General features: G+C 70.1%; 49 protein-coding genes, 1 pseudogene and 1 riboswitch (2 of these 51 running past the window's edge). Of the genes and pseudogenes, 27 read left to right on the top strand and 23 right to left on the bottom strand.

All coding sequences use genetic code 11. The annotated features are described in order from the left end of the window. The 8 genes in view from M2283_RS25030 to nuoN are tightly spaced (at most 14 nt apart) and all read left to right on the top strand, a layout consistent with a single transcriptional unit that may run on beyond the window. Positions 1 to 547 carry the 3' portion of an NADH-quinone oxidoreductase subunit G gene (locus M2283_RS25030; RefSeq protein WP_280878580.1) on the top strand. The gene continues 1958 nt to the left of window position 1, outside the view, so only the last 547 of its 2505 coding nucleotides appear in the window; its start codon lies beyond the left edge, outside the window; its stop codon occupies positions 545 to 547. An 11-nt stretch (positions 548 to 558) separates the two neighbouring features. Continuing rightward, positions 559 to 1923 (top strand): NADH-quinone oxidoreductase subunit NuoH, encoded by a 1365-nt coding sequence (gene nuoH, locus M2283_RS25025; RefSeq protein ID WP_280878736.1) that lies wholly within the window; start codon positions 559 to 561, stop codon positions 1921 to 1923. After that, complete coding sequence (gene nuoI, locus M2283_RS25020) at positions 1916 to 2545, top strand: NADH-quinone oxidoreductase subunit NuoI (protein ID WP_280878579.1); 630 nt, start codon at positions 1916 to 1918, stop codon at positions 2543 to 2545. Before nuoH ends, nuoI begins: the two co-directional genes overlap by 8 nt. After that, positions 2542 to 3384, top strand: a complete 843-nt coding sequence (locus tag M2283_RS25015; RefSeq protein WP_280878578.1) for an NADH-quinone oxidoreductase subunit J — start codon at positions 2542 to 2544, stop codon at positions 3382 to 3384. The genes nuoI and M2283_RS25015 overlap by 4 nt, the downstream gene beginning before the upstream one ends. Beyond that, the gene (gene nuoK, locus M2283_RS25010) at positions 3381 to 3680 is read left to right on the top strand and encodes an NADH-quinone oxidoreductase subunit NuoK (protein WP_123998414.1); all 300 of its coding nucleotides are present in this window, start codon (positions 3381 to 3383) and stop codon (positions 3678 to 3680) included. The genes M2283_RS25015 and nuoK overlap by 4 nt, the downstream gene beginning before the upstream one ends. Positions 3681 to 3694: 14 nt before the next feature. Next, a complete protein-coding gene (gene nuoL, locus M2283_RS25005; protein ID WP_280878577.1) occupies positions 3695 to 5590 on the top strand; it encodes an NADH-quinone oxidoreductase subunit L in 1896 nt (631 codons plus the stop codon). Positions 5591 to 5595: 5 nt separating this feature from the next. Next, positions 5596 to 7167: an NADH-quinone oxidoreductase subunit M gene (locus tag M2283_RS25000; protein ID WP_280878576.1), complete on the top strand. Its 1572-nt coding sequence runs from the start codon at positions 5596 to 5598 to the stop codon at positions 7165 to 7167. Next, positions 7164 to 8813 (top strand): NADH-quinone oxidoreductase subunit NuoN, encoded by a 1650-nt coding sequence (gene nuoN / locus M2283_RS24995; RefSeq protein ID WP_280878575.1) that lies wholly within the window; start codon positions 7164 to 7166, stop codon positions 8811 to 8813. The genes M2283_RS25000 and nuoN overlap by 4 nt, the downstream gene beginning before the upstream one ends. 70 nt (positions 8814 to 8883) lie before the next feature. Here nuoN and M2283_RS24990 read toward each other — a convergent pair whose 3' ends face one another. Next, positions 8884 to 9423 carry a hypothetical protein gene (locus M2283_RS24990; protein ID WP_280878574.1) on the bottom strand — a complete coding sequence of 180 codons (540 nt, stop codon included), beginning with the start codon at positions 9421 to 9423 and terminating at the stop codon, positions 8884 to 8886. Positions 9424 to 9668: 245 nt separating this feature from the next. Between M2283_RS24990 and recQ the strand changes: the two genes are divergently transcribed. Further along, on the top strand, positions 9669 to 11720 hold the full coding sequence (recQ, locus tag M2283_RS24985) for a DNA helicase RecQ (protein WP_280878735.1): 2052 nt from the start codon (positions 9669 to 9671) through the stop codon (positions 11718 to 11720). A gap of 65 nt (positions 11721 to 11785) precedes the next feature. Here the strand turns inward: recQ and M2283_RS24980 are convergent, their stop codons facing one another. The 9 genes from M2283_RS24980 to fahA form a co-directional block, all read right to left on the bottom strand. Then, positions 11786 to 14641, bottom strand: a complete 2856-nt coding sequence (locus tag M2283_RS24980; protein WP_280878573.1) for a fumarate reductase/succinate dehydrogenase flavoprotein subunit — start codon at positions 14639 to 14641, stop codon at positions 11786 to 11788. Positions 14642 to 14652: 11 nt separating this feature from the next. Next, on the bottom strand, positions 14653 to 15543 hold the full coding sequence (locus M2283_RS24975) for an ABC transporter ATP-binding protein (RefSeq protein WP_280878572.1): 891 nt from the start codon (positions 15541 to 15543) through the stop codon (positions 14653 to 14655). Beyond that, positions 15527 to 16414, bottom strand: a complete 888-nt coding sequence (locus tag M2283_RS24970) for an ABC transporter permease (protein ID WP_280878571.1) — start codon at positions 16412 to 16414, stop codon at positions 15527 to 15529. Before M2283_RS24970 ends, M2283_RS24975 begins: the two co-directional genes overlap by 17 nt. Then, entirely contained in the window at positions 16411 to 17781 is a 1371-nt protein-coding gene (locus M2283_RS24965) for an ABC transporter substrate-binding protein (protein WP_280878570.1), read from the bottom strand. Before M2283_RS24965 ends, M2283_RS24970 begins: the two co-directional genes overlap by 4 nt. A gap of 16 nt (positions 17782 to 17797) precedes the next feature. Then, on the bottom strand, positions 17798 to 18025 hold the full coding sequence (locus M2283_RS24960; RefSeq protein ID WP_030790138.1) for a 4Fe-4S dicluster domain-containing protein: 228 nt from the start codon (positions 18023 to 18025) through the stop codon (positions 17798 to 17800). 65 nt (positions 18026 to 18090) lie between these two features. Then, complete coding sequence (locus tag M2283_RS24955; RefSeq protein WP_280878569.1) at positions 18091 to 18879, bottom strand: GntR family transcriptional regulator; 789 nt, start codon at positions 18877 to 18879, stop codon at positions 18091 to 18093. 180 nt (positions 18880 to 19059) lie between these two features. Continuing rightward, positions 19060 to 20001, bottom strand: a complete 942-nt coding sequence (locus M2283_RS24950; protein WP_280878568.1) for a M56 family metallopeptidase — start codon at positions 19999 to 20001, stop codon at positions 19060 to 19062. After that, complete coding sequence (locus tag M2283_RS24945) at positions 19998 to 20168, bottom strand: hypothetical protein (RefSeq protein ID WP_280878567.1); 171 nt, start codon at positions 20166 to 20168, stop codon at positions 19998 to 20000. The genes M2283_RS24950 and M2283_RS24945 overlap by 4 nt, the downstream gene beginning before the upstream one ends. 86 nt (positions 20169 to 20254) lie before the next feature. Beyond that, entirely contained in the window at positions 20255 to 21496 is a 1242-nt protein-coding gene (gene fahA / locus M2283_RS24940; RefSeq protein ID WP_280878566.1) for a fumarylacetoacetase, read from the bottom strand. Between the two features lie 238 nt (positions 21497 to 21734). Between fahA and M2283_RS24935 the strand changes: the two genes are divergently transcribed. Next, positions 21735 to 22982: an ATP-grasp domain-containing protein gene (locus tag M2283_RS24935; protein ID WP_280878565.1), complete on the top strand. Its 1248-nt coding sequence runs from the start codon at positions 21735 to 21737 to the stop codon at positions 22980 to 22982. Positions 22983 to 23058: 76 nt separating this feature from the next. Then, a complete protein-coding gene (locus tag M2283_RS24930) occupies positions 23059 to 24261 on the top strand; it encodes an FAD-dependent oxidoreductase (protein ID WP_280878564.1) in 1203 nt (400 codons plus the stop codon). 144 nt (positions 24262 to 24405) lie between these two features. Here M2283_RS24930 and M2283_RS24925 read toward each other — a convergent pair whose 3' ends face one another. From M2283_RS24925 to M2283_RS24915, 3 genes and pseudogenes are all read right to left on the bottom strand, one after another. Next, positions 24406 to 24843 carry a hypothetical protein gene (locus M2283_RS24925; RefSeq protein WP_280878563.1) on the bottom strand — a complete coding sequence of 146 codons (438 nt, stop codon included), beginning with the start codon at positions 24841 to 24843 and terminating at the stop codon, positions 24406 to 24408. Positions 24844 to 24868: 25 nt separating this feature from the next. Further along, positions 24869 to 24997 (bottom strand): annotated as a pseudogene (locus M2283_RS24920) (transcriptional regulator); the annotation flags it as partial. A gap of 24 nt (positions 24998 to 25021) precedes the next feature. Beyond that, positions 25022 to 25384, bottom strand: a complete 363-nt coding sequence (locus tag M2283_RS24915) for a hypothetical protein (RefSeq protein WP_280878562.1) — start codon at positions 25382 to 25384, stop codon at positions 25022 to 25024. A gap of 232 nt (positions 25385 to 25616) precedes the next feature. Here M2283_RS24915 and M2283_RS24910 point away from each other — a divergent pair, with 232 nt between their 5' ends. From M2283_RS24910 to M2283_RS24895, 4 genes are all read left to right on the top strand, one after another. Further along, positions 25617 to 26084 carry a GntR family transcriptional regulator gene (locus tag M2283_RS24910; protein ID WP_210577770.1) on the top strand — a complete coding sequence of 156 codons (468 nt, stop codon included), beginning with the start codon at positions 25617 to 25619 and terminating at the stop codon, positions 26082 to 26084. Positions 26085 to 26088: 4 nt separating this feature from the next. Beyond that, positions 26089 to 27027, top strand: a complete 939-nt coding sequence (locus M2283_RS24905) for an ABC transporter ATP-binding protein (RefSeq protein WP_280878734.1) — start codon at positions 26089 to 26091, stop codon at positions 27025 to 27027. Next, complete coding sequence (locus M2283_RS24900) at positions 27024 to 28103, top strand: ABC transporter permease (RefSeq protein WP_280878561.1); 1080 nt, start codon at positions 27024 to 27026, stop codon at positions 28101 to 28103. Before M2283_RS24905 ends, M2283_RS24900 begins: the two co-directional genes overlap by 4 nt. 112 nt (positions 28104 to 28215) lie before the next feature. After that, the gene (locus M2283_RS24895; RefSeq protein ID WP_280878560.1) at positions 28216 to 31572 is read left to right on the top strand and encodes a S8 family peptidase; all 3357 of its coding nucleotides are present in this window, start codon (positions 28216 to 28218) and stop codon (positions 31570 to 31572) included. A gap of 175 nt (positions 31573 to 31747) precedes the next feature. On the opposite strand, the gene M2283_RS24890 is transcribed toward M2283_RS24895, so the two are convergent. Together M2283_RS24890 and M2283_RS24885 are read right to left on the bottom strand one after the other, a co-directional pair. After that, on the bottom strand, positions 31748 to 31888 hold the full coding sequence (locus M2283_RS24890) for a hypothetical protein (protein ID WP_280878559.1): 141 nt from the start codon (positions 31886 to 31888) through the stop codon (positions 31748 to 31750). Between the two features lie 231 nt (positions 31889 to 32119). Beyond that, complete coding sequence (locus tag M2283_RS24885) at positions 32120 to 33808, bottom strand: serine/threonine protein kinase (RefSeq protein ID WP_280878558.1); 1689 nt, start codon at positions 33806 to 33808, stop codon at positions 32120 to 32122. 465 nt (positions 33809 to 34273) lie between these two features. Between M2283_RS24885 and M2283_RS24880 the strand changes: the two genes are divergently transcribed. Further along, positions 34274 to 34774 carry a hypothetical protein gene (locus M2283_RS24880; RefSeq protein WP_280878557.1) on the top strand — a complete coding sequence of 167 codons (501 nt, stop codon included), beginning with the start codon at positions 34274 to 34276 and terminating at the stop codon, positions 34772 to 34774. A 39-nt stretch (positions 34775 to 34813) separates the two neighbouring features. Here M2283_RS24880 and M2283_RS24875 read toward each other — a convergent pair whose 3' ends face one another. Next, on the bottom strand, positions 34814 to 35971 hold the full coding sequence (locus tag M2283_RS24875; RefSeq protein WP_280878556.1) for a glycoside hydrolase family 53 protein: 1158 nt from the start codon (positions 35969 to 35971) through the stop codon (positions 34814 to 34816). Positions 35972 to 36047: 76 nt separating this feature from the next. Then, positions 36048 to 38057 (bottom strand): beta-galactosidase, encoded by a 2010-nt coding sequence (locus M2283_RS24870; protein WP_280878555.1) that lies wholly within the window; start codon positions 38055 to 38057, stop codon positions 36048 to 36050. Positions 38058 to 38278: 221 nt separating this feature from the next. Between M2283_RS24870 and M2283_RS24865 the strand changes: the two genes are divergently transcribed. The 5 genes from M2283_RS24865 to M2283_RS24845 all read left to right on the top strand — a co-directional run bounded on the left by M2283_RS24865 (position 38279) and on the right by M2283_RS24845 (position 43606). Beyond that, positions 38279 to 39613, top strand: a complete 1335-nt coding sequence (locus M2283_RS24865; RefSeq protein ID WP_280878554.1) for an ABC transporter substrate-binding protein — start codon at positions 38279 to 38281, stop codon at positions 39611 to 39613. Beyond that, the gene (locus M2283_RS24860) at positions 39610 to 40596 is read left to right on the top strand and encodes a carbohydrate ABC transporter permease (RefSeq protein WP_280878553.1); all 987 of its coding nucleotides are present in this window, start codon (positions 39610 to 39612) and stop codon (positions 40594 to 40596) included. Before M2283_RS24865 ends, M2283_RS24860 begins: the two co-directional genes overlap by 4 nt. After that, on the top strand, positions 40593 to 41474 hold the full coding sequence (locus M2283_RS24855; RefSeq protein ID WP_280878552.1) for a carbohydrate ABC transporter permease: 882 nt from the start codon (positions 40593 to 40595) through the stop codon (positions 41472 to 41474). Before M2283_RS24860 ends, M2283_RS24855 begins: the two co-directional genes overlap by 4 nt. 205 nt (positions 41475 to 41679) lie before the next feature. Beyond that, entirely contained in the window at positions 41680 to 42708 is a 1029-nt protein-coding gene (locus M2283_RS24850) for a LacI family DNA-binding transcriptional regulator (protein WP_280878551.1), read from the top strand. Between the two features lie 85 nt (positions 42709 to 42793). After that, positions 42794 to 43606, top strand: coding sequence for an HAD family hydrolase (locus tag M2283_RS24845; RefSeq protein ID WP_280878550.1), 813 nt, complete (start codon positions 42794 to 42796; stop codon positions 43604 to 43606). A 123-nt stretch (positions 43607 to 43729) separates the two neighbouring features. On the opposite strand, the gene M2283_RS24840 is transcribed toward M2283_RS24845, so the two are convergent. From M2283_RS24840 to M2283_RS24830, 3 genes are all read right to left on the bottom strand, one after another. After that, entirely contained in the window at positions 43730 to 44212 is a 483-nt protein-coding gene (locus M2283_RS24840; protein ID WP_280878549.1) for a transglycosylase SLT domain-containing protein, read from the bottom strand. A gap of 3 nt (positions 44213 to 44215) precedes the next feature. Beyond that, a riboswitch (cyclic di-AMP (ydaO/yuaA leader) is annotated at positions 44216 to 44378 on the bottom strand. Positions 44379 to 44649: 271 nt separating this feature from the next. Further along, positions 44650 to 46653, bottom strand: coding sequence for a CocE/NonD family hydrolase (locus M2283_RS24835; protein ID WP_280878548.1), 2004 nt, complete (start codon positions 46651 to 46653; stop codon positions 44650 to 44652). A 28-nt stretch (positions 46654 to 46681) separates the two neighbouring features. Further along, entirely contained in the window at positions 46682 to 48184 is a 1503-nt protein-coding gene (locus M2283_RS24830) for a peptide MFS transporter (protein WP_280878547.1), read from the bottom strand. A gap of 241 nt (positions 48185 to 48425) precedes the next feature. On the opposite strand from M2283_RS24830, the gene M2283_RS24825 reads away from it, so the two are divergent. The 5 genes from M2283_RS24825 (at position 48426) to M2283_RS24805 (ending at position 54115) form a co-directional block, all read left to right on the top strand. Next, positions 48426 to 49436: a polyprenyl synthetase family protein gene (locus M2283_RS24825; protein ID WP_280878546.1), complete on the top strand. Its 1011-nt coding sequence runs from the start codon at positions 48426 to 48428 to the stop codon at positions 49434 to 49436. 145 nt (positions 49437 to 49581) lie between these two features. Further along, positions 49582 to 50637, top strand: a complete 1056-nt coding sequence (locus M2283_RS24820; RefSeq protein WP_280878545.1) for a CHRD domain-containing protein — start codon at positions 49582 to 49584, stop codon at positions 50635 to 50637. 277 nt (positions 50638 to 50914) lie between these two features. Continuing rightward, entirely contained in the window at positions 50915 to 52150 is a 1236-nt protein-coding gene (locus tag M2283_RS24815) for a LolA family protein (protein WP_280878544.1), read from the top strand. Between the two features lie 62 nt (positions 52151 to 52212). Then, entirely contained in the window at positions 52213 to 53187 is a 975-nt protein-coding gene (locus M2283_RS24810) for an ABC transporter ATP-binding protein (protein ID WP_280878543.1), read from the top strand. Then, on the top strand, positions 53174 to 54115 hold the full coding sequence (locus tag M2283_RS24805; protein WP_280878542.1) for an ABC transporter permease: 942 nt from the start codon (positions 53174 to 53176) through the stop codon (positions 54113 to 54115). Before M2283_RS24810 ends, M2283_RS24805 begins: the two co-directional genes overlap by 14 nt. Here the strand turns inward: M2283_RS24805 and M2283_RS24800 are convergent. After that, a complete protein-coding gene (locus tag M2283_RS24800) occupies positions 54105 to 54605 on the bottom strand; it encodes a hypothetical protein (protein ID WP_280878541.1) in 501 nt (166 codons plus the stop codon). The two genes, M2283_RS24805 and M2283_RS24800, sit on opposite strands and share 11 nt — an antisense overlap. Positions 54606 to 54872: 267 nt before the next feature. Between M2283_RS24800 and M2283_RS24795 the strand changes: the two genes are divergently transcribed. Continuing rightward, the gene (locus M2283_RS24795) at positions 54873 to 56342 is read left to right on the top strand and encodes a tetratricopeptide repeat protein (RefSeq protein ID WP_280878540.1); all 1470 of its coding nucleotides are present in this window, start codon (positions 54873 to 54875) and stop codon (positions 56340 to 56342) included. A gap of 107 nt (positions 56343 to 56449) precedes the next feature. Here the strand turns inward: M2283_RS24795 and M2283_RS24790 are convergent, their stop codons facing one another. Together M2283_RS24790 and M2283_RS24785 are read right to left on the bottom strand one after the other, a co-directional pair. Next, positions 56450 to 57352, bottom strand: coding sequence for a M28 family metallopeptidase (locus M2283_RS24790; RefSeq protein WP_432423117.1), 903 nt, complete (start codon positions 57350 to 57352; stop codon positions 56450 to 56452). 182 nt (positions 57353 to 57534) lie between these two features. Further along, positions 57535 to 57671, bottom strand: the 3' end of a protein-coding gene (locus M2283_RS24785) for a VOC family protein (RefSeq protein WP_280878538.1). The gene runs 358 nt beyond the window's last position; the window shows 137 of its 495 coding nt (coding positions 359-495); its start codon lies off the right edge, out of view — the gene reads right to left on this strand; its stop codon occupies positions 57535 to 57537.

Raw genomic sequence — 57671 nt, 5'->3', positions numbered from 1 at the left:
GCTCAAGCCCGAGCAGATGACCCGGCACCTCTCGCCCACCGACGCGCGCGTGCTGCAGATGGTCGCCGACGCCATGGACGTACATCTGGGTCTGCCCGATCTGCGTACCGTGCGCGCCGAGATCGACCGGCTCGGTGCCTGGGACGGGCCGCGTGCCACCGAACCCCTGGAGACCGCGGCCCAGTTGCCGCGGCCCGCCGCCGGCGAGGCCGTACTGGCCGGGCATCGGCTGCTGCTCGACCAGGGCCTCCTCCAGGAGGGCGACGAGGCGCTCGCCGGAACTCGGCACACAGCCCACGCGCGCGTGTCGCTCGCCACGGCCGCCGAGGCCGGCGTCAAGGACGGCGACACCCTCGCCGTGACCGGACCCGCCGGAGTCGTCGAACTCCCGCTGCGCGTCACGGAGATGCCCGACCGGGTGGTCTGGCTCCCGCTGAACTCCGTCGGCGGGGGCGTCGCCTCCGACACGGGTGCGCGTCCCGGCTCCCTCGTCCGCATCGGCCCGGCGACGTCCGTCGGCGAGGCCCCCAAGGAGGTGGAGGCATGAGCCCCTACGGCATGAGCCAGTACCTCGCCGCTGAAGACCTCTCGCTGTTCGGCCGCGACCCCTGGTGGCTGGTCGTCGTCAAGGCCGTCTTCTGCTTCGCGTTCCTGATGATCACCGTGCTGTTCTCGATCGTCTGGGAGCGCAAGGTCGTCGCCTGGATGCAGCTGCGCATCGGCCCCAACCGGCACGGCCCCTGGGGCATGCTCCAGTCGCTCGCCGACGGCGTGAAGCTGATGCTCAAGGAAGACCTCATCGTCAAGCGCGCGGACAAGGTGGTCTACGTCCTCGCGCCGATCATCGCGGCGATCCCGGCCTTCATGGCGATCGCGGTGATCCCCTTCGGCCCGTCCGGCAACGAGGTCTCGATCTTCGGCCACCGCACCACGATGCAGCTCACCGACCTGCCGATCGCGATGCTCTACATCCTCGCGGTCGCCTCGGTCGGCATCTACGGCATCGTCCTTGCCGGTTGGAGCTCCGGATCCACGTATCCGCTGCTGGGCGGCCTGCGTTCCTGCGCGCAGATGATCTCCTACGAGATCGCGATGGGTGCCGCGTTCGCCTCGGTGTTCCTCTACTCGGGGTCGATGTCGACGTCGACGATCGTCGAACAGCAGCACGACCGCTGGTACATCGTCCTGCTGCCGGTCTCCTTCATCCTCTACATCATCACGATGGTCGGCGAGACCAACCGCGCCCCCTTCGACATGCCGGAGTCCGAGGGCGACCTGGTCGGCGGCTTCAACACCGAGTACTCGTCCATCAAGTTCGCGCTGTTCATGCTCGCCGAGTACGTGAACATGGTGACGGTCTCGGCGGTGTCGACCACGCTCTTCCTCGGCGGCTGGCGGGCGCCCTGGCCGATCAGCTCCTTCTGGGAGGGCGCGAACCACGGCTGGTGGCCGATGCTCTGGTTCGTCATCAAGGTCCAACTGCTGCTGTTCTTCTTCATCTGGCTGCGCGGCACGCTCCCGCGCGTGCGCTACGACCAGCTGATGAAGCTCGGCTGGAAGGTCCTCATCCCGGTCTCCGTGGTCTGGCTGATGCTGGTCGCCACCGTGCGGGCGCTGCGCAACGAGAACTACGACTTCGCCGACATCGCCCTCTACATCGGCGGCGGCGTCCTCGTCCTGCTGCTCCTGTCCTTCGTCGTGGACATGTTCCGCGAGAAGGCGCAGACGGCCGAGGGGTCCGCCGGTGAGCCCGCCGGATTCGACCCGATGGCGGGCGGATTCCCCGTGCCGCCGCTGCCCGGACAGGAGTTGCCGCCGGTGCCGAGGCGCAGCCCGCGCCGAGAGCGGGAGCTCATTGTCAGTGGCGGGTCGGATACTGCCAGTGACGGACCTACGGATGGAAAGGAGGCGTCCGATGGCTGAGGAACCCAAGGAGACCAAGCCCGGTTTCCAGAACCCCGTGGCCGGCTTCGGCGTGACCTTCAAGGCCATGTTCAAGAAGCGGCTGACCGAGCAGTACCCGGAGCAGCAGAAGACCACCGCTCCCCGCTTCCACGGACGGCACCAGCTCAACCGCCATCCGGACGGCCTGGAGAAGTGCATCGGCTGCGAGCTGTGCGCCTGGGCCTGCCCCGCCGACGCGATCTACGTCGAGGGCGCGGACAACACGGACGAGGAGCGCTACTCGCCGGGCGAGCGGTACGGCCGCGTCTACCAGATCAACTACGCCCGCTGCATCCTGTGCGGCCTGTGCATCGAGGCGTGCCCCACGCGCGCGCTCACGATGACGAACGAGTTCGAGCTGGCCGACAGCAGCCGCGCCAACCTCATCTACACCAAGGAACAGCTGCTGTCCGGCCTCGAAGAGGGCATGGTCGACAGCCCGCACTCGATCTTCCCGGGGACGGACGAGCAGGACTACTACCGGGGTCTCGTCACGGAGGCCGCGCCCGGCACGGAGCGCCAAGTGGCCGTGTCCAAGGGCGAACCGCGTCCATCGGCAAGCCCTTCGGGCGCGGCGGACGAAGAGGGGGTGGACGCATGAGCGCGCAGCTCGCCGCCTACTCCACCTCCACCGGCGAGGCCTTCCAGTTCTGGGTCCTGGGCACGGTCGCGGTGATCGGCGCCCTGTCCACCGTCTTCATGAAGAAGTCGGTGCACAGCGCGCTCTCGCTCGCCGGGACCATGATCATTCTGGCGGTGTTCTACCTCGCCAACGGCGCCTACTTCCTGGGGATCGTACAGATCGTCGTCTACACGGGCGCGATCATGATGCTGTTCCTCTTCGTGGTGATGCTGGTCGGCGTCACGGCCGCCGACTCCCTGACGGAGACCATCAAGGGCCAGCGCTGGCTGGCCCTTCTGTGCGGGCTCGGCTTCGGCATCCTGCTGATCGCCGGGATCGGCAACGCGTCCCTCACGGAGTTCAACGGCCTCAGTCAGGCGAACGCGAACGGCAACGTGGAGGGCCTCGCCACCCTCATCTTCACCAAGTACGTCTTCGCCTTCGAGATCACCGGCGCCCTGCTGATCACGGCCGCCGTCGGCGCCATGGTCCTCACGCACCGGGAGCGCACCGAGCGCGCCAAGACCCAGCGGGAGCTGTCCGAGGAGCGCGTGCGCGACGGCAAGCACCTGCCGCCGCTGCCGGCACCCGGTGTGTACGCGCGGCACAACGCCGTGGACATCGCGGGCCTGCTGCCCGACGGCACCCCGTCCGAGCTCACCGTCAGCAAGACGCTGCGCGACCGCGGCCAGATCCGTGACGTGTCCACCGAGGCGCTCAACGACCTCAAGGCCCTGGAGCAGCGCTCCGAGGAGCGGCTGGAGCGGACCGAGGTCGAGCCGGCGCACTTCAAGCGGACCGAGGAGGCGTCGAAGTGAACCCGGTCAACTACCTGTACCTGTCCGCCCTGTTGTTCACGATCGGCGCCAGCGGCGTGCTGATCAGGCGCAACGCGATCGTCGTGTTCATGTGCATCGAGCTGATGCTGAACGCCTGCAACCTCGCGTTCGTCACCTTCTCCCGGATGCACGGCAATCTCGACGGCCAGATCATCGCCTTCTTCACGATGGTCGTCGCCGCCGCGGAGGTCGTGGTCGGGCTCGCGATCATCGTGTCCCTGTTCCGTTCCCGCCACTCGGCCTCGGTCGACGACGCCAGCCTGATGAAGCTCTGAGGGGTCGCTGAATCGTGGAGAACCTGATTGCGCTGCTGGTGGCGGCGCCACTGCTCGGAGCGGCCGTACTGCTGTGCGGTGGCCGGCGTCTCGACGCCGTCGGTCACTGGATCGGCACGGCACTGGCGGCCGCCTCCTTCGTGATCGGCGTCGTGCTCTTCGCCGACCTGCTCGGCAAGGACGCCGAACACCGGACCCTGATGCAGCACCTGTGGACCTGGGTCCCGGTCGAGGGCTTCCAGGCGGACGTCGCCTTCCGCCTCGACCAGCTGTCGATGACGTTCGTCCTGCTGATCACGGGCGTCGGCTCGCTGATCCACCTGTACTCGATCGGGTACATGGAGCACGACGAGCGCCGCCGCCGCTTCTTCGGCTATCTGAACCTGTTCCTCGCGGCGATGCTGATCCTGGTCCTCGCCGACAACTACCTGCTCCTGTACGTCGGTTGGGAAGGCGTCGGTCTGGCGTCCTACCTGCTGATCGGCTTCTGGCAGCACAAGCCCAGCGCGGCGACGGCGGCGAAGAAGGCCTTCCTGGTCAACCGCGTCGGCGACATGGGCCTGTCGATCGCCATCATGCTGATGTTCACGACGTTCGGGACCTTCGCCTTCGGGCCGGTGCTGGACAGCGTCGGCGACACCTCGGAGGGCAAGCTCACCGGCATCGCCCTGATGCTGCTGCTGGCCGCCTGCGGCAAGTCCGCCCAGGTGCCGCTGCAGTCCTGGCTCGGCGACGCGATGGAGGGCCCGACCCCGGTCTCCGCCCTCATCCACGCGGCGACGATGGTGACCGCGGGCGTGTACCTGATCGTCCGCTCCGGCGCGATCTTCAACGCCGCGCCCGACGCACAGCTGGTCGTCACCGTCGTAGGTGCCGTCACACTCCTGTTCGGTGCGATCGTCGGTTGCGCGAAGGACGACATCAAGAAGGCGCTGGCCGGCTCGACCATGTCGCAGATCGGCTACATGGTCCTCGCAGCGGGCCTCGGCCCCATCGGCTACGTCTTCGCGATCATGCACCTGGTGACGCACGGCTTCTTCAAGGCCGGGCTGTTCCTCGGCGCCGGTTCGGTCATGCACGGCATGAACGACGAGGTCGACATGAGGAAGTACGGCGGTCTCAGGAAGTACATGCCGGTCACCTTCGTCACCTTCGGCCTCGGCTACCTCGCCATCATCGGCTTCCCGGGCCTGTCCGGCTTCTTCTCCAAGGACAAGATCATCGAGGCGGCCTTCGCCAAGGGCGGCACCGAGGGCTGGATCCTCGGCGGCGCGGCCCTGCTGGGCGCGGCCATCACGGCGTTCTACATGACGCGCGTGATGCTGATGACCTTCTTCGGCGAGAAGCGCTGGCAGCCGGACGAGAACGGCAACGAGCCGCACCCGCACGAGTCCCCGAAGACGATGACGATCCCGATGATCGTGCTGGCCTTCGGATCGGTCTTCGCCGGCGGCATCTTCGGCATCGGCGACCGCTTCCTGCACTGGCTGGAGCCCATCACCGGGCACGAGCACGGCGACTCCCCGGTCAGCGCCCTGACGGTCACCCTGGCCACGATGGTGGTCCTGGTGATCGGCGTCGGCATCGCCTGGGCGCAGTACGGCCGACGTCCGGTCCCGGCCGTCGCCCCGCGCGGGTCGCTGCTCACCCGGGCCGCCCGCCGCGACCTGCTCCAGGACGACTTCAACCACGTGGTCCTGGTCCGCGGCGGCGAGCACCTCACGCGCTCCCTGGTCTACGTCGACCACACCCTGGTCGACGGGGTCGTCAACGGCACGGCGGCCTCGATGGGCGGCCTCTCCGGAAGGCTGCGCAAGCTGCAGAACGGCTATGCGCGGTCGTACGCGGTCTCGATGTTCGGCGGTGCGGCCATCCTCGTCGCCGCGACCCTGCTGATGAGGGCGGTCTGATACCGATGTCCTTTCCTCTGCTGACAGCGACGGCGGCGCTCCCGGCGATCGGTGCGATCGCCACGGCGGCCGTGCCGGCCGCGCGGCGCACCGCCGCCAAGTGGCTCGCGCTGCTGGTGTCGCTCGCCACGCTCGCGCTCGCGATCGTCGTCCTGGTCCGCTTCGACCCGGACGGCGACCGCTACCAGCTCACCGAATCCCACGCCTGGATCAAGGAGTTCGGGGTCCGCTACGAGTTGGGCGTGGACGGCATCGGGGTGGCGCTGCTCGCGCTGACCGCGCTGCTGATCCCGTTCATCATCCTCGCGGGCTGGCACGACGCCGACCCGCTGGAGACCGGCAACAAGCGCTGGCGGCCCACGCAGGGCTTCTTCGCGCTGATCCTGGCCGTCGAGGCGATGGTGATCATCTCCTTCGAGGCCACCGACGTCTTCCTCTTCTACATCTTCTTCGAAGCCATGCTGATCCCGATGTACTTCCTCATCGGCGGCTTCGGGGACCGTGCGCACGAGCACGGCGAGGAGGCGGCGTCGACGCAACGGTCGTACGCGGCGGTCAAGTTCCTGCTCTACAACCTGGTCGGCGGTCTGATCATGCTGGCCGCGGTGATCGGCCTCTACGTGGTCGCCGGGAACTTCAGCCTCCAGGCGATCGCGGAGGCCCGCGCGAACGGCTCGCTGCACATGGCGACGAGCACCGAACGCTGGCTGTTCCTCGGCTTCTTCTTCGCCTTCGCGGTGAAGGCGCCGCTGTGGCCGCTGCACACCTGGCTGCCCAACGCGATGGGGGAGGCCACCGCCCCGGTCGCCGTCCTCATCACGGCGGTCGTCGACAAGGTGGGCACCTTCGCGATGCTCCGCTACTGCCTCCAGCTGTTCCCGGAGGCCAGCAAGTGGGCGACGCCCGCGATCCTCGTCCTCGCCCTGATCAGCATCATCTACGGCGCGCTGCTCGCGGTGGGCCAGCGGGACATCAAGCGGCTGGTGGCGTACGCGTCGATCTCGCACTTCGGCTTCATCATCCTGGGCATCTTCGCGATGACCAGCCAGGGTCAGTCGGGCGCGACGCTCTACATGGTCAACCACGGCATCTCGACGGCCGCGTTGATGCTGGTGGCGGGCTTCCTGATCTCCCGGCGCGGCTCGCGGCTCATCGCCGACTACGGCGGAGTGCAGAAGGTCGCCCCGGTGCTCGCCGGCACCTTCCTGATCGGCGGTCTGGCGACCCTGTCGCTGCCGGGCCTGGCACCGTTCGTGAGCGAGTTCCTGGTCCTGGTCGGCACGTTCGCGCGCTACCCGGCGATCGGCATCATCGCCACCTTCGGCATCGTCCTCGCCGCGCTCTACGTCCTCGTGCTCTACCAGCGGACGATGACAGGACCGGTGAAGCCCGAGGTCTCCACGATGCCGGACCTACGCGCGCGTGAACTCGTGGTCGTGACGCCCCTGATCATCCTGTTGATCTTCCTGGGCGTCTATCCGAAGCCGGTCACCGACATCGTCAACCCGGCGGTGAAGTCGACCTTGTCCGACGTACACAAGAAGGACCCCCAGCCCGAGGTGGAGGCCGCCAAGTGAGCGCAGCAGCCGTCCACAGCCTGTGGACAACCGCGGCCGACCCGATCTCCAAGATCGACGCGCCGAAGATCGAATACGGGCAATTGTCGCCCACCCTGATCATCCTCGGCGCGGCGATCGTCGGGGTACTGGTCGAGGCCTTCGTGCCGCGCAAGTCCCGTTACTACGCCCAGGTGTTCGTCTCCGCCGTCGCGCTCTGCGCAGCCTTCGCGGCGGTCGTGGCGCTCGCGGCGGACGGATACGGCACGACCAAGGCGCGCATCGCGGCGATGGGCGCGATCGCGGTCGACGGACCTGCCCTCTTCCTGCAGGGCACGATCCTGCTGGTCGGCCTGGTAGGTCTGTTCACCTTCGCCGAGCGGCGCCTGGACCCGGAGGCGCACGGAAACCGCGTCGACTCCTTCGCCGCGCAGGCCGCGTCCGTGCCGGGCAGCGACAGCGAGAAGGCCGCGGTCAAGGCCGGATTCACCACCACCGAGGTCTTCCCGCTGCTGCTCTTCGCGGTCGCCGGAATGCTGGTCTTCCCCTCGGCGAACGACCTGCTGACCCTCTTCATCGCCCTGGAAGTGTTCTCGCTCCCGCTGTACCTGATGTGCGCGCTGGCCCGCCGCAACCGGCTCATGTCGCAGGAAGCCGCGGTCAAGTACTTCCTGCTCGGCGCGTTCGCCTCCGCGTTCACGCTGTTCGGCATCGCGCTGCTGTACGGCTACGCGGGCTCGGTGTCGTACGCGACGATCGCGCAGGTCGTCGACGGCACGGTCACCGACGTGGACCCGGCGCTCGCCGACACCATGGGCAACGACGCGCTGCTGCTGATCGGCGCGGCGATGATCGTCATGGGCCTGCTGTTCAAGGTGGGCGCGGTGCCGTTCCACATGTGGACGCCCGACGTCTACCAGGGCGCGCCGACCCCGGTGACCGGATTCATGGCGGCGGCCACGAAGGTGGCGGCGTTCGGCGCGCTGCTGCGCCTGCTGTACGTCGTCCTGCCCGGCCTGCGCTGGGACTGGCGGCCGGTCATGTGGGCCGTCGCGATCGTCACCATGCTGGGCGGCGCGATCGTGGCGATCACCCAGACCGACATCAAGCGGCTGCTGGCGTACTCGTCGATCGCGCACGCGGGCTTCATCCTCGCGGGTGTCATCGCGACCACGCCCGACGGCGTCTCGTCCGTCCTCTTCTACCTGGCCGCGTACTCCTTCGTGACCGTCGGCGCCTTCGCCGTGGTGACGCTGGTGCGCGACGCGGGCGGCGAGGCGACCCACCTGTCCAAGTGGGCGGGGCTGGGCCGACGTTCGCCGCTGGTGGCGGCCGTGTTCGCGGTGTTCCTGCTGGCCTTCGCCGGTATCCCGCTGACCTCGGGCTTCTCCGGGAAGTTCGCCGTGTTCAAGGCGGCGGCCGAAGGCGGCGCGGCACCGCTGGTCGTGGTCGGCGTCATCTCGTCCGCGATCGCCGCGTTCTTCTACATCCGCGTCATCGTGCTGATGTTCTTCAGCGAGCCGCGGCCCGACGGCCCGACGGTCGCCGTGCCGTCGCCGCTGACGATGACGACGATCGGGGTCGGCGTGGCGGTCACGCTGGTGCTCGGTGTGGCGCCGCAGTACTTCCTGGACCTGGCCAACCAGGCGGGAGTGTTCGTGCGCTGACCTGCGGTACGTGAGCGGCGGGCCCCGGTTCCCTTCGAGGGAACCGGGGCCCTTCGCACGTATGCGGTGGTCAGACCGTCGGGCAGACGACCAGAGGGTTCCACGAGGCGAACAGGCCCTTGGAGTTGGGCTTGTAGATCCAGGCGTGGAGGGTGAAGTGGCCGGGGAGCTGGTCCTTCTGGAAGGTCTGCCCGAACAGCGTCGGAGCGGCCTGCCCCTCGTCCTTCACGACCCACTCCACCGCGACCAGCTTGCGCCCGCTGCCGAAGTCGGCGATGTCCGCGTACGCGTTCTTGGACCCCTCCGCGTACAGCAGGGCCGCCGGCTTCTCCGGATCGAGTGAACCGATGTTCGCCGGGTTGACGTAGTGATAGCCCATGCCGCCCTCGGCCGGGTCGGCGACGCACTCGTCGGTGCGTACGTAGCCGCCGCCCGCGGCGGACGCCTCGTACCCGTACTTGGCGGTGGCCTGGTACGTCGTGCTCAGCTCGGTCCACGCGGACGGGTCGGGAGCGGGCGCGGCGTGGGCCGGGGCGGCGGTCAGCGCGAAGGCCGCGGCCGTCGCCACCGCGATGGCGGCCTTGACGGCCTGCAGGGACCGAGGGGACATGGTGGGGCTCCTTGACTTCGGGAGGCGTCCGCACGCACGGCGCGCCGTCCGTTCGGTGGCGTGGCGGACCTCCCCCGTCCCGCCCCAGCAGCATGTCCCGGCCGTATCGGTCGCGCCATGTGACGGAGCCATTCGACTGACCGCACCCCGTCACCGTCACCAGCCTGTGGATAACTCCATGGCTGTCAGTCCGGGCACCTATCGTGGACGCAGTGGTCGAGGGACGACGTACGGGGGACGGGACGATGCGTGGGATGGGCGGGATCAGCGAGATGCCAGGGGTCACGGAGAGCGAAGCGCTCTCCACGCTGCACCGGGTCTTCGGATACGAGACCTTCCGCGGCGAGCAGGAAGAGGTCATCGAGCATGTGGTGGCCGGCGGCGACGCCGTGGTCCTCATGCCGACCGGCGGCGGCAAGTCGCTGTGCTACCAGATCCCGGCCCTGGTCAGACCCGGTACGGGTGTCGTGGTCTCGCCGCTGATCGCGCTGATGCAGGACCAGGTGGACGCGCTGCGGGCACTCGGGGTGAACGCGGGGTTCATGAACTCCACGCAGGACTTCGACGAGCGGCGCGTGGTCGAGGCCGAGTTCCTGGCCGGCGAGCTGGACGTGCTGTACATGGCGCCCGAGCGACTGCGGCTGGACTCCAGCCTGGATCTGCTCACCCGCGGCAAGATCTCGGTCTTCGCGATCGACGAGGCGCACTGTGTGTCCTCGTGGGGCCACGACTTCCGCCCCGACTATCTGACCCTCTCCGTCCTGGGCGAGCGCTGGCCGGACGTCCCGCGGATCGCGCTCACGGCGACGGCCACGCACGCCACGCACCAGGAGATCACCGAGCGGCTCGGCATGCCGACGGCCCGGCACTTCGTGGCGAGCTTCGACCGGCCCAACATCCAGTACCGGATCGTCCCGAAGGCCGACCCCAAGAAGCAGCTGCTGAGCTTCCTGCGCGAGGAGCACCCGGGCGACGCGGGCATCGTGTACTGCCTCTCGCGCAACTCGGTCGAGAAGACGGCGGAGTTCCTCTCCCGCAACGGCGTCGAGGCGGTGCCGTACCACGCGGGCCTGGACGCGGGCACCCGTGCGGCGAACCAGTCCCGCTTCCTGCGCGAGGAAGGCCTCGTGGTCGTCGCGACGATCGCCTTCGGCATGGGCATCGACAAGCCGGACGTCCGCTTCGTCGCCCACCTCGACCTGCCCAAGTCGGTCGAGGGCTACTACCAGGAGACGGGCCGCGCGGGCCGTGACGGTCTGCCCTCCACGGCCTGGATGGCCTACGGCCTCAACGACGTCATACAACAGCGCAAGATGATCCAGTCCAGCGAGGGCGACGAGGCGTTCCGCCGCCGCTCCGCCTCCCACCTGGAGTCGATGCTGGCCCTGTGCGAGACGGCCCAGTGCCGCCGGGGCCAGCTCCTCGCCTACTTCGGCCAGGACCCCGACGCGAGCGCCTGCGGCAACTGCGACACCTGCCTCACCCCGCCGGAGACCTGGGACGGCACGGTCGCGGCCCAGAAGGTGCTGTCCACGGTGGTGCGGCTGCAGCGGGAGCGCGGGCAGAAGTTCGGCGCGGTGCAGATCGTCGACATCCTCATGGGGCGGCGCACGGCCAAGGTCATCCAGTTCGACCACGACCAGCTGTCCGTGTTCGGCATCGGCGAGGACCTCCCCGAGGGCGACTGGCGGGGCGTCGTACGGCAGTTGCTGGCACAGGGACTGCTCGCGGTCGAGGGCGACTACGGCACGCTGGTGCTGACCGAGGCCAGCGGGACGGTACTGCGGCGCGAGCGGGAGGTACCGCTGCGCAAGGAGCCGAAGAAGCCCGCGGGCTCGAAGTCGGGCTCCTCCTCCGGCAGCCGGGGCGACCGCAAGGCCAAGGCCGCCGCGGCGGAACTGCCGGAGGCCCTGCAGCCGGCCTTCGAGGCGCTACGCGCCTGGCGCGGCGAACAGGCCCGCGAACAGGGCGTCCCCGCCTACGTCATCTTCCACGACGCCACCCTCCGCGAGATCGCCACGGTCTGGCCTACGTCGGTGTCCCAGCTCGGCACGATCAGCGGGGTCGGCGAGAAGAAGCTGGCGACGTACGGGGAGGGCGTGATCGGGGTGCTGGCGGCGCTGGGGGATGCGCCGGAGGCGGCTCCCACGGCGGCGGCGGCAACGCCGACACCGGCGGCAACGGCAGCGCCGAAAGTGACGGCAGCGGCAAGGGCGACGCCGACGGCCGCCGCCGATCCGGGCGCGGATCACTGGCCCGAGATGGATATGGAGCCGGAGCCGGAGGACTGGATATAGGGGACTGGCCCTCGGCGTCGGCTCAGTGCGGTGGGCGCCTCATGGCGAAGAGGCGCCCCGCACTGTCACAGCGCCCGTGACGCATACGCCCTGACGTCTGCATCCGTATCCGTCGTGGCCGTGGCGAGGGCTGCTCGGGCGTCCTCGGTGGCGGTGTGCCGGGTGAGCGCCAGGACGGCGGCTTTGCGGACGTCGGCGTTCGGGTCGGCGAGGGTCTTGACGAGGGCGGGGACGGCCACGTCGGGGTCGGCGGCGGACAGGGCGGTCGCGGCGCCAGACCTGACCTGCCAGGCCGGGGCGGCCAGGGCGAGCACAGCGCGGACGGCGAGGGGTGCGGGGCAGCCGGTCGTGCCGAGTGCGCCATAGGCGGCGCCCTGGACCAAGGGGTCGGGGTCGTCGGTGAGTTCGGTGAGGGCGGTCAGGGCGGTCAGGACGACGTCGGTGCCTGGGTCACTGCCCACGTGAGTGCCGTGGGCCTCGTGTATGCCGTGGACCTGCGCCCGGCGGGTCGCCGTCACCGTCGCCAACGCCTTCGCGATGGTCACGCGGACCTCGCGGGACGCGTCCGTGGTGGCGGCGTGGGCCAGTTCGGGGGCGGCGTCGACCGAGACGAGGGCGCGTACGGCCTCGATGCGGACGGGGATGTCGGTGTCGGAGAGGGAGGCGGAGTAGAGGGCGGCGTTGCCCAGGCGCAGGGCGCGCAGGACGTCGAGGGAGGCGGCGCGGACGATCGGATCGGGTTCGGTCAGGGCGGCAACCAGGCCGTCGTAGAGGGCGGGGTCCGGCGGGAGTGTCTCGACGAGTTCGCGGAGGGAGGCGGCGGCCGCGGACCGTACCTCGGGGGCGGTGTCGCGGAGGGAGGCGGCGAGGGCGGGGCCCGTGCCCGGTGGGACCGTCTCGGTGAGGACGGCGACGGCCTCGCGGCGGACGGCGGCGGACGGGTCGGTCAAGTAGGGGCGTAGGGAGTCGAGTTCGGGCTGTTCGTCGGCGAGGGCGACGAGTTCGAGGAGGCGGCCTGAGGACTCCTCGGGCTCGGGTTCGGGGGAGTCCGAAATGACGGGGGCGAGGTTCGGGTCCGTGCCCTCGGTGAGGGTGGCGACCGGGGCCAGGTCCCGGGAGCCGGCGGTGGCGACGTCCTCGGCGTGGACCTCGCCGAGGTGACGGGAGGGGCCGCCGACGGGCGTGAACTCGTCGATGGGAACCAGATAGGGAGCCACGGGACGGGCCGTGAACTCCATCGCACCGGAGGGGGACTTGTGCAGATCGAGGTGGTGGAACCAGGAGGCGTCGTCGCGATGAGGGTGGTCGAGACGATCGTGGTAGAGGCCCCAGCGGGACTCCGTGCGGGCCAGGGAGGCACGCGCGGCCATCTCGGCGCAGTCGCGGATGAAGCTGACCTCGGCGCAGCGCATCAGTTCGTGCGGGGTGCGCGCACCCATCTCCGCGATGTCGGCGTGCATGCGCTCGAACGCCTCAAGGGCCAGGGAGAGTCGGGCGCCGGACTTGGGCGGGGCCACGTAGTCGTTCACGAAGCGGCGCAGTTTGTACTCGACCTGGGTCTGCGGCGGGCCGTCCGGGTTGCCCAGCGGGCGGTAGATCAGCTCATGCGCCTCGCGGAGCTGGGCGGTCGGCAACTCCCCTTCGTACGCCGTGTATTGGGAGGCGTCCGCGCCCGCCAGGTCGCCGAAGACGAACGCGCCGATCATGTAGTTGTGCGGCACGCAGGCCAGGTCGCCGGCGGCGTACAGGCGGGGGACGGTCGTGCGGGCGTGGTCGTCGACGCGGACGCCGGAGGCCGAGTGGCCGCCGCACAGGCCGATCTCGGAGATGTGCATCTCGACGTCGTGGGTGCGGTAGTCGTGGCCGCGGCCGGAGTGGAAGGTGCCGCGGGTCGGGCGCTCGGTGGAGTGCAGGATCGACTCCAGAGCGGAGATCGACTCCTCCGGGAGGTGGCTCAACTTCAGGTACACGGGCCCCCGGTCGCTCGCCACCTCCGCCGCGAACTCCGCCATCATCTGGCCGGACCAGTAGTCGGAGTCGACGAAGCGTTCGCCGTGCCGGTTGACCTGGTAGCCGCCGAAGGGGTTGGCGACGTAGGCGCAGGCGGGGCCGTTGTAGTCCTTGATCAGCGGGTTGATCTGGAAGCACTCGATGCCGGTGAGTTCGGCGCCCGCGTGGTAGGCCATCGCGTAGCCGTCGCCCGCGTTGGTCGGGTTCTCGTAGGTGCCGTACAGGTAGCCGGAGGCGGGCAGGCCGAGTCGGCCGCACGCGCCGGTGGCCAGGATCACCGCGCCGGCGCGGACGGTGACGAAGGCGCCGGTGCGCGTGTTGAAGCCGACCGCCCCCACGGCCCGCCCATCAACGGTCAGCACCCGCACCGGCATCACCCGGTTCTCGATGCGGATCCGCTCGCGCATCTCGCGCCGCCGCAACTGCCGGTACAGGACCTTCTTGACGTCCTTGCCCTCCGGCATCGGCAGCACGTACGAGCCCGAGCGATGGACCTGGCGGACCGCGTACTCGCCGTGCTCGTCCTTCTCGAACTTCACGCCGTACGACTCCAGGCGCTGCACCATGCCGAAGCCGCGAGTGGCGGTCTGGCGGACGGTGGACTGGTCGACGATGCCGTCGTTGGCGCGGGTGATCTCGGCGACGTAGTCGTCGGGCTCGGCGCGGCCGGGGATGACCGCGTTGTTGACGCCGTCCATGCCCATGGCGAGGGCGCCGGAGTGCCGGACGTGGGCCTTCTCCAGCAGGATCACGTCCGCGCCGTGCTCGGCGGCGGTCAGCGCGGCCATCGTGCCGGCGGTGCCGCCGCCGATGACGAGGACGTCGCAGGTGAGTTCCTCGGCGTCGGCGAGCGCGGGGATCTCCAAGGGCGTGTGCACGGGAGTCGCCGGGGGAGTGTTCACGGTGGTCACCGGGGGGCCTTTCAGGTACCGAGCGAGGTGAGGACTTCGCGCCGCAGGGCGGTGCGCGCCGGGTCGTCGTGCGTCGTACGGTCGCGCGGGCGCGGCACATCGCGTACGGCCGTCAGCCGGCCGGCGCCGAGGAGGGCCACGCGGTCGCCGAGGAACAGGGCCTCGTCCACGTCGTGGGTGACGAAGACGACGGTCGCGCCCGTGCCGCGCAACACCTCGACCAGCAGGTCCTGCATGCCGGCGCGGGTCTGGGCGTCGAGGGCGCCGAAGGGTTCGTCCATCAGGACGGCACGCGGCGCTCCCGCGAGGGCGCGGGCGAGTTGGGCGCGCTGGCGCTGCCCGCCGGAGACGCGGTGCGGCAACTGCCGGGCGAGCGGGGCGAGTCCGACGCGGTCGAGCCAGGAGTCGGCCTGGGCCCGGCGTTCGGCGCGCGGCAACCCCTTGATGGCGAGGGGGAGTTCGACGTTGGCGCGCAGAGTGCGCCATGGCAGGAGAGCGTCCTCCTGGAAGATCAGGGCGCGGTCGGCGCCGGGACCCGTCAACAGGCGCCCGTCCTGGGTGACTTCTCCGGCGAGCGGCGACAACAGCCCGGCCAGCGTGCGCAACAGGGTCGACTTGCCGCAGCCGGACGCTCCGACGACGGTGAGGATCCCGCCGGGGGAGACGGCGAGGTCCACGGCGTCGAGCACGGGTGCGCCAGGTCGACCGAGGGTGGCTTCGCGCAGGGCCAGCGCCGCGCCGGTGCGGGAGGAGGCCGGGCGGGCGCCGGAGGTATCGGTCGGGTGGACACCGGGGGAGTCGGTTGGGCGGGCGCCGGGGGAGTCCGTCGGGCGGACGCCGGAAGGGTCGGATGGCCGGGTGCCGGAAGAGCCCGCCGTGCGGACCTCAGACGAGCTGGTCATGGGGCACGTCCTCCTTGCTCCTGGGGGCGACCGGCGCGCGGGCGGTGGTGGTACCGCGCACTCGACGCGCAGGGCGCCCGCCGGACATGTACGACGTCCGTGGCAGCCAGCGCGTCAGCCTCCGACCGAGCAACTCCACCGCCGTGGAAGTGAGCCAGCCGAGGATGCCGATGGTGACCATGCCGACGAAGACGCCCGGGTAGTTGACGATGGTGTAGTCCTGCCAGGTGCGGTAACCGACGCCGTACTGGCCGGAGATCATCTCGGCGGAGATCACGCAGATCCACGAGACGCCGATGCCGACCGACAGGCCGCCGAAGATGCCGGGCAGTGCGCCCGGCAGGACGACCGAGCCGAGGACGCGCCACCGGCCGCCGCCCATGGTGCGCACCGCCTCCTCCCACACCGGGGTGAGCGCGCGGACCGAGTGCCGGGTGGAGACCAGGACCGGGAAGAAGGCGGCGGTGCAGGTGATGAAGACGATGCCCTGTTCGTTGGAGGGGAAGAGGAGGATCGCGACGGGGACCAGGGCGATGGCCGGGATCGGACGCAGGACTTCGAGGACCGGGCCGAGCAGGTCCTCGGCGAGCCGCGAGCGGGCCACGAGCACGCCGGTGGCCACGCCCAGGACGGCGGCGAGCAGGAAGCCGGTGAGGATACGGGTGAGGCTGTCGGTGAGGTCCGTCCAGTAGTCCGGTCCGGACACCCGGTCGGCGAAGGCGCGGGCCACGTCGGCGACCGTGGGGAACTGCGAGAAGCGCAGCCACAGGTCGACGTCCAGGCTGGTCAGGAGCTGCCAGATGCCGAGGGCGGCGGCGAGCGAGCCGAGCCGCAGCACATACCGGCCCGCCTGTTTCGGGCGCCCGCTCACGATGCCTGCTCCAGCGCGTCGGCGTACGTGATGACGCGGGCGCCACCGTGGGCGGCGATGTACGCCTTCGCGGTCGCCGGTGCCACGAACGGCAGCAACTCCTCGCCATCGGTCACCCACACCGCCTTGTCGGCGAACCACAGGGTGCCGGTGGTGGCGTCGGGGACGTAGGCGGCGCGGATGCCGTTCCGGTGCCGGGCGACGTAACTCAGCGCCTCGGCAGGGGACTTGAAGGCGAGCGTCTTCTCGGAACCCGCCGAACCTGCCGCACCTGTCGATCCCTTCGGCCACACCTCGCTCGCGGCGGCAGCCGGCTTCGCGGCGAGTCGGGTGGCGTAGTCCGCGCCGAGGGCCTTCTTGGCGTACTGGTCGTCGACGAAGGAGTCCACGTCCACGTCGCCGGTCAGCTTCGCGGCCTTCAGGACGGAGACGTCCTCCTTGAGCGCGGCGACGAGTTGGGGCTTGATCGCCGGGTCGAAGGTGGCGATGCCGTGGGCGCCGTTGTAGAGGTAGACGACCTCGGCGGGCAGCTCGGTGGCCTTGGCGACCTTCTCGGCGGCGGCGACGGGGTGGGCGTTGAGGTAGTCCGTCGCCTCGGACTGGGCCTTGAGGAAGGCCTCCAGGACGGCGGGCCGCTGCTCGGCGAAGTCCTGACGGGCGGTGACGCCGTGGAAGGTCGGGTGGTTCAACTGGGCGCCGTCGTACAGGGCCTTAGCCTTGCCCTGGTAGGTGAGCAGGCCGGGCCAGGCGACGAACTGGGAGAGCGCGTCCACGCTGCCGGCGACCAGGGCCGAAGCGCCCACCGCGGGCTGCTGGTTGAGCTTCTCGATGCCCTTGTCGGGGTCGATGCCGGCCTCTTGGAGGGCGCGTACGAGGGTGCCGTCGGCGGCCGAGCCGATGCTCGTGGAGACCTTCTTGCCCTTGAGGTCCGTGAGGGAGGTGAGTGTGGAGTCGGGTGCGGTGACGACGGTGTTGAGGCCGCCGCGGAGGTTGTAGCCGGTGATGGAGACCAGGCGGGTCGGCTTGCCGAGCTGCTTGCCGCGGGCCGCGTTGATGAGCAGCGGGAAGTCGCCCATCGAGCCGATGTCGATCTTTCCGGCGGTCATCTGGGCCGTGATGGGTGCGCCGGTGGCGTAGTCCTGCCAGTCGACCTTGTAGGTGTGGCCGTCGTGGAGGGCGTTGAGGTCCTTCTCGAAGTAGCCGAGGGAGCGCAGGAGGGTGCCCGCGGTGACCGTGTTGATGGTCTTGGACTGGTAGCCGACGGTGACGGTGACGACGGAGCCGTCGCCTGCCGAGGCGCTGCCGCCGCAGGCCGACAGAGGGAACAGGAGCAGGGCCGCCGCGGCGGCGACCGGTTTGTGTTTCATGGGAGTTCGGGGCCTCTCACCGCAGCAGATAGGGCATGTTGACCGTCACGGCTCCGGTGGGACAGCGGGCCGCGCACGGGCCGCAGTACCAGCACTCGTCGACGTGCATATAGGCCTTGCCGTTGCTCTCGTCGATGGCGAGGGAGTCCAAGGGGCACATGTCGACGCAGAGCGTGCAGCCGTCGATGCACTTCGACTCGTCGATGGTCACGGGCACGTCGGCCCGCTGGGGCACCAAAGGCATGGCTGTCTCCAGGAAGGTCCAGCAAGTCAGAGCGGGGGGGCGGAAAAAAGGGCCGGAGAGGTGGGTCAGAGGGAGCGGTGCAGGAGGCCGCTCATCGTGATGCGGTCGCCGCGGAAGCGGATGAACTCCAGGTCGACCGGGCGGCCGTCGTCGAGATGCGTGAGGCGTTCCAGCATCAGGACGGCCGCGCCGCGCGGGGCTTCGAGTACGGCGGCGGAGTGGGTGTCCGCGTTCACCGCCTCCAGGGTGATCTCGGCGTGCCCGAGGGGCCGGCCGGTGATGGCTTCCAGGAGGCGGAAGACGTCGGTGTTCTCCAGGTCGGCGCCGAGCAGGGCGGTGCCGATGTCGAGCGGGATGTAGGTGAGGTCGAGCGAGAGGGGGAGGCCGTCCAGGCGGCGCAGACGTTCGATGTAGAGGACGTCCGAGCCGGGCGGGACGTGCAGGCGTTCGGCGACCGGAGCGGGTGCGGAGGCGGGGCCCATCGTGCGGACCTCGTTGGTGACCCGGCCGTGCTCGCGAAGGGTCTCCGCGAGGCCCATCAGCCGGTCCAGGCCGTGCGGGTACTTCTCGGCGACCACCACGGTGCCGACACCGGGCAGCCGTTCCACCAGCCCCTCGGCCCTGAGCAGGTCCAGGGCCTCGCGGACGGTGTTGCGGGTGGCGCGGTAGTCGGCGGCGAGGGTCGTCTCGTGTGGGAGCGTGCCGTCCGGGAAACCGCTGGCCAGCAGCTGGTGGCGGAGCAGATCGGCGAGCTGCCGTGCCTGGTCGGCGCGCAGCCGACGCCGCGCACGGTGGGCGGCGACGGTGGTCGCACCCTGCCCTGCGTGGTCCCGGACGCGGTCGCTGGATGGCATGTTTCGAACCATAGCGAGCCGGTAGGGAATGGAGTGTTGCGGGAGTGTTGCGCCACCCAGGGCTCCGCCGGGGGGACGGTTGAGCTGGGGAAACGGTGGCTGTGGGCCTACATCTGCCACTGGCGGCGGGACCCACGGCATCGTTCGATGCCGGTCCGCGTCACCCGGCTCGACAGCCGGTCACCCCAACGCCGTCAGCCCAGGAGCGAACGTGATCAGCAACGGCAGCAGCGGCACCAGCGTCGCGACCGTCGTGGTCAGGGCCCGATGACGCCGGCCGAGGCGAGGGGGCGGTTGCAAGAGACGGTCGACGCGCTCCCCGAGCAGCCGGTGGCTGGACGCGCAGGACAGCACACCCCGGTGCTGGTTCAGCTCGATCAGGGCCAGCGCGGTGGTGAGGTGACCGCAGCGACGCGACGCCGTGTCATCGGCCGCGAGCTCCACCAACCGGTGGGTCTGGTCGCAGAAGTGGGCGAAGAGAGGCACCCGGGGAAAGCCCGTCGCGAGCGCCGTCGACAGGTGCAGCAGCCAGTCGTGGTGGGCGCGGGCGTGATCGCGCTCGTGGGTGAGGACCGATTCCAACTGGGGGTCGGTGAGGCGGTGCAGGGCGCCGGTGGTGACGACCAGCTGGGGCGGGTGACCCGGCATCCACCAGGCGTCCGGGTACTCGTCCTCCAGCACCAGGAGCGGTCCGCGTGCCGCCTCTTCCAGGCCGCCGGGCAGTTCGGGCGCGCGCTCGCGCAACTGGGCCCGGGCCTGTCCGCGGTGCCGGCGGGCCTCGACGAGCTCGCGGGCGAGCATCGCCGTCGTCCAGGCTGCGCCGCAGGCCAGCAGGAGGGTGAGGGTGGCGGCCCAGACCGGCGCGGCGGACAGGTCGTACGCGGCGGTCACGGCGGGCGGCGCCGGTGCGAAGACGTGGTCGCGGACGGTGTGGAAGACGGCGGCTGCGCCCAGCACGAGCGCCGTCAGACAGCACAGCAGGACGGTGGCCACCAGGCACTGCCACACCCACAGCGCGACCACGGGTTCCCGGTCGGGCCAACCCGCCCGCACCAGGGCGCGCGGCACCGGCACGGCGGCCGTCAGGGCGACGACGCTCAGCAGGAGCAGGCAGACGGTCATGCCACGGGCTCCGGATCCTGGTCGGAGGAAGGAGAGGGGCGGTACGGGGCGACGGGCTCGGCGCGCGTTCCGCCCGCGGCCAGTCCGCCCGCCGCCAGTATGCCGGTGCCCGGGCCGAACGTCAGGACATGGGAAAGACCCACTACACCCCGTACGTCCCCCGTCACACCCGACTCCCCGTCACCCCGTACGTCCCCGTCCCCCAACTCCCCGTCACCCCGTCACCCCGTCACCCCGTCACCCCGTCACCCCGTCACCCCGAGACGATCCGCCCCGTCACCTCGCCCAAGCCCACCCGGACCCCGCCCGGCCCTGGTGCCCACGCCGACAGCGTGACGACATCCCCGTCCTCCAGGAACGTCCGTTTGCCGTCGGGGAGTTCCAGGGGTTCGGTCCCGTTCCAGGTCAGCTCCAGCAACGACCCGCGTTCCGACCGCTCGGGCCCGCTCACCGTGCCCGAGCCGTACAGGTCCCCGGTGCGCAGGGAGGCGCCGTTGACCGTCATGTGGGTCAACTGCTGGGCGGCCGTCCAGTACATGGTGGAGAAGGGCGGCTCGGAGACGACATGGCCGTTGATCGCGACGGAGATCCGCAGGTCGTAGCCGCCCGGGTCGATCCCGGTCGCGCCGTCGTCCAGATACGGCAGCAACGCGTGCGTGCGCTCCGGCGGAGCCACCGCCGCGTCCTCCAGCGCGTCCAGCGGCGTGATCCACGCCGACACCGAGGTGGCGAAGGACTTGCCGAGGAACGGGCCGAGGGGGACGTACTCCCAGGCCTGGAGGTCGCGCGCCGACCAGTCGTTGAGGAGGCAGAGCCCGAAGACGTGGTCCCGGAAGTCGCCGAGCGCCACCGACTCGCCCATCGGCGAGGGAGCGCCGACCACGAAGCCGACCTCGGCCTCGATGTCCAGGCGGACGGAGGGGCCGAAGACGGGTGCCGGGTCGGTGGGGGCCTTGCGCTGCCCGGACGGTCGTACGACATCCGTGCCCGAGACCACCACCGTGCCCGAGCGCCCGTGGTAACCGATGGGCAGGTGCTTCCAGTTGGGGGTCAGCGGGTCGGGGGCGTCCGGGCGGAAGATCCGGCCGACGTTCCGCGCGTGGTTCTCGGAGGCGTAGAAGTCGACGTAGTCCGCGACCTCGAAGGGGAGGTGGAGGGTCACCGACGACAGCGGGTACAGGAAGGGCGCGACGGTCTCCTGGTGCGCCGGCACCGTCATCCACGCCGTCAGCGCGCGCCGTACGTCCGACCAGGCCGTGGAGCCGGCCGCGAGCAGCGGGTTCAGCGAGGGGCGGGCGAGCAGGGCGGCGTACGGCGAACCGAGCGCCCGCGCCGCCGCGCCCGCGTCCAGGACGTGGTCGCCGAGCCGGACGCCCACCGTCCGCCCGTCGGACCCGTCAGCGGGCCCGCCGTCGGATCCCGCGCGCGAGAAGACGCCGTACGGAAGGTTGTGGACACCGAAAGGGTCGCCCTCGGGGACGTCGAAAGGGGGCACGAAGGGGGGCATGGGGTGCTGCCTCACTCTCACCATGTGTCGCGTTCTGACATGCGGCCGTGCCACACGTTACGGCTGAGTTGCCTGTCCTGACAGTGTCTAAAGAGTTTGCAATGTCCGAATTGGCCTTGTCGGACGGCCCAATTCCGGCTTAGCGTCCTTTGGGGGACACGGACGGGGTGGGTCCGGTCCGTAGGGGGGACGCGTGGGGGGACCCGTGGCCAAAAGTGCTGCCAGTGTGCCTTTTGAAGCTGATCGTGATGTGCCAGGCCTGATCGTGAAGTTCGGCGACTATCCGTTGCACCACGGCGGAGTGGGCGCGATACGCAGCCTCGGCCGCCTCGGCGTGCCGATGTACGCGATCACGGAGGACGCCTACACGCCCGCCGCCGCCAGCCGCTATCTCAAGAAGGCCTTCGTCTGGCCGACCACCGGCACGGAGGACCCCGATCACCTGGTGGAGGGCCTGCTGCGCGTCGGGCGCCGCATCGGCCGCCCCACCGTGCTCATTCCGACGGACGAAGAGGCCGCCGTGCTGATCGCCGAGCACCAGGACGAACTCGCCGGCCGCTTCCTCTTCCCGCACGTGGAGCGCGACCTGCCCCGGCATCTGGCCAGCAAGCAGGGCCTGCACGAACTGTGCGTGGAGCACGGCATCCCGAGCCCGACGGCCGCCTTCCCGCGGTCGTACGACGAGATCGTGGACTTCGCCGAGAAGGCGGTCTTCCCGGTGGTGGCCAAGAACCGCGAGGCGTTCCTGCGCCGCGCACGGCCCGCGGTGAACGGCACCACGAAGATCGCCACCCGCGAGGGCCTGCTCGCGCTCGCCCGCGGCTGGGGCGAGCACCCCGGCGTGATCCTCCAGGAGTACCTGCCGCGGGAGGAGGCCGAGGACTGGATCGTGCACGCCTATTTCGACCAGGACGCGACCCCGCGCGCGATGTTCACAGGAGTGAAGGTCCGCTCCTGGCCGCCGCACGCCGGGATGACCGCGAACGCGTATGTCGTCGACAATCCGGAACTCGCGGACCTCGCCGCGCGTTTCATCAAGCAGATCGGCTTCACCGGGATCATCGACCTCGACCTGCGCTTCGACCGACGCGACGGACAGTACAAACTGCTCGACTTCAACCCACGCATGGGCGCCCAGTTCCGGCTCTTCGAGAGCGAGTCGGGAGTGGACGTCGTCCGCGCCATGCATCTGGATCTGACCGGCCGCTCCGTCCCGGAGGGGGAACAGCGCGCCGGCCACCGGTACATCGTGGAGAACATCGACCTGCCCGCTCTGCTCGCGTACCGCCGCAGCGGCTATACGACGCCGCACGCACCGGCGCGCGCGAGCGGGACGGAGCTGGCCTGGCTCGCGGGTGACGACCCGCTGCCGTTCCTCACGATGCTCACCCGCTTCGTGCGACCTGGCACGAAGCACCTGTATCAGCTGTGGCGCACCAACCGCCGCGGCAGCACGACCGGTTCGGGCAGCTAGCCAGCAACCAGCCAGCAGTATCGGCCGCCCGAGCCGGACACGAAGTGGCGAAGTGAACGTCCTGGGGAGGGACTTCGTGATGCAACCGGTAGCTGTCATCGGCGCCGGGCCGTTCGGCCTGTCGACCGCCGCCCATCTGCGAGCACGCGGCATTCCGGTGCGCGTCTTCGGCGACCCCATGGTCAGCTGGCGCGACCACATGCCCGCCGGCATGCTGCTGAAGTCGACCCCGGTCGCCTCCAACCTGGATGCCCCGCAGCCCGGGCACAACCTCGTCGACTACTGCGACGCGGCGGGCATACCCCGCCTGGTCACCGACGAGGACATCATCCCGGTCGAGACCTTCATCGCCTACGGCGAATGGTTCCGGCACAAGCTGGTGCCCGAGCTGGAGCAGGTGCGGGTGGTCTCCGTCGACCGGCGCGACAGCGGCGGCTTCGACCTGAAGCTGGACTCGGGCGAGTCCTTCACCGCCCGCGCGGTCGTCGTGGCGACCGGCCTGTCCGGCCTCGCCCAACTGCCCCCGGAGCTGGCCACCGCCGCGCCCGACGGACCGACGCCCATGGGCCCGGTCTCGCACAGCTCCCAGCAGCACGACCTCACGCGCTACGCCGGAAAAGAGCTGATCGTCGTCGGTGCGGGCCAGTCCGCGCTGGAGACGGCGGCGCTCGCGGCCGAGGCGGGCGCGCGGGTGCGGGTCGTCTCCCGCGGCCGGGGCCGGGTCGCCTTCGGGGCGCCGCCCTGGAAGCAGCCGAGGCTGCGCCCCGAGTCGCCGTTCGGCCGCGCCTGGTCGCTGTGGGCGCTCAGCTACTACCCGCAGCCCTACCGCTACCTCCCGGCCCAGACCCGCCACTACCTCGTTCGCCGCGTCCTCGGCCCGCTCGGCGCCTGGTGGCTGCGCGACCGCTTCGAGGGCAAGGTGCAGGTCAGCGAGGTCGACCGGATCACCGGCGCCGACGCGACCGACGGCAGCCCCACGCTGACGGTCCGCACCCACGCCGGCGGCAGTGAGCGGCTCACCGCGGACCATGTCATCGCCGCCACCGGATACCGGGTGGACACAGCGGCCATGGACTTCCTCGGCAACGAACTGCGCACCCGCCTCTCGGTGAGCCGCGGCGCGCCCAAGCTGGGCGCGGGGTACGTGTCGTCGGTCCCGGGCCTGTACTTCACGGGCCTGCCGGCCGCGTCGTCGTACGGTCCGGTGATGCGGTTCGTGTGCGGGACGGAGTTCGCGTCTCCGCGGTTGGCGAACCATCTGTCGGCGGCGCACGGGTAGTTCACCGGGCGGGTGGTCCGACCGGTCGTCCGCCGGATGGCGCGGCGGGTGGTCGGTCGGGCGGGCGGCCGGGGTGCGGATCCTCGCGGACCGGGGGCGCGGAAGCCTACGTCGTCGACGCGAAGGTCGGATGGCCTCGGCGCCTCAGTCGCGGCCGGAGATCTCCGAGTCGGGGCGGGTCGGTCCGTCGCGCGGCGGAGGACAGGGCGCCCGCAGAGCAGCCGGCTTCTCCGCGTCGCTGGTCTCGGGCACAGCCGCGTACGTGACGATCCTGAGGTCGGTGCCCGCGGGCATCAGGACGTCTACGTCGAGGGCGATGGCACCCACCAGCGGATGCTCGATGGTCTTGCGGTCGCCGACATGGGGACCGGCGGTGCCGTTGAACCACAGACGGGCGAAGCGCGGGCTGCTTCGCAGCGCGTCTTCTACGAGCGAGGCGAGACGTACGTCATGGGGATGGGCGGCCGCCGTCACCCACAGGTCGGCGACGAGGTCCACCTCCTGCGCCTCGTTGCCTTTCCAGGACGACACGGGCCAGGCCGCGATCGGGTCCCGGCCTCGTCCGCCGTCCGCCGTCCGCATGGAACATCCCGGAGACGAGGTTGCGCTCGTCCCGGCCGTACACGCCGGGATCGCCGATCGCGACCGTCCACATCTTGTTCCAGCCGATGATGGTCCAGTCGGCGGCGAAGACCGCGGCGGGTAGGTCTCCAAACTGCTGTACAAGTCGCCGCACGTTCAGTCTGTGGAATCAGGTTTGTCAAGCGACCTCGACGACCGCCGCGACGGCGTCGCAGGCCTGCGCGTAGCTGGGATCGGCCCGCCATGAGCTCGGATCACCCGCCCCCGTGATCAGTTGATCAGTTCCGCGCGGGCCCCGCGGTACCCCGAGCGCGGGCAGACGCAGGTACTCGGCGCGGGTGATCCGGGCGCGCTCGGCGGTAGCGTCCGGATCCCGCCCGGCCAGGGCGATCATGAGCCGGACGTCCCCACGTGCTGTTGCCCACATGGCAGCGAGGTCGGTGCCCAGCGCCAATGCGGTGTCCGGCGCGGTGCCCTGGTCGTCGTCGTGGCCCTCGTCGCGCTGGCCACTGCTGCCCCCGCTGGCGGTGGAGTCCTCCATGGGTTGTCGTTCTGCCCGCTTCCGCTTCCGCATGCGCCGAGCCCGGCCATGAGGGCCATCGTCGGACCGGCCACCATCAGGCGTCTCTTGCTGGACGTGCCTTGTTCCCTGTCCGCTGATGTCCCAAAAAAAGACGGTCAGCGTACCTCCCATCCGCTTCTCCTCGTCCCCGGTCGGCATTGACAACCGCCCTCGCACCCCTCCATCATCATTCCACTAATCAAGTAGTGGAATGGTGGTGGTGATCGTGGAGTACCGCATCGACAGGCGGAGCGGGGTCCCCGCTTTCCAGCAGATCGTGCAGCAGACCAAGCAGGCCCTCCGGCTGGGCGTACTCGTGCCGGGTGACCGGCTGCCCACCGCCAAGGAGGTCGCCGCGACCAGCACGGTCAACCCGAACACCACCCTCAAGGCGTACCGCGAGCTGGAGCGTGAGGGCCTGGTCGAACCGCGACCGGGCCAGGGCACCTTCGTACGCCGCACGCTGGGCCGCCCCGAGACGGGCACCGACTCGCCGCTGTACGTGGAGCTGGTGGCGTGGATGTCGAAGGCGGCCGGGGCCGGTCTGGAGCAGGAGGACGTGGCCGCGCTGGTCGCGTCGGCGATGGAGAAGCAGTACGCCGCCGGGAACGTGGCGGCGACGGGGTCCACGACAACGGGGTCCACGGGGGCCACGACAACTAGGAGCACAGGTGAGTGAAGGTATGTACGCGGGGGAACCGGCGATCGAGGCGTACGGGCTGGGGATGCGCTACCGGCGGGGCTGGGCGTTGCGGGACTGTTCCTTCCGGCTCCCGGCGGGACGGATCTGCGGCCTGGTGGGACCCAACGGGGCGGGCAAGACCACGCTGCTGAGCGTCGCGGCCCATGTCCTGCAGCCGACGAACGGCTCGATCAGCCTGTTCGGTGAGGCTCCGGGCTCGGCGGAGTCCGGCCGGCGCACCGCGTTCCTCGCCCAGGAGAAGCCCCTGTTCCGCCGCTTCACCGTGGCGGAGACCCTGCGTCTGGGCCGTGAGCTGAACCCCGGCTGGGACCAGCGCGCCGCCGAGGACATCATCCGCGCGGGCAACGTGCCCTTCGACGCGAAGATCAGCACCCTTTCCGGCGGTCAGCGCACCCGCGTCGCCATCGCCCTCGCCTTCGGTAAGCGCCCCGACCTGCTGATGCTCGACGAGCCGATGTCGGACCTCGACCCGGTCGTGCGCCACGAGATCATGGGCACCCTCCTCGCCGAGGCCGCCGAGCGCGGAACCACCGTGCTGATGTCCACCCACGTCCTGGCCGAACTGGAGAACGTGTGCGACTACCTCGTCGTCGTCTCCGGCGGCGGAGTGCGCCTCGCCGGTGACGTGGACGAGCTGATGTCCGTGCACACCCTGGTCACGGGCGCCAAGGAGGGTGACGGCATGCCTCCCGCCCTCGCCCTCGGGCACCACACCCTCGTCGAGTCCCGGACCAGCGGACGGCAGTTCACCGCGCTCATCCGCCCCGAGGGCCCGGTCACCGGACCCTGGGACATATGCGCCCCGAACATGGAGGAACTCCTGCTCGCCTATCTCCGCTCACCCGACGCACCACCGCTGATCACCCCCACCGCCCAGGTCCACGGCCAGGGGTTCGGCACCGGGGCGGTGGCGGCATGAGCACCTTCACCCGCGGCTCGACCAGCACCTCGACCGGCTCCATGAGCGACGGCAAGAACGGGACCATGAACGGGACCACCGACGGGACCTTGAACGCGACCACCACGGAGGCCAACCGGCGCCCCCGACTCAGCGGTATGACCTGGCTGGTCTGGCGCCAGCACCGGGCGGCGTTCTGGACGATCCTCGCCGCCATCGCGCTCTCCGTGGCCTGGATCGTCTACCAGCGCGGCCAGCTGGTCGACTTCCTCGACGGCTACGGCTATCCCGGCAAGAGCCTCGACGAGGCGGGCGGCAAGTTCCAGCAGTACAAAGACGCGTTCTCCTTCGTCTCCACGGGTCTCCAGGCGATACCCATCCTGCTCGGTGTCTTCCTCGGCGCCCCGCTCATCGCGGGCGACCTGGAGAACGGCACCGCCAAGCTGGTCGCCGCCCAGTCCATGAGCCGGACCCGCTGGCTCGCCACGAAGCTGGCGCTGGCCGGACTGGTGGTCGTGGTGAGCACGGGCGTGTTGTCGGCGGTGTTCGGCTGGTGGTGGAACCCCGTCAAGTCCGAGATCACGGTCATGGACTGGACCTCGGGCGCCGCGTTCAACACGACGGGCCCGGTGCCTGTCGCCCTCACCCTCTTCTCCGTCTTCGGCGGGGTGGCGATCGGTGCGGTGCTGCGGCGCACGCTGCCGGCCATGGTGGTCACCTTCGGTTTCACCGTCGTCCTCCAGCTCGTCTGGGGCTACTTGCTGATGTCGCTCGGCAACGTGATCACGGTCACGACGAACAAGGGTGTTATGGGCGAGAGCGCGTTTCCGCCGATACCCAAAAGCGCCTACCAGATCGACGAGTCGTATCTCACCAGCGGCGGGGATCTCCTGGGGTGGAGCACCTGTTCGGGGTCGAAGACCGACGCGGCACGGCAGGTGTGCCTGGACAAGGCCGATGTCGTGGGCTGGTCGGTGGACTACCTCCCGATGTCGCAGATGAACGGTATGCAGTGGTTCGGGGCGTCGATTCTGTTCGCCCTGACCGCCGGTGTCGTGGCGTTCCTTTTCTTCTGGGGTCGTAAGCGGCTCGTCTGAGTCCCGTCCCCCGCGCCCCTTTCGGAGGGGCGCCTCTTCCCACCCTCTGATTCCTTGTCCCGTCGGACGGGCTGCTTTGCCGTGCCCGGAAGTCCGGAGAGAAAGGCATGTCTTGAACCACCGAAAGAGGCGAGCGGGTGAGGCTTCCGCTCTCGCCGTGCTCGCCGCCGCCGCCCTTACCGCAGCCCTGCTCGCTGCCCCGGAATCCGGGGCCGCACAGTCAGACAGCGGTACGGCGGGTATGGCCGGCGTCACCGGCAAGGCCAGGACAGTCACCCTCGTCACCGGTGACCGGGTCACCCTGGACGCCACCGGACAGGTCACCGGTGTGCGGCCCGGCAAGGGCAGGGAAGGTACGGCCTTCCGAATAGCGCGGGACGCCGACCGCACCTACGTCGTGCCGCGTGACGCCGAGGGGCTCCTCGCGAACGGCACCGCCGACCGGCGGCTGTTCGACGTGACGCAGCTGGTCGAGTGGGGGTACGACGACGCGGCCCGCCCCGACCTCCCGCTGATCGTGACGTACGCCAAGGGCCGCACCCTCGCGCCGAGCGCGCTGTCCGCCGCCGGTGCCCGGGTCAGCCGGGACCTGCCCAGCGTCAACGGGGACGCGCTGAAGGCCCGTAAGTCCGAGGGCGCCGAGCTGTGGGAGACGCTCACCGGCAGCGGGGGGACGGCGCGGGCGAGGTCGGCCGCCGCCGACCGGGTCGAGAAGATCTGGCTCGACGGCAAGGTCGAGGCGGCCCTCGACAAGAGCACCGCCCAGATCGGCGCCCCCGAGGCATGGGCGGCCGGATATGACGGCAAGGGCGTCAAGGTCGCCGTGCTGGACACCGGGGTCGACGACACGCACCCGGACCTGAAGGACCGTGTCGACGCGGCGAAGAACTTCTCCGAGGCGGCGGACACCGTCGACCGGGTGGGCCACGGCACGCATGTGGCGTCGACGGTCGCGGGCTCGGGCGCGCACTCCGGGGGCAAGTACAAGGGGGTCGCGCCGGGCGCCCGGCTGATCAGCGGCAAGGTGCTCGACGACAGCGGCTCCGGTGAGGAGTCCGGCCTCATCGCGGGCGCGCAGTGGGCCGTCGCGCAGGGCGCCAAGGTGATCAACCTCAGCCTGGGCGGCCCCGACAGCCCCGGTGACGACCCCCTCGAACAGGCCGTGGACGAACTGTCCGCCTCCTCCGGCGCCCTCTTCGTGATCGCCGCCGGCAACGAAGGCCCCGACGCCGGCACCGTCGGATCGCCGGGCAGCGCCGCCGCCGCGCTCACCGTGGGCGCGGTGGACCGCACCGACGCGATGGCCGATTTCTCCAGCCGCGGCCCGACGGCGGACGGTTCCCTCAAGCCCGACCTCACCGCCCCCGGCGTCGACATCGTCGCCGCGAAGGCCGCCGAGGGCACGGAGGGCGACCCGGCCGCCGACGGCTATGTCTCGATGAGCGGTACGTCGATGGCGACCCCGCATGTCGCGGGCGCCGCCGCGATCCTCGCCCAGCGCCACCCCGACTGGACCGGCGAGCGCATCAAGGCCGCGCTCACCGCATCCGCCAAGCCGACCGCCGGTGTCTCGGCGTTCGCGCAGGGCACGGGCCGTACGGACATCCCCCGAGCCCTCGACCAGGAGCTCACCACCAGCCCCGCCACCCTCGGCTTCCCCGCCCAGCAGTGGCCGCACACCGACGACCAGCCGGTCGCCAAGACGGTCACCTACCGCAACGACGGCGACCGCCCTCTCACCCTCGACCTGGCCACCGAGGCGTACGGCGAGGACGGAAAGCCCGCCGCCGAGGGCATGTTCGAGGTCTCGCCGAAGCAGCTCACCGTCCCGGCGGGCGCCACCGCGACCGCCCAGGTCACCGCCGACAGCGGCGCCGGCACGGCCGACGGTTCCTTCGGCGGCGCGGTCACCGCGACCGACGGCGCGGGTACGACCGTACGGACCGGCATCGGCGTACACCGCGAGGTCGAGTCGTACGACCTGACCGTCCGGCACCTCGACCTGAAGGGCAAGCCCGCCGCCCGCTCCCAGACGGGTGTGCAGGGCCTGGACAACCAGATCTGGCAGGACTACTCCGACGACAGGGACGGCGAGTTCACGATCCGGCTCCCCAAGGGCCGGTACAGCCTCGAAGGCCGGATCGACACGGGTGCGACCCCGGACGCCGGCTCCGGGGAGCTGGCCCTTCTCCTCAACCCGAAGTTCTCGCTCACCCGTGACACCACCCTCGTCATGGACGCCCGCAAGGCCAAGCCGATCCGGATCACCGTGCCGGACAGCAGGGCGAAGCACACCGACGGCACCTTCAACTACGGGTTCGACATCGACGGGAACCAGAGCATCTCGACGTACATGGGCAGCTTCGGCAGCCTGCGCGTCGGGCAGTTCGGCGCCCGGCTGCCGGCGGGCGAGGCGTTCGCGCAGTACAACGGCACCTGGACGCACGGCAGTACGAGCTACCGGCCGGTCTGGAACCGTACCGGCGATCTGTCGGGCTTCACCGCGGACCCGAAGCGCGCGCAGTTCGCCAAGGTCACGATCCCTGTCGGGACACCCGCCAAGGGCAAGTCGGCGGCGCTGACCGCCGCGCCGCTGACGCCGGGCGGCTCGTGGTTCGACTTCTACCAGGAGAGTCGCTCCCTGCCGGGCGGCTACACCGACTACGTCCTGCCGGGCGTGAAGTGGCGTTACTCCGTCTCGCAGGAGGGCGGCAAGGACGCGGAGGGCGAACCGGTGTGGGACGCCGGCCAGTGGACGGCGAAGCCCCGCTCCTACAGCGCGGGCAAGCAGTACACCGAGCGCTTCAACACCGGCGTCTTCGGCCCGCACCTCACGGGCCCGCTGACGGACGGCGAGGACCGTCCCGGCGCGGTCCGCGTCGGCGACACCCTCCTGGCCTACCTCCCCCTGTTCTCCGACGGCGCCGGCCACGTGGGCGAATCCCGCTACAGCCGGGCCAGGAGCACCCTGTACGCGGGCGGCACGCGGGTCTTCGCCGTGGACACGCCGCTGACCGGCTCGTACGAACTCCCCGCTGCCAAGCGCTCGTTCCGTCTCACCACGGACGTCTCCCGCCCCACCACGCTGTCCTCGGTCAGCACCCGGGTCACCGCCGAGTGGACCTTCACCTCCGGGCACGTCGCCGGTGTCGGGCAGCGGCTGCCGCTGTCGGTGGTCCGCTTCACGCCCCGGCTGTCCACGGAGAGCACGGCCAAGGCGGGTACGCGTTTCTCCGTCCCGTTCACGGTCGAGGGTGCGGCCACCGCGCGCACCGCCCGCAAGTTGGCCTTCTCCGTCTCGTACGACGACGGCCGGACCTGGCACCCGGCGAAGGCGGTCGACGGCAAGCGCCTCGACCTGCGCCACCCGGCGAAGGCGGGCACGGTCTCTCTGCGCGTGACGCTCACGGACGCGGCCGGCAACACCCTGAAACAGACGGTCCACCGGGCCTACCGGACCGTCAAGTAGGCGTCTGTACACGTGTGTTGGTTGGACGCCCGGGTCGGCTTCGGCCGACTCGGGCGCTCTTGCCGTGAACGGGACCCGCTGACCGTCGGAGAGACGTCAGTTCGCGGACGAACACCCTAAGGTGTGTCCGGCTCGCGGACAGCGGATCGACTCCTTCTCGCTCGCACAGGCCCAGTTACTCCGCCAGTCCCCGGGCGTACACGTCCAGGGTCCGCGGCGCACGGCCGCGGTCCTCCCACACCTGCAGCCAGGCCGCGGCGTGCTCGTGTCGCCCCAGCACCGGCCACTTGGCCATGAGCATCGGTGTGCTGCTCAAGCCACCCTCCCAAGTCCGTGGATGAAGGCGGGCTACAGGATCACCCAGGCTGATTCCACGTAACTTCTAGGGGTATGCGCCGGGAGACGTTCCCGACGGAGGCCAGACCGGCCAGTTCTTCGTGGCGCAGTCAGGAGATGCGCCGCTCCCCGCCGGCCGTCAGACCGCTGTCCCGTGGTGACATGCGCTCACGCCAGCCGCGCACGGTCATGCCGAAGTGGTTCATCGTGGTCATTGGAGTGTCCAGGCCTGGTTGTCCCAGCCGTTGCATTCCCACAGGACCACCACCGTTCCGCTGGTGCCCCCGAAAACGGTGACGCATTTCTGTGACTGATCGGCCACCAGTTCCGTACCGGAGAAGTGGAATCGCTGGCTGGCGTCGCCGCTGCACCCGGTCAGCTGGATCTCGGTCCGGTCGTCGCTCGCGCCTCCGGCCACGGTCATGCATTTCCCCAACGAGTGGAAGGTGCCACCCGATCCGGTCTGCCAGCGCTGCCCCGCGGAGTTGTCGCAGGTGGCTTGGACCAGCTGGATTCCCTCGGTCCCGGCACCGCCGCTCAGGCACTTCTGCGTGGCGGGGACCACCAGGGCATGGCCGGTCGGGGCGACGGATGTGCCGGATCCGTTCCCCTCGGAACCGGCATTGCTTCCCGACCCCGGCTCGGAGTCCTCCTGCACGGACTTGGACGTCGACTGCGAAGAGCCGCGCGCCGACGGTGACTTGGCGTCAGAACTCACGGAGTGCGACGCCTTGGGGGAGGAGGTGGCGGGTGCGAGTGTGCCCGTGGACCGTTGGGCGGGGTCGTCGGCCGGGAGCGCGCCGTCCGACGCGGTGGTGCTGACGTTGCTCTTCCCCGTGGGCAGGTTGATCAGCACGGCGACCGTGATCAACAGTGCCGTGGCGATGGCTGCGACCAGCACGACCAGCTTCTTCGAACGGCGCGGGAACCGCCGCGATTTCGGGTCGGTCGTACCGGGCTGCGGAGGTTCCGGGTCGGTCGTACCGGACTGCGGAGGTTCCGGGGGCGGCTCGGCAGGGGATGCCTCGTCTGTTCCCGTGCCTGAGTCGAGCCCTGGCCCTGACTTCGACTCCGGCTCCGACTTGGGCACTGCCGGTCTTCGCAGCATGCGCTCGGCGTCCTCGGCCGACAGCCGCTCGTCCGGTTTGGCCACGAGCAGCCCCTGGATCAGCGGGGTGAGAGACCCGGCGCCGCGCGCTTCGGGAGCCGGCTCCATGGCGATGGCGTACATCGTCTGCGCAGCCGTTTTCCGGAGGAACGGTGAGCGGCCCTCGACTGCCTCGAAGAGGGTTGCGCCGAGTGCCCACAGGTCGGCCTCCGGACCCGGTTTGGCGTCGACGAGGCGCTCGGGGGCCATGAAGTCGACCGACCCGACCAACTGCCCGGTGCGGGTGAGATTCGAGGTCTCGGCGGCCTGGGCGATGCCGAAGTCGGTGAGGACCACGCGGCCGTCCTGGGCGAGCAGCACATTGGCAGGTTTCACGTCCCGGTGCAGGACTCCGGCCCGGTGGGCGGCCCGCAGCGCGGCGATCACGCCGCGGCCGATCCGGGCGACCTCGTCGAGCGGGACCGGGCCGTGCGCCTTGATCCGGTCGGCGAGGGTGGTGGAGGGCACGTACTCCATGACGATGGTGGGCCGGCCCTCGTCGTCCACGACGTCATGGACGACAACGACGTTGGGGTGGCTGATCCGGGCGGCGCTGTGCGCCTCGCGCCGTGCACGCTCGAAGAGGGTGGCGAGTTCGTCGTCGTCGAGTTGGGGCTGGGGGTGGAGCTTCTTGACGGCGACCTGGCGGCCGAGGAGTTCGTCGTGGGCGCGCCACACGGTGGCCATGCCGCCTCGGCCGATGCGGTCGAGGATGAGGTACCGGCCGGCGATCAGCCGCCCTTCGTCGGACACCGTGGGTTCCTTTTCTCTGCTTCAGGACCGATCCGGCCGACGGCGCCACCGGGTTCCTCCGGCCGACCGCACGTCCAATGGCCGTTCACCTACGGCTTGTTGAGGAGCATCGTGTCAGCGAAGGGCCCGGAAACAGCCGCTTTCCACGGCGTGCCGGGCCATTTGGTCGCGCGCGGGGCGACTCCGGAGCTGTTGGGCGGTTCCATGAGGAGCAGGGCCCGGCCCCGACGAGGGCGGCGCCGCCGACTCACGATTCTTCGCGTACCTGATCGTCCTCTGAGGAACGCGGCAGCCGCTAGGCGCGAGGGTAGTGACAGCAGTACTACCCACGGTCCTGCCGATGCTCGGAGGGAACGGCTCCGTTTAAGGCAGAGCTGAAAGGTGTGGTGTGCTCGGAAGGGCGACGACAGCCTTGGGGGACCGGGGACGACGAACGTCCCGGTCCGACAGGGGGGTTCACACACCATGCTCGACAGACGACGTCCGCTGCTCGGAGGTCTCGGCGCCCTGGCTCTCGCACTGGCCGCCGTGTTCACGGCCGGTCCGGCACAGGCGGCTGCGCCGGACCGCGATCTGAACCAGGTGCGCCAGGGTGACCAGGTCCTGACGATGCCGGCCGCGCCACCGTCGCTCAGGTCCGCCGCGGCGGAGCCTCCGACGGCCTGGCCGAAGCCCGACCGGATCGTGCACGTCCCGGCCGCCGGCTCTCTCAACTGCACGAGCGGCAACCTGTGCGTGTCGGTCTGGGACGCCACGAAGGGGGATTACGTGGTCTTCTTCCTCTACTACTGCGACACGTACGCGCTCTCCAACTTCGTGGGCACGGGCTCCTACCACAACGCCCAGACGGGAGGCGCCGTCGCGCAGTTCTACGGCAAGACCGGCAACCTCATCACGTCCGTCGGCCCTGGGGGCTCCGGCAACAACTACAACTGGAGCCCCGTCTGGTCCATCAGGAACTGCTGACGCCCGCCTGCCGGGACGGGACTTCCCGACACCGGAGTACTACGCATTTCCCCGGTATCGGCCCAGAGTCCTCAGTCCCGGCAGTGCTCTGTCGTGGAAGTCGAACAGCGCCAGGTTCTCCCACGCGTTGCCGGACGTCGGGTCGGCCGGGTCCCAGCCGTCACCGGCCCGGTACGTCCAGACGCCCTCCCAATAGCAGTAGCCCAGGCCCTTCCCGCCAGGGACGCCCGCCATCAGGTCGGCCACCGTGCGCAGCCAAGCCGCCTGCCCCGCCGGCGTCGCCGGATACCCCTCCGTGAGCTGCGAAGGGTCGTACAGGATGTCGTTCGTCGCGTCCTCGCTCTCCAGCGTGAACGGGTACGCCGTCTCCGCGATCACCACCGGTTTGCCGTAACGGGCCGCGAGATCGGCCAAGTTGGCCGCCGCGGCCTCCGGGGTGCCGTGCCAGAACGGGTAGTACGACTGGGCGATGATGTCGAAGTCGAGGCCGTAGGAGACGGCGTTGTCGTACCACCAGCGGGACGTGCCGTTGTCGCCGCCCGAGGCGATGTGGAGCATCGTGCGGATGCGGGGCGTGGTGTCGCGGGCCGCGCTGAGGCCGGCCTTGAGGAACGCGGTCAGGTTGCCCCAACCCCCGCCGTCGTCACCCCAGTTCTTGCCGGCGGGCCAGAGCAGGCCGCCGTTGATCTCGTTGCCGATCTGCACGAGGTCGGCCGGGGTGCCCTGGCGGCGCAGGGCGCCCAGTACGTCGGCGGTGTGGTCGTAGACGGCCCTGGTCAGGCCCGCCACGTCGAGGTCCGCCCAGGCGGCGGGCTTGGTCTGGTGAGCCGGGTCGGCCCAGGTGTCGGAGTAGTGGAAGTCGACCCAGATGCCGATACCGGCCCGCCGCAACCGCCTGGCCAGCGGCAGGATGCGCTTCTTGTCGTTGTAGCCGTCGGCGGGGTTCACCCAGACCTTGAGGCGGGCGTGGGTGACACCGGCGTCCGCGAGGATGCGGATGGGATCGTCCCGGCGGCCGTCCGCACGGCGGTAGACGGCGCCAAACGCCTCGTCCTTGGGGAGGGACGAGATGTCCATCCCCCGGATCTCCAGCCGGCGCCGCTCGGCGGCGACCGCGGGAGCCGAGGCCAACACCGGCACCGCGAGCGCGGCGGCACCGGCCGCACCCGCCGCCGTAAGAACACTGCGTCTGCGCATGACGAATTCCCCTTCAGACTGAATCGGCTCTGGGAATGACAGAAATGAGCTGCGGTACAAGGCGGTTGGTCAGTAGTCAGCGCGGGTCCCGGAAGACCTCCACTCCACCCGCCGGCACCGTCGCCCAACTCCCGTCCGGCAGCGCCACCTTCGCCTCGCTCTCCGTGTGGTTCACGTAGAACCGGAACGTGCCCGACTCGCCCTCCCGGACGACGAGTTCGACATCGCTGGGCAGATCGACCGGCGTGATTCCGGCGTCCGCGAGGGTGAGGTCGACCACGGCGGCCAGGTCGGCGCCGGTCAACCGAGTCGCCAGGTACCAGGCCGCCCCTGACCCCACCGCGTGCCGCGTCAGCGCCGCCCCTCCGGCCGTACGACCGTCGGCGAACACAGCGACCGTCTCGCAGCCGGCACCCGGGATCACGACCTCCGACCAGAGGTCCGCCGCGTACGACTCGGACTCACCGCCCCCGACCCGCCGCACACCCACCGTCTCGCCCGGCAGCAACGGGTCGAACTCCTCGACGGTCAGGCCGAGTACGTCCCGCAGCGCCCCCGGATACGCCCCGGGATGCAGCGTGTCGTTCTCGTCGACGATCCCGGAGAAGAAGGAGACCAGCAGGGTCCCGCCCCGCGACACGTACCGGTCGAGGTCGGCCGCGATCGACAAAGGCGCGGCATACAACTGCGGCACCACCAACAGCGGGTACCGCGAAGGATCCAACTCGGCCAGCCCCGTCGGCGGCAGAAAGTCCACCGTCAAGTGCCGGTCGTACAGCGCCTCGTAGAACGAATCCAACCGTTCCCGCGCGTCCAGGTCCTGGCTCGGCCGCCACTCCAGGCTCTGCGCCCACCAGGAGTCCCATGACCACACCACCGCCACGTCACCCCGCGTCCGCGTCCCCCGTAGATCCGCGAGGTCGGCCACGCGCCGGCCGAGGTCGGTCACCTCGCGCCACCCCCGGTTGTCCGTCCCGGAGTGCGCCAGCATCGCCGTGTGGAACTTCTCCGCGCCCGACCGCGACTGCCGCCACTGGAAGAACATCGCGCCCTCGGAACCCCGGGCCATGTGCCCGAGTGAGTTGCGGGCCATCTCGCCGGGGCGCTTCGCGGGGTTGTACGGCTGCCAGTTGACCCCGGACGTGGCGTGTTCCAGGAGCAGCCAGGGGGCGCCGCCCGCCACCGAGCGGGTCAGGTCGGCGGCCAGCGCCAGGTTCACGTGGGTGCGGCGGCCGTCGGTCATCAGGTAGTGGTCGTTGGTGACGAGGTCGACCTCCTTGGCCCAGGCCCAGTAGTCGACGGTCTGGCCCTGGCTCGGCGCGACCATGAAGTTGGTGGTGACGGGGACGCCGGGGGAGAGGCGGTGCAGGATGTCCCGCTCGGCGACGAAGTTGGCGCGGGCCTGGGCGTCGGCGAAGCGCCGATAGTCCAGTTGCTGGGTCGGATTGCAGACGGACGGCGTCGCCCGGGGCGGGGTGATCTCCTCCCACTCGCCGTACTGCTGGCCCCAAAAGGCCGTGCCCCAGGCCTCGTTGAGGGCGTCGAGCGTGCCGTGCCGGCCGCGCAGCCAGCCCTGGAACGCGGTCGCGCAGGTGTCGCAGTAGCAGGCGAGGACGGGTGCGCCGTACTCGTTGTGGACGTGCCACAGCACGACGGCGGGGTGGCTGCCGTAGCGCTCGCCCAGTGCCTCCGTGATCGTGGCCGCCGCCGCCCGGTAGTCCGGGTTCGAGTGGCAGATCGCGCCGCGCGAACCGAAGGCCAGGCGGACGCCCTCGCGGGTGACCGGCAGCGCGGAAGGGTGCGCGCGGTAGAACCACGCCGGCGGTACGACGGTCGGCGTGCCGAGGTTCACCGAGATCCCGGCCTCGTGCAGCAGGCCGATGACCGTGTCGAGCCACTCCCAGTCGTACTCGCCGGGGCGGGGCTCCATGCGGGCCCAGGAGAAGACGCCGAGGGAGACCGTCGTGACACCGGCCTCACGCATCAGTCGTACGTCCTCCTCCCAGACCTCCGGCGGCCACTGCTCGGGGTTGTAGTCACCCCCGAAGGCGAGCGGCAGACGGGCGTGCGGGGCGGGGGACGGCATGGGGTTCGCTCCCGGGGGTCGGCGACTGAGGCGGTTGGAACGCGACCGGATCGCGACTGAATCGCGGCTGTTTCTGTGATCGTGCACATAGTTGATTGCAGGCGTCATCCGTCGACAACAGGTAGATAACCCCAGGCTTCATCCATTGACAAGGGTCAGAAACGATTCTCTACTGTGCACGATCACAGAGCCGTTCAGTCAGAGCCGTTCAGTCAGGGGAGATGAAGATGTCGATCCACCGCCATCAACTCAGCAGGCGCAGCATCCTTGCCGGGGCAGCAGCTGTCGGCCTCACCGGCACCCTCGCCGCCTGCGGCGGTTCCGACGACGACTCCGGCGAGAGCGGCGGGCCCGTCAAGCTGACCTACTGGGCCTGGGCGCCGAACATGGAAAAGGTCGCCGCGATCTGGAACAAGAAGAACCCGGACATCACGGTCACCGTCTCCAAGCAGGCCGCGGGCAAGGACATCGTCTCCAAGCTGATCACCGCGAAGAAGGCGGGCAACGCACCCGACCTCATCCAGGTCGAGTACCAGTCGCTGCCGACGCTGGTGTCGAACGACGTCCTCGCGGACATCTCCAAGTACGCGAAGTCCGCCAAGTCCCAGTTCGCCGAGGGCCTTTGGGGCATGGTCACGCTCGGCACCGACGCGGTCTACGCGATACCGCAGGACTCCGGGCCGCTGATGTTCTTCTACCGCGAGGACCTGTTCAAGCAGCACAACCTGACCGTCCCGACCACCTGGGACGAGTTCGCCAAGACCGCCCGCGCCGCCAAGAAGGCGGTCCCGAACGCCTACTTGACGACGTTCTCGTCCAACGACCCCGGTCTGTTCGCCGGGTTGGCGCAGCAGGCCGGTGCCAAGTGGTGGACCGTGGAGGGCGGCGGCAAGTGGACCGTCGGCATCGACGACGCGGCCACCAAGAAGGTCACCGACTTCTGGGGCGGGCTGGTCCAGGAAGGCGCGATCGACAACCAGCCGATGTACACGCCGGCTTGGAACAACGCCCTGAACAAGGGCACCCACCTCGCCTGGGTCTCCGCCGTGTGGGCGCCCGGTGTGCTCGTCAGCTCGGCCCCCGACACCAAGGGCAAGTGGCGGATGGCGCCGCTGCCGCAGTGGAGCGCGGGCGAGGACGTCACCGGCAGCTGGGGCGGCTCCTCCACCGGTGTCTCCACCGACTCCAAGCACGCCGAGGCCGCGACCAAGTTCGCGAACTGGCTGAACACCGACCCGGAGGCGCTGGCCGCCCTGGTCAAGGAGGCCGGCATCTACCCGGCGGCCACCAAGGGCCAGTCCGGCTCGGTCCTCACCCCGCCCGCGTTCTTCCCGAACCAGACCGACTTCTACGACACGGCCGCGAAGATCGCCGCCACCACGGCCGCCTCCGCCTGGGGCCCGAACGTCCAGGTCGCCTACGACACCTTCAGCGACGCGTTCGGCACGGCCACCAAGGCGAAGAAGGCGGCGCAGTTCGACTCCGCGCTGGCCACCATGCAGTCGAAGACCTTCACCGACATGAAGAAGCAGGGCTTCAAGGTGACCGAGGCATGACCAGCACTCCGCTCAAGGGCTCCGACCGGCTGACGGCCGGGCCCTTGGCGGACGGCACCGCCACCTCCGTCCGCCCCCGCCTCCGTCGCCGTGGCCGCAGCGCGCCGTACTGGTTCCTCGTCCCGGCCGTGCTCCTGTTCGCCGCCTTCACCGTCGTACCGATCGGGTACGCGGTGTGGCTCAGCCTCCACAAGGTCCAGGTCAAGGGAATCGGCCTCGGCAAGGGCGCCCGTCAGCAGGTCTGGAACGGCATCGGCAACTACACCGCCGTGTTCGAGGACTCCGAGTTCGGCCACAGCGTCCTGCGCGCCTTCGGCTACGGCCTGATCGTCATCCCCACGATGCTCGGTCTGGCGCTGGTCTTCGCGCTGATGCTGGACACCCCGCAGGCGCGCAGCGCCAAGTTCGCGCGGCTCGCGATCTTCCTGCCGTACGCCGTCCCCGGCATCATCGCCGCACTGATGTGGGGCTTCCTGTACCTGCCGACGGTCAGCCCCTTCTACTACATCCTGCGCGAGTTCAACCTGCCGCAGCCGGACCTGTTCGACGGCGGCAACCTGTACCTGTCCTTCGCGAACATCGCGGTGTGGGGCGGCACGGGCTTCAACATGATCGTGATCTACACCGCGCTGCGGGCCATCCCGCAGGAGATCTACGAGGCCGCGAGGATCGACGGCGCGTCCGACCTGAAGATCGCCCTGCGGATCAAGATCCCGATCGTGCTGCCCTCGCTGGTGCTCACGTTCTTCTTCTCGGTCATCGCCACGCTCCAGGTCTTCACCGAGCCCATGGCGCTCAAGCCGCTGACCAACGGCCTCTCCAGTTCCTGGAGTCCGCTGATGGCCATCTACGACGCCGCCTTCCTCAGGTCGGACATCTACGGCGCCTCCGCCACCGCCGTGGTACTGGCCCTCGCGACCTTCGCGCTCTCCTTCACGCTGCTGCGCGTCTCCGACCGCTACACCCGGGAGGACCGGGCATGACCCCCCTCACCCTCACCGCCACCGACGCCCGCCCGGGCCCCGCGAAGCCGAAGCGCACCGCCTGGGTGCCCACGCTGGTGCTGGTCCTCGGCTCGCTGTACTGCCTGATCCCCGTGGTCTGGGTGGTCATCGCGGCGAGCAAGGGCCGCGGCGAACTGTTCTCCACGTTCACCTTCGCCCCCGGCTCCGGCTTCGTCGACAACTTCAAGGACCTGAGCTCCTACCGGGACGGCATCTTCTGGCAGTGGATGCTCAACTCCCTCTTCTACGCGGGCGGCGGCGCCCTGCTCTCCGCCGCGGTCTCGGCCGCCGGCGGCTACGCACTGGGCCGATTCGCCTTCAAGGGACGGGAGTTCGTCTTCAAGCTGATGCTGGCCGGCGTCCTCGTGCCGAGCATCGTGCTGACCGTCCCGCAGTACCTGCTGCTGTCGAAGATGGGCCTGGCCGACTCGTACTGGTCGATGCTGCTGCCGTCGATCCTCTCTCCCTACGGCGTCTACCTCGTCCGCATCTACGCGGCGGCCTCGGTGCCGAACGAACTCCTCGAAGCCGCCCGCATGGACGGAGCGAGCGAGTGGCGGATCTTCTCGCGGATCGCGGTGCCGATGATGATGCCGGGCCTCATCACGGTGTTCCTGTTCCAGTTCGTCGGCATCTGGAACAACTTCCTGCTGCCGTTCGTGATGCTCGCGGACGACACCAAGTTCCCGATCACGCTGGGCCTTTACACCCTGCTCAACCAGGGCGCCTCGCAACCGGCGCTCTACACCCTGGTCATCATGGGCTGTTTCCTCGCGATCCTGCCGCTGATCGCGCTCTTCCTGGTGATCCAGCGCTTCTGGTCCCTCGACCTGCTCAGCGGCTCCGTCAAAGCCTGAGCGCTCCGCTGGAAGCGCCGTGAATGGGCCGTCGCTCGTCCGCGGCGCCGTCGTGGCTGGTCGCGCCCACGCGGCGGTAGCCGCAAGTCAAACGCAGCCCCGCGCCCCTTCAGGGCGCGGCCGAACCGCTGCCGGCTTCGCGCGACCTGCCCAGGAACCGGGCGCCCCCCCCACAGCCGACCGCCCCCCATCACGAACGAGGAACATGACCACCAGCTCGAACGGCCGCCGCAAGCCGCCGACCATCCACGACGTGGCCCGCGAGGCGGGCGTGTCGCGGGGCACAGTCTCCCGCTTCCTGAACGGCGGGCACTACGTCTCGCCTGCGGCCGGGCGCGCGGTGGAGTCGGCGATCAGGAAGACGGGGTACGTCGTCAACCGGCATGCCCGCAGCCTGAGTACGGGACGGTCGGACTCGGTGGCGTTCCTCCTCACCGAGCCGCAGGAGAAGTTCTTCGAGGACCCCAACTTCAATGTGCTGCTGCGGGGTTGCACCGAGCATCTGGCCCGGCACGACATCCCGCTGCTGCTGATGCTGGCCTCGTCCGAGGACGACCGGCGCCGCCTGACCCGGTACATCACCTCCGGCCACGTCGACGGCGTACTCCTCGTCTCCAACCACAGCGGAGACCCGGTCGCGGCCGAACTCCGCGACGCCGGCATCCCGTTGGTGGCCTGCGGCAAGCCGGTCGGCCTCGGCTCCAAGGTGAGCTACGTGGCGGCGGCCGACCGCGAGGGCGCCCAGGAGATGGTGCGCCATCTCATCGCCCGCGGCCGACGCCGTATCGCCATGGTCACCGGACCGCTCGATACGGCGGGCGGCCCCGACCGCCTGGCCGGCTACCGCGACGTACTCACCGAGGCGGGCCTGCCCCTCGACCCCGCGCTCGTCGTCGAGGGCGACTACCGCCGCACCGGCGGCGAGGAAGCCGCCCGCCGACTCCTGGCACAGGCCCCCGACCTCGACGCGGTGTTCGTCGCCTCCGACCTGATGGCCCTCGGAGTCGTCAACACCCTTCAGCAGTCCGGCCGTTCGGTCCCCGATGACATCGCTGTCGGAGGCTTCGACGACTCGGCCGCGGCCACCGCCGGCACCCCGGCCCTCACCACCATGCGCCAGCCCTACGACCGCATCAGCGCCGAGATGGTCCGCATGCTGCTCGCGCAGATCGCGGGCGAGGACACGGCGGGGGTGCTGCTGCCGACCGAGCTGGTGATTCGCGAGTCGGCGTGACCCGAACTCCGGTCAACGCATATGTAGGCAGCAACCGTCCGGTTCGCGTCGAGTTAGCCGGGCTTTCCATCCGTATTCTCTGATCATGGCCGCACCCCTCGCATATTCACTCATCGCCACGGACCTGGACGGCACACTGCTCCGGGGCGACGACACCCTCTCCGACCGGTCCCTCGCCGCGCTCGCGCGGGTGACCGGCGCCGGGGCCCGCCACCTCGTCGTGACGGGACGGCCGGCCCCGAGAGTGCGACCGCTCCTCGACGACCTGGGCAGCAAGGGGCTCGCGGTGTGCGGGCAGGGCGCGCAGGTGTACGACGCCGGCGCGGACCGTCTGCTCTGGTCGGTCACGCTGGACCGGGAGTTGGCGGAGACCGCGCTCGGCAAGATCGAGGCGGAGGTCGGGCAGGTGTACGCGGCCGTGGACCAGGACGGCGTCGACGGACTCACGCTCATCGAGCCCGGCTACCTGATGCCGCACCCCACGCTGCCCGCCGTCCGGGTCGGCCGACGCGACGACCTGTGGCACGAACCGATCAGCAAGGTGCTGCTGCGCCATCCCGACCTGTCCGACGACGAGTTGGCCACCACGGCCCGCACAGTGGTCGGTTCACTGGCCACCGTCACCATGTCGGGCCCCGGCACCGTCGAACTCCAGCCATGCGGAGTCACCAAGGCAACGGGCCTCGCCCTGGCCGCCCGTCACCTGGGCCTGGGCCCCCACCAGACGATCGCCTTCGGCGACATGCCCAACGACATCCCCCTGTTCGACTGGGCCGCCCACGGCGTAGCCATGGCCAACGCCCACCCCGAACTCAAGGCGGTGGCAGACGAGGTGACGTTGTCGAACGAGGAAGACGGCATCGCCGTAGTCCTGGAAAGACTGTTCCCCCAGCCCTGAGCGCCCCTGATGGGTCCGAAGGGCCTTCTCAGGGGCGCGGGGAACTGCGCGACCAGCCACGACGGACTCGCAGCCGCGAAACAACACATCGCGGCACTACCCATCGCGGCCAATCCGACGGAGTCAGTACGCGCCGTAGACGTTGTCGATGGAGCCGTAAACCGCGGCAGCGTACTTGCACGCGGCCGTGATGTTCGCGACCGGGTCGTACGGGTCGAACGACGTGCCGGCCACGTGGTACGCCGCGAACGTCGGGTCGATCACCTGGAGCAGGCCCTTGGACGGGGTGCCCGCGGCGGCGTTGGAGTCCCAGTTGTTGATGGCGTACTGGTTGCCGGACGACTCACGGATCACGTTGCGGTAGATGCCGTCGTAGGTGCCCGGGATCCCGTTCTGCGCCATGACCTGGAGCGAGGCGCGGATCCAGCCGTCGAGGGTGTTGGAGTACCCCAGCGACGCGGCGGTCACGGTCGACGAGGGCGCCGCGGACGCGGTGGTCGCGCCGATGACCGGGAGGGCGAGCACCGCGGCCCCCGTGCCGAGCACGGCGAGCTTGCGGGCGAGGCGGGAGTTGCGGGTGCGGCGGTGCTGAGCGGATGCAGGCATGACGAGGTTCCTCTCCGTCGCCTGCGAGGTGAGCTGTCGGGTTCGGGCTGGGAGGTGCCCGGCCACGTCCTCGCGGACGTGACTTAACCCCTAGCCGTCCCGGCGCGATGACCGGTCCGGCGACTTACCTGGGTCCCCCGCTCCTGCCGTGCGGTGAGTTCGTGACTGGGGTGACGGGCGGCGGCAGGATTCGGCGTTCCACCCGACAGGGCGGGAACGTATGCGAGAGCACATGTCCGGAACAAGTACCGGATTCACACATCGACCCTATTGACCTTGGTCTGAGGCCTATGAGGCGCTTGATCCTTTGCGCCTGCCAAGGGTCAACTGTCAAGCGGTGAAAGGGGAAACGTAGACATCTCGGAGCACAGGCCACGCACAGAAACGCGTGACCCAAGTCACGGCAGGATTAAGAGCGGCAAAACGGGCATTCATCCTCAACTGGCAGTTCTCGGAACCCTCTTCTCCCACGTCCGGTGGAAGATCACCTCGCCGCCCTCTCCACCCTCCGTACAGATCACCTCGTTCGACGTGACGAAGTCCTCTCCGTCGCAGCTGATCTCCGAGCGGGTGCGCACGGTCGTGTCCCAGGCCAGCTCGGGGCGGTGCAGCCGGATCGACCAGTCCGAGCGGGTGCGGGCAGACAGCGGATCCGTCTCGTCGATCGTGTACGTCTCCAGCGCGTCCTCGGTGAACTCAAGACCGTCGGGGTACACCCGGGTGCCGCCGTACCGCGGGTCGACCTCCAGCCGCCACTCGCCCTTCGCCACATCCCGCACGACCAGCCGTTCGGGCCGCGGTTCGTCGAGGGTCGCCGGGTAGTTCACGCCGAGCGGTTCGGCCTGCTCGGGTTCGCCGAAGCGAATTTCGTCCGTCGACTCCCGCTCCCGCACCGGGAGTTCGAGCGCGCTGCCCTCCGGGTCCAGTGTGAAGCCGGCCGCCGACTCCGGCTGGGGCCAGATCCACGGCCAGTACGCCGAGGACACCGCGAGCCGGATGCGATGCCCGGCCGGGAAGGCGTACCCGATGCCGTTCAGCTCGAAGGTCACGTCCTCCACGGCACCCGGCGTCCAGGGCACCGCCCGCTCCCGCCCGTACCGGGCCGACAGGTTCAGCACACCCCGGGTGACCAGCGTCGAGGACCCGTCGGGGGCCACGTCGCACAGCCGGGCGATCACCTGCCCCCGAGCCACCTCCGAGGCCAGCCGCAGCCGCACCTTCGGCCGCCCCAGCACCCAGGTCTCGTCCGGCACCTCGAACTCGAAGCACGCCGAGCGCGCGTCCTCGTCCCGCTGGTCCGGCGGCAGATCGGCGTCGTTCCCGAAGGGGAAGAACCGGCCCGCGTCCACCCCGGTCTGCATGGGGGAGCGCACGATCGCGGGGGCGCCCCGCAGGCCGTACGTCGTCGTCTTGACGTGCGGCGAGGGCCACGCGGGCTCGCCGACCCAACGGCCCGGCAGGGTGTCGTAGACCGTGGCCGGAGGGTGCGAGTCGCTGACGTAGGCGCGCAGGAGGGGGTCGGCCATGACCCCGGTGTCCTTGCCCTTGAGCCAGTGGTCCCACCAGCGCAGGGTCTCCTGGAGGAAGCCGATCGCGGGTCCTGGCGGCAGGCCGCGGTCCGGGTACTGGTGGGACCACGGGCCGATCAGTCCCCGTACCCGGTCCGCCGGGAGGTGTTCGACGAGCCGCAGCACGGTGTCGCGGTACGGGTCGTGCCAGCCGCCCACCGCCAGGACGGCCGCGCCGATCGCGTCGTAGTCCTCGCAGACGCTGCCGCGGCGCCAGTAGTCGTCCCGGGTCTGGTGGGCCAGCCAGGTGTGGATGAAGGGGTCGACGGTCTCCAGGCGCTTGAGCCACATGTCCCGCCACTCCTCGCCCACGAAGAGCGGGTCCGGCGGGCGGGAGACGAAGGCGAGCATGGTCGCCGCCCACGCGTGCATGTCGACCGCGAGGACGGAACCGCCCATGTAGTGCACGTCGTTGTCATAGCGGTCGTCCGTGGAGCAGACGGTGACGACCGCCTTGAGCGGCTCGGGCGCGAGGGCCGCGAGCTGGAGGGAGTTGAAGCCGCCCCAGGAGATGCCGAACATGCCCACCTTGCCGTCGCACCAGGGCTGCGCGGCAAGCCAGTTGACCACCTCGACCCCGTCGGCGAGTTCCTGTGCGTCGTACTCGTCGCCCGGTGCGCCCTCGCTGTTGCCGTGCCCGCGCACGTCGACCCGGAGGGAGGCGTAACCGTGCCCGGCGTACCAGGGATGACGCTGGGCGTCGCGGGGCGCGGTCCAGTCGGTCAGGCGGTACGGGAGGTATTCGAGAAGCGCCGGTACGGGCTCCTCGGTGAGAGGTCGCCACACGCGTGCGTAGAGACGCGTTCCGTCGGGAAGCCGGACACGGAGGTCCTCGTGAGTCGTCTCGTAAGGGAAGGACGTTCGGATGCGCATGAGCGTGACCCCTGGGGCTCCGTGGACTTCAGTGGACCGGGTGCATCGTGCGGCGCAGCCAGGGCGCCGCGGCCATCACGGCGAGGCCCGCGGCCACCGCGATCGCGCCGTTGACGCCGAAGTAGGCCGGCTTGGAGACGTCGTCGTAGAGCTTCACCGTCTGGGCCTGGATGCCGTTGGCGAGCGCGAGGGACAGGAACCAGAGGGACATGGTCTGGCTGGAGAAGGCGGCCGGGGCGAGCTTGGTGGTGGCCGACATGCCGGAGGTCTCCAGGAGGATGTCGCCGAGGCCGAGCAGGAGGTACGAGCCGACGATCCACCAGACCGACATCAGGTAGTCGTCGCCGCTGTGTCCGCTGGTCGGCAGGACCATCAGCAGGAAGGACAGGCCGCCCAGCACGACCCCGATCGCGATCTTGGTGGAGGCGTGCGGCTGACGCGGGCCCATCCGGACCCACAGCGCGGCGACCACGGGCGCGAGTCCGACCTCGAAGGCGCCCAGCGCGGAGGCGTACCAGCTGGCCGGGAAGTCGAAGCCGAGAATGGACGTCTCGGCGTTGGTCGAGGCCAGCAGCATCATCGTCGAGTACGCCTGGAAGAGGATGAAGTTGAAGACCGTCGAGGCGAGGAACAGCACGATGTACGGGCGCAGTCGGCCGCGTTCGTCGGGTGTCACGCGCGGGCTCATGAACATCACCGCGAAGTAGACGACCGGCGCGATCACGGAGACCACCGTGAGCAGGTCGACGAAGCGGTCCATGGTCAGCCAGCCGACGCCGGCGAGCAGGGTGGCGAGGATGGCCACGGCCACCACGCCCACGACGATCAGCCGGACCGCCCGGCGCATCGCGTCCGGCGCGAGCGCGAACTCCGCGGTGTTCCTGCGCCCGGCCAGGTGACGGCGGCCCGCGACGTACTGGATCAGCCCGAAGGTCATGCCGACCGCCGCCGCCGAGAAGCCCCAGTGCCAGCCCTTGTGGTCGCCGAGCCAGCCGGTGATCAGCGGTCCCGCGAAGGCGCCGACGTTGATCGCCATGTAGTAGAGCGCGAAACCGGCGTCCCGGCGCTCGTCGTCGGTGCGGTACAGCTTGCCGACCATGGTGGCCACGTTGGGCTTGAGCAGCCCGGTGCCCCCGCTGATCAGCCCGAGGCCGACCCAGGTCATCGTCCCCGTCGGCACGGCCATCGCGTAGTGGCCGCAGGCGATCAGGACGCCGCCCCACAGGACCGAGCGGTACGAGCCGAGGATGCGGTCGGCGAGCCAGCCGCCGGCGACCGAGACCAGGTAGACGAGGGTGCCGTAGGCGGCGGAGACGGAGGCGGCGGTGCCGGCCGACATGCCCATGCCGCCGTGGGCGACGGTGTCCGCGAAGTAGAGGACGAGGATGGCCTGCATGCCGAGGAACGAGAAGCGCTCCCAGACCTCCAGGCCGGAGAGCGTGAGCAGGCCTTTCGGCTGGCCGAAGAAGGCGTGGTCGTCCTCGGGCGGCGGTTGGTCCTCGGGTTCGACGTCTACCTCGGTTCGGGACACGCTCCACTACTTCCATGTAAGTCGATAAATGTCCGTCCTTATCAAGTGATCAAAAACATACCCGTCGTGATCGGATATCGCCCGGGCTGCACGGGCGGGTGGCATCCGTGCCCGCCAGGGCAGCACGCGTGGGCGGCATCGGTGATCGAAACTTGACCGGATACGCTGACTTGAGTGATGGCAGCGACCTATCGACAAACCGTGTAACCACCCGTGGACACCAGCAGACAGGAGATCCCTCGTGACCGTCGTCGGGCCGTTCGGGCTGAGCGTGCGGGACCAGGCTCTGGAAGCCGATGTCCAGGCCGGGATGGCGGCTGTCGAGGAGGGACTGCTCGAAGCCACCAAGAGTGAGGTCCCCTTCATCACGGAGGCCGCGCAGCACCTCGTACGGGCCGGCGGCAAGCGGTTCCGTCCGCTGCTGGTGATGCTCGCCGCGCAGTTCGGGGACCGTTACGCGCCGGGGATCGTGCCGTCCGCGGTGGTGGTGGAGCTGACCCACCTCGCGACGCTGTACCACGACGACGTCATGGACGAGGCGACGGTGCGGCGCGGGGTCGACAGCGCCAACACCCGCTGGGGCAACTCGGTGGCCGTCCTCACGGGTGACTTCCTGTTCGCGCGCGCCTCGCACATCCTGGCCGACCTCGGCCCCGAGGCGGTCCGGGTGCAGGCCGAGGCGTTCGAACGCCTGGTGACCGGCCAGATCCTGGAGACCGCGGGTCCGCAGGACGGACGGGACCCGATCGACCACTACCTGGACGTGCTCGCCGGCAAGACGGGCTCCCTGGTCGCGGTCTCGTGCCGCTTCGGCGCGCTGATGTCGGGCGCCGAGGAGACGGTCGTCGACGTGCTCACGCAGTACGGCGAGCGGCTCGGTGTCGCCTTCCAACTCGCGGACGACGTCCTGGACATCGCGTCCGACACCCGCGAGTCCGGCAAGACGCCGGGCACCGACCTGCGCGAGGGCATCCCGACCATGCCCGTGCTGCGGCTGCGCGAGCGGGTGGCGCGGCTGGGGCTCGCCGAGGACATCGCCCTGTGCGAGCTGCTGGACTCCGACCTGACCGACGACGCACGGCACGCCGAGGCGCTGGCCGGGCTGCGCGAACACCCCGCGCTGGAGCAGGCACGCCGGGACACGGTCCGGTACGCCGAGGACGCGCGGGCCGCGCTGGCGCCGCTGCGGGAGTGCGACGCGAAGTCGGCGCTGGTGGAGCTGTGCGACGCGGTGGTGCACCGCGCGGGCTGAGGCACGCTCGGCACGGTGACCACGGCTAGGTGATACACGTCACACCTCTGGACTAAATCCAATCTGAGATCTGCTCCGAATTCATGCCCAGAAGCTGACGCAGGGGGCGTCGGCTTGAATACGGGGAGAAAACAGCATCATGGGCATGAACACGACGTTCTCGAAGCGCCGCAAGAGCCTCATCGTCACCGCGGTCGCGGTGGCGGCCGCCGGCGGAATCTCCGCCGCGGTGATTCCCGCCTTCGCCTCCGGAGGAACCCGCGCCGACCACGCGAGCCACTCCGCCGGCATGGGCGACATGAAAGACATGAAAGGCATGGACGACTCGGCCGTCATGGGCCAGGACATCGTCACGCAGAGCGGCACCGTCTCCGGCGGCACCGGAGGAACCCTGCTCGCCACCAGCCTGCGCGGCGGCAACGAGGTGCCCGTGGCCGGCGGCCCCGCCGTCGGCGACAAGGACGGCGCCGCCGTCGAGTTCATCAAGGTCAAGGGCGACAAGGTCTCCGTCGCCGTGACCTGGCGCGGCACCGGCCGGCCGACCATGCTCCACATCCACCAGGGCGCCAAGGGCACCAACGGCGGCGTCAAGGTCGACTTCACCAAGCTGCTCGGCAAGATCAAGAACCACAGCGTCACCGGCACCGTCAAGGTCAGGGACAGGGCCCTGCTCGACGCCCTGAAGTCCGACCCCGGCGCCTTCTACGCCAACCTGCACACCGCGCAGTTCCCGGGCGGCGCCGTCCGCGGCCAGCTCCACAAGGTCACGGTCGCCGACTTCGACTTCCGCGACGCCCTGCACAACTTCCAGGCCTCCGTGGTCAAGGGCAGGCAGATCTACGAGTGCAAGCCGGCCGAGGGCGGCGGGTACGCCTTCGCCCAGCGGGACGTCAGCGCCCTGCTCGGCGGCAGCATCAAGCACACCTTCGTCAAGCCCAACTCCGGTACGCCGCAGTGGATCGCGCCCGACGGCAGCGCGGTCACCGGCGCGGTCATCACCAAGACCGCGAACGGCGACGCCAACATCCCCGAACTCGACCTCAAGGCCACCCGCTCCGGCAAGCACCACGGCCTGCTCGCGCACACCACCGAGATCCTGCGCCTGAACACCGTCGGCGGGGTCGCCCCGACCGGCTCCTGCACACCCGGCACGATCGTGGGCGTGCCCTACCAGGCGGACTACGTCTTCCTGCGGGGCTGAGCCTCCCGGCAGAGCCGGCACGCCAGTTGACGCAAGCTCATCCGGGCGGCGCCTCCCCGACACGACCCCTACGGGTCGGGGGAGGCGCCGCCTCCTCATGTCATCCCGCAGGTGTACATCGAGTTGAGTCCGGGGTCTGACGCTTACCTCCCGCCGATTTGGTCAGATGGAAACCACGGAAAACACCACTCCTCACCGATTCGGGTGAGAATGGCGGCACGGGGTGGAAAGCGAGTGCAGCTGGACAGCCGCCGCCGACGACGGAGGTAAGGCACACATGGCACCGTACGAAACCGACGACAGCACGTCCGCCGAGGAGGCAGACGACCTGCGCGCCGGCCGCCGCAAGGCCACGCGCTACGTCGTCCCGGTCGCGGTGTTGGGGGTGGCGGCGGCGACCATCGGGCTCGTCCCCGCGCTCGCCGACTCCGGTGACCCCGACCTGCCGAACATCACCGCGCAGCAGCTCATCGAGAAGATCGCGAAGTCGGACGTACAGCAGATGTCCGGCACCGTGAAGATCACCACGGATCTGGGGCTGCCGAACCTCGGCGGTCTGGAGAGCAGCCTGACGCAGGGCGCCACCGCCTCGGGCGACGGCTCGTCCGCCGACCCGTCCACCAAGCTGACCGAACTCGCCTCCGGGACGCACACCCTGCGCGTCGCGGCCGACGGTCCGGACAGGCAGAAGCTGTCGCTCCTGGAGAGCGCGGCCGAGTACAGCCTGATCCACGACGGCAAGGACGTCTGGGGCTACGACAGCGGGACGAACGAGGTCTACCACGCCACCGCCGACGACAGCGCGAGCGCCAAGGACAAGCAGGAGGAGGCGCCCGCCACTCCCGAGCAGCTCGCCAAGGACGCCCTGAAGGCGGTCGACTCCACGACCTCCGTGAAGGTCCAAGGCACCGCCCAGGTCGCCGGCCGGGACGCCTACCGCCTGGTCATCAAGCCCAAGGACTCCGGCTCCACGGTCGGCCAGATCACCGTGGCCGTCGACGCCAAGACCGGCCTGCCGCTGAAGTTCACGCTGACCCCGGCGAGCGGCGGCGCGGCCGTCGTCGACGCCGGCTTCACCAAGATCAGCTATGCCAAGCCCGCCGCGTCCACCTTCGACTTCACGCCGCCCAAGGGCGCGAAGGTCACGGAGGACGGACAGGTCGACGGCGGCAAGAAGAGCGACGGCAAGAGCGAGGACAGGTCCCGGGACAAGTCCGGGGACAAGTCCGGCGAGGACCTCGGCCAGGGCATGGACGGCCTGAACGTCATCGGTGACGGCTGGGACTCCATCGCCACCTTCGACACCGGCGGCCAGGGCGTCCCGTCCGGCTCCGAGGCCGGTGCCTTCGGCGGCTTCCTGGACTCGCTCGGCGACAAGGCGTCCGGCAAGTTCGGCTCGGGCACGGTCTTCAAGACCCGCCTGATCAACGCCCTGATCACCGACGACGGCAAGGTCTACGTCGGCGCGGTCACCAAGGACACGCTGGTGAAGGCGGCCGACGCCGCGAAGTAGGACGTAGCCGCACGACGAGTACCGCTGTACCGCTCGACGAGTACGACGAATCGAGGGAGCCGATGGGCGAAGCGTCCGCCACGGAGCCGGAGCAGGGGGACCCGGGTGACAGCGTCATCGCCACCCGCGGCCTCACCAAGCGCTACCGCGGCGGACAGCTCGCCGTGGACGGTCTCGACCTGACCGTCCCGGCGGGCAGCGTCTTCGGCTTCCTCGGTCCCAACGGCTCCGGCAAGACCACCACCATCCGCATGCTGATGGGCCTCATCGAGCCCACCTCGGGCACGGCGCGCGTGCTCGGCCGCCCCATGCCGCGCACCACCCGCGCCGTCCTCCCGCACGTCGGCGCCCTGATCGAGGGCCCGGCCCTGTACGGCTTCCTCTCCGGCCGCGACAACCTCATCCGCTACGACGCCGCCGACCCGACCGCCGACCCGCGCACCCGGCGCACCCGCGTCGCCACGGCGCTGCACCGGGTGGGCCTGACGGCCGCGTCCGGCAAGAAGGCGAAGGCGTACTCACTCGGCATGAAGCAGCGACTGGGCCTGGCGGCGGCGCTTCTCCAGCCACGCAAACTGCTCGTCCTCGACGAGCCCACCAACGGACTCGACCCGCAGGGGATGCGCGAAATCCGTTCCCTGGTCCGGGAGTTGGCCTCCGACGGTACGACCGTCTTCCTCTCCTCCCACCTCCTCGACGAGATCGAGCAGGTCTGCACCCACGCGGCCGTCATGGCCCAGGGCCGCCTCATCACCCAGGGCCCGGTGGCCGACCTGGCAGCGGGCGCGAGAGGCCGCCTGGTCGTGACGACCCCGGACACCGGGGACGCGGCCCGGGTACTGAAGGAACAGGGCGCGGCGGACGTCGTCATCACAGAGGACCGCGTGACCGCCGAACCCCCGGACCGCGAACTGGCCGACATCAACGCCGCGTTGGTGAAGGCAGACGTACGAGTGCGGGGCTTCGGCATCGAACGAGCCTCACTGGAGGACGCCTTCGTGGCGCTGACGGGGGAGGGCTTCGATGTCGCAGGCTGAAGTGGGCGCCCCTAAGGGGCGCGGGGCTGAATCGAATTTGCGGCTACCGCCGCGTGGGCGCGCCCAGCCACGAAATACAGTCAGCCGCCGAACAACCTTCTACGGCACCCTCTTCCGCAACGAACTACTCACAACCTTCCGCCGCTGGCGCACGCTAGCCCTCCTGGGCGTTCTGGCGGCCGTACCGATCCTCGTAGGCATCGCGGTAAAGATCGAAACGAGCGACAGCTCAGGCACAGGCCCCGGAGGAGGCGGCGGCCCCGCCTTCATCTCCCAGATCACCAACAACGGCCTCTTCCTGGTCTTCACCGCGCTGGCGGCAACGCTCCCGTTCTTCCTGCCGATGGCAATCGGCGTCATCGCCGGCGACGCGATCGCGGGCGAGGCCAACGCCGGCACCCTCCGCTACCTCCTGGTCGCCCCCGCCGGCCGCACCCGCCTGCTGCTCACCAAGTACGCGACGGTACTGACCTTCTGCCTGGTAGCCACCCTGGTGGTAGCCGTCTCAGCTCTGGCGGTAGGCGCCATCCTGTTCCCACTCGGAGGTCTGACCACGATCTCCGGCACCCAGATCAGCTTCACCGACGGCCTGGGCCGGGCCCTGCTGATCGCCCTGGCCGTCGCCGCGTCCCTGATCGGCATGGCGGCGTTGGGCCTGTTCGTGTCGACCCTCACCAACAGCGGCATCGCGGCGATGGCGACCACCGTCGGCCTGCTGATCACGATCCAGATCCTCGACCAGATCCCCCAACTGCACACGATCCAGCCGTACTTCTTCTCCCACTACTGGCTGTCGTTCGCCGACCTCATGCGCGACCCGATCTACTGGGACGACCTGACGAAGAACCTGGGCCTGCAGGCCCTGTACGCGGTGGTGTTCGGCTCGGCGGCCTGGGCGCGCTTCACGACGAAGGACGTCACGGCGTAGCCGTGAGCCGCGCGAGCACCGCCGTCTCCTTCGGAGGAGCCCCGCCGAAGTCACCGAGACGCCAGGCGGGCACCCACGGCACCCGGTACACGTCGATGATCGACTCCAGCAGCCGCACGTCCCGGTCGAGAGGCTTCGGCAGCCGTCCCGGCGCGTCGGCGACCAGCACGACGCCGTCGAGGTACAGCTCAGGCGGCGCCTCCCCGCGCCGGAACATCTCCAGCGTGCCCAGCACCGAGGCCAGCCCCGACGCATGCGTACGGCCGACGAGCAGCACCGACCGGGGAGCGTCAGGTCCGGGCCACTCGCGCCCGCAGTCGTGACCCCCGTACACCGTGGAGAGGGTGGAGACACCGGCGCCGCCGTGTGTGCCGACCCAGGAGTAGCGCCGGTCGCCGCCGGAGGCACGGGCGGGCCCGTACGGCTCCTCCGGTAAGGCGACCGGTCCGCGGATCCAGATCTCCGGTCCCTGCTGCACATCGGTCCGCATGCCCGCGCTCCTCCCTCGCCACGCCAACCGGTACGCACGACTCCGCGACGGTTCCGGGACGGCGCGCGGGCTCCTGGGACGAGTCTGTGACGTCCCGGTGACCTGGAGAACAGGAGCGACCGGAGAGACTCAACAGTACGTGTACGACCGGACCACAGTAGGACCGGATCTTGACGCCGGGGGAGCGGAAACCCGAGGCGGGAGGGAGCACCATGGAACCCGAACGCCTCACCCGCCCGACCCCGACGCATCCGAGTGAGGGAACCGATGTCTCGACTCAGCCGTGAGAAGAAGCGTGAACAGCAGCGCGCCGAGCGGTCGGCGGCCCTCATGGCGGCGCCGATCGACGTCCACGTCCCCGGCACCGGGCCCGCGTCCGTGGGCGGCGTACCGGTCAACGCGGCCCCCGGCGAGGAACTCCAGCAGACCGTACTGAACCACCTCCACCGCATCGCCCTCGCCGCCGGCCACCCGGTCCACGCCACGATCCACGACGAGCGCATCGGCTACGTCGTCCAGCTCCGGGTCGCCCCGGACGGCTCCAGCGACTTCACGGGGGAGCCGGTACCGCTGGCTCCGCCGGAGGCAGGGCAACTGGGGCAGGTAGGGCAGGTGGGGCAAGCGGCAGAGACGGGGGTGCCGGGCGGATCGCGAGACGCGTTCGGGGCGTCCGAGGGTTCGCAGGAGTGGCCCGGCGTGCCGGACAGCTCACAGGAGAGTCACGGGGCGCCCGAGCAGTCTGCCGCGCCGGCGCCCCCGTCCAGGCCCACGCCCGCCGCCGCTCCTTCGTCCGCCCCCGCACTCCCGCCCGCGCTGCCGTCCGCCCCCGCATCCGGGATCCCGTCGACGCCCGCGCCCGCCGCATCAGCGTTCCCCCCGGCCCCCGCCCCCGCGCCCCCGGCCGCCATCGAGCCGCCGCAGCCACAGCCGCAGTCACCACCGCACCGCCCCCAGGGCGACAAGCCGGCCCACCTCCTTCACCCCGCCGCGGAGCCCCAGGACTCGCCGCCGACCTTCCGGATGAAGGCGGTCTCGGAACCGTTGCCGCTGGGCGAGAACGTGCCCACGTTCCCGCTGCGTGCCGTGCCGGAGTGGGTCGAGGACCGCGTCCCCGGGACGGTCACCGCACCGCTGGGCGAGTTCGGTCCGCCGCCGCAGATGGACGCGATCCCGCTCCCCGCCCTGCCGCCCGAGCCGGAGCCGGACGCCGACTCCAGGCCGACCCCCGCCCGGGGTTTCGACGCGGTGGCGGAAGCCGTGTTCGACGACGCCCCTTCGACGGTTCCGCCGATGCTCGCGGAGCCGATGGCGCGGATCAACGAGGCGGTGAAGGACGGCCGCATCGACGCGGCGGCCGAACTGGCGGAGCGCACCGTGGGGGAGGGCGCGCGGGCGCTCGGTCCTGAGCACCCCGAGGTGCTCCGGCTGCGCGAACTCACCTCGTACATCGCCTACTTGGCCGGCGACCCGGTCCGTTCCTTCCACCTCTCCATCGACCTCGCCCGGATCCGCCGCCACACGCGGGACGCGGAGGCGGCGTACGGCAACATCCAGAGCGCGGCCTCCGCCTGGCGCGCGGTGCGCGACCCGGAGCAGGGCCTGTCCCTCGGGCGCGAACTGATCGGCCTGTGGACGGAGTTGACGGCGGAGGACGGCCCGGCCGCCGAGGACATCGAGCAGTTGGAGGCGGCCCGGGCCCGAATGGGTCGCCTCACCGAACGCGCCCGCCGAGGCTGAGGGCACAGACAACGGGCCCGGCCCTCAACCCGAGCCCGGACCCGGACTCAGAGCTGGACCTGGACCTGGACTCAGAGCTGGACCTGGACCTGGACTCAGACCTGGACCTACTGGGACAGCGACCACACCGCGTAAGCGATCGCGTCGCTGTTGCGGTCGAGCGCGGTGTCGTTGATGTTGGCCGTCGTGTCGCAGGACGCGTGGTAGCACCGGTCGAAGGCGAGCCCCGCGGTACCGCCCCACTTGGTCGCCTGGGCGCTCGTCTTGATGTAGTCGGCGCCGCTGAACAGCCCGCCGACGGGGACGCCCGCGCTCTTGAAGGGCGCGTGGTCGGAGCGCCCGTCGCCCTCGGTCTCGATCTCCGTGGGGACGCCGATGCCGGCGTAGTAGTCCTTGAAGGTCTTCTCGATGGCCGGGTCGTCGTCGTAGACGTAGTAGCCGGGGTTGGGCGAGCCGATCATGTCGAAGTTCAGATAGCCGCTGATCTTCTGGCGGTTGGCGGTGGTGAGGCTGTTGACGTAGTAGCGCGAGCCCACCATTCCGAGCTCCTCCGCGCCCCACCAGGCGAACCGAAGGTGCTTGGTGGGCTGGTAGTTGGTCCGCGAGACGGCGAGCGCGGTCTCCAGGATGGCCGCGGAACCGGAGCCGTTGTCGTTGATGCCGGCCCCTGCGGTGACGCTGTCGAGGTGGGAGCCCGACAGCACGACCTTGTTGGTGTCCCCGCCGGGCCAGTCGGCGATCAGGTTGTAGCCGGTGCGGCTGGAGGACGTGAACTGCTGGATGGTGGTGGTGAATCCGGCCGCGTCGAGCTTGGCCTTCACGTAGTCGAGGGAGGCCTTGTAGCCGGTACGGCCGTGCGCGCGGTTGCCGCCGTTGGCGGTGGCGATGGACTGGAGCTGGGCCAGGTGGGCCTTGACGTTGGCCACGGGGATGTCGGGCGCGGCGGCGAGCGTCGGTGCGGCCGTGGGCGCGGGTGCCGCGCCGACTATGGATCCGCCAGTCAGGAGCATGACAACAGAAACACCAGCTGCGAGCTTGATGCGGGGGGCCATGTGGGGGGCTCCGGCTTCATCGGGAATCACAGGGACTCCACAGTGGATGGGGTCCCAGGATGGTGAAGCCTTGACCATTTCCACGTCAAGAGCGGTATCAGGACAGCGAGTTCACATACCGGATATCCGAGGGTGAACTCCTACTGCACGCAGAACTCGTTCCCCTCCGGATCGGCCATCACGACCCACTCCCCACCTGCCTCCTTCACCCGCCGCAGCACACTCGCCCCGAGCCCCTCCAGCCGCTCGACCTCGCCGTCCCGCAGCTCCGGGCCGG

Origin of the sequence: Streptomyces pseudovenezuelae (genome assembly GCF_029892565.1) — a bacterium.
GTDB classification, from domain to species: Bacteria; Actinomycetota; Actinomycetes; order Streptomycetales; family Streptomycetaceae; genus Streptomyces; species Streptomyces pseudovenezuelae_A.
Note: the sequence above shows the minus strand (reverse complement) of the source record. Positions and strands in the feature narration are given on the sequence as shown.

What these genes read in the sequence shown, in the direction of transcription:
- M2283_RS24915 (WP_280878562.1), bottom strand. Translation starts at nt 25,384, where the DNA reads ATGGAGGACTCCACCGCCAGCGGGGGCAGCAGTGGCCAGCGCGACGAG.
- M2283_RS24860 (WP_280878553.1), top strand. Translation starts at nt 39,610, where the DNA reads ATGACCAGCACTCCGCTCAAGGGCTCCGACCGGCTGACGGCCGGGCCC.
- M2283_RS24955 (WP_280878569.1), bottom strand. Translation starts at nt 18,879, where the DNA reads ATGCCATCCAGCGACCGCGTCCGGGACCACGCAGGGCAGGGTGCGACC.
- M2283_RS24900 (WP_280878561.1), top strand. Translation starts at nt 27,024, where the DNA reads ATGAGCACCTTCACCCGCGGCTCGACCAGCACCTCGACCGGCTCCATG.
- M2283_RS24910 (WP_210577770.1), top strand. Translation starts at nt 25,617, where the DNA reads ATGGTGGTGGTGATCGTGGAGTACCGCATCGACAGGCGGAGCGGGGTC.
- M2283_RS24875 (WP_280878556.1), bottom strand. Translation starts at nt 35,971, where the DNA reads ATGCGCAGACGCAGTGTTCTTACGGCGGCGGGTGCGGCCGGTGCCGCC.
- nuoH (WP_280878736.1), top strand. Translation starts at nt 559, where the DNA reads ATGAGCCAGTACCTCGCCGCTGAAGACCTCTCGCTGTTCGGCCGCGAC.
- recQ (WP_280878735.1), top strand. Translation starts at nt 9,669, where the DNA reads ATGCGTGGGATGGGCGGGATCAGCGAGATGCCAGGGGTCACGGAGAGC.
- M2283_RS24845 (WP_280878550.1), top strand. Translation starts at nt 42,794, where the DNA reads ATGGCCGCACCCCTCGCATATTCACTCATCGCCACGGACCTGGACGGC.
- M2283_RS24925 (WP_280878563.1), bottom strand. Translation starts at nt 24,843, where the DNA reads ATGCGGACGGCGGACGGCGGACGAGGCCGGGACCCGATCGCGGCCTGG.
- M2283_RS25015 (WP_280878578.1), top strand. Translation starts at nt 2,542, where the DNA reads ATGAGCGCGCAGCTCGCCGCCTACTCCACCTCCACCGGCGAGGCCTTC.
- M2283_RS24950 (WP_280878568.1), bottom strand. Translation starts at nt 20,001, where the DNA reads ATGACCGTCTGCCTGCTCCTGCTGAGCGTCGTCGCCCTGACGGCCGCC.
- M2283_RS24855 (WP_280878552.1), top strand. Translation starts at nt 40,593, where the DNA reads ATGACCCCCCTCACCCTCACCGCCACCGACGCCCGCCCGGGCCCCGCG.
- M2283_RS24975 (WP_280878572.1), bottom strand. Translation starts at nt 15,543, where the DNA reads ATGACCAGCTCGTCTGAGGTCCGCACGGCGGGCTCTTCCGGCACCCGG.
- M2283_RS24965 (WP_280878570.1), bottom strand. Translation starts at nt 17,781, where the DNA reads ATGAAACACAAACCGGTCGCCGCCGCGGCGGCCCTGCTCCTGTTCCCT.
- M2283_RS24840 (WP_280878549.1), bottom strand. Translation starts at nt 44,212, where the DNA reads ATGCCTGCATCCGCTCAGCACCGCCGCACCCGCAACTCCCGCCTCGCC.
- M2283_RS24865 (WP_280878554.1), top strand. Translation starts at nt 38,279, where the DNA reads ATGAAGATGTCGATCCACCGCCATCAACTCAGCAGGCGCAGCATCCTT.
- M2283_RS24815 (WP_280878544.1), top strand. Translation starts at nt 50,915, where the DNA reads ATGGCACCGTACGAAACCGACGACAGCACGTCCGCCGAGGAGGCAGAC.
- M2283_RS25000 (WP_280878576.1), top strand. Translation starts at nt 5,596, where the DNA reads ATGTCCTTTCCTCTGCTGACAGCGACGGCGGCGCTCCCGGCGATCGGT.
- M2283_RS24805 (WP_280878542.1), top strand. Translation starts at nt 53,174, where the DNA reads ATGTCGCAGGCTGAAGTGGGCGCCCCTAAGGGGCGCGGGGCTGAATCG.
- M2283_RS24960 (WP_030790138.1), bottom strand. Translation starts at nt 18,025, where the DNA reads ATGCCTTTGGTGCCCCAGCGGGCCGACGTGCCCGTGACCATCGACGAG.
- M2283_RS24790 (WP_432423117.1), bottom strand. Translation starts at nt 57,352, where the DNA reads ATGCTCCTGACTGGCGGATCCATAGTCGGCGCGGCACCCGCGCCCACG.
- M2283_RS24820 (WP_280878545.1), top strand. Translation starts at nt 49,582, where the DNA reads ATGAACACGACGTTCTCGAAGCGCCGCAAGAGCCTCATCGTCACCGCG.
- M2283_RS24835 (WP_280878548.1), bottom strand. Translation starts at nt 46,653, where the DNA reads ATGCGCATCCGAACGTCCTTCCCTTACGAGACGACTCACGAGGACCTC.
- M2283_RS24800 (WP_280878541.1), bottom strand. Translation starts at nt 54,605, where the DNA reads ATGCGGACCGATGTGCAGCAGGGACCGGAGATCTGGATCCGCGGACCG.
- nuoI (WP_280878579.1), top strand. Translation starts at nt 1,916, where the DNA reads ATGGCTGAGGAACCCAAGGAGACCAAGCCCGGTTTCCAGAACCCCGTG.
- M2283_RS24870 (WP_280878555.1), bottom strand. Translation starts at nt 38,057, where the DNA reads ATGCCGTCCCCCGCCCCGCACGCCCGTCTGCCGCTCGCCTTCGGGGGT.
- M2283_RS24850 (WP_280878551.1), top strand. Translation starts at nt 41,680, where the DNA reads ATGACCACCAGCTCGAACGGCCGCCGCAAGCCGCCGACCATCCACGAC.
- M2283_RS24810 (WP_280878543.1), top strand. Translation starts at nt 52,213, where the DNA reads ATGGGCGAAGCGTCCGCCACGGAGCCGGAGCAGGGGGACCCGGGTGAC.
- M2283_RS24990 (WP_280878574.1), bottom strand. Translation starts at nt 9,423, where the DNA reads ATGTCCCCTCGGTCCCTGCAGGCCGTCAAGGCCGCCATCGCGGTGGCG.
- M2283_RS24795 (WP_280878540.1), top strand. Translation starts at nt 54,873, where the DNA reads ATGTCTCGACTCAGCCGTGAGAAGAAGCGTGAACAGCAGCGCGCCGAG.
- M2283_RS24880 (WP_280878557.1), top strand. Translation starts at nt 34,274, where the DNA reads ATGCTCGACAGACGACGTCCGCTGCTCGGAGGTCTCGGCGCCCTGGCT.
- M2283_RS24905 (WP_280878734.1), top strand. Translation starts at nt 26,089, where the DNA reads ATGTACGCGGGGGAACCGGCGATCGAGGCGTACGGGCTGGGGATGCGC.